This is a genomic window from Botrimarina colliarenosi (assembly GCF_007859955.1).
Taxonomy (GTDB): domain Bacteria; phylum Planctomycetota; class Planctomycetia; order Pirellulales; family Lacipirellulaceae; genus Botrimarina; species Botrimarina colliarenosi.
In genome coordinates this window covers 460,492-518,162 of sequence record NZ_SJPR01000004.1, presented here as the reverse complement: position 1 = coordinate 518,162, position 57,671 = coordinate 460,492, and the positions used below count along the sequence as shown (strand labels likewise).

Here is a 57,671-nt window from a genome sequence, read left to right as displayed (position 1 = left end):
ACGCTCACCCGAATCGCGGCCCGCTCCCGCCACACGGCGCCGCCGCACCAGCACTCGCCCGACGCTTGCACCGCGGCGAGCGTCGCCCGCGTCGCTTCGTCGTCTTCGCAGGCGACGAGCACCTGGTTGAAGACCACGTCGTTGAGCACCCGGAATCCCGCCGCCGCCAGCTCTTCGGCGAACTGCACCGCGCGGTCGTGGAGCCCGCTCACCAGCTCGTCCATGCCGCTGCGGCCCAGGTAACGCATCGTCGCCCACAGCTCGACGACGCGCGAGCGGCGGCTCATCTCGGGCGTGTAGGCCATGCCGTTGCGGTGCGTATCGTTCGGCAGGTACGAGCCCGAGAACTTCATCGCCTCGGCCAACGCCGCGCGGTCGCGGCACAGCACGACGCCATTGTCGTACGGCGTGTTGAGCGTCTTGTGGGCGTCGGCCGTGAGCGAATCGGCGTCTTCGATGCCCCGCGTCAGCGACGCCAGCCCCGGCGACACGGCCGCCCAGAGCCCAAAGGCGCCATCCACATGGACCCACGCCGAGGCCTCTCTCGCGCGAGCTACCGCCTCGGCGATCGGGTCAAACGACCCGGTGCAGACGTTCCCCGCTTGCAGGATCAGGAGGGTCCGGTCGTCGAGCGGCGGCAGCCGGTCGAGCCGCAGGCGGCCTTGGTCGTCGGTCGCGACAGGATCGACACACGCCTGGCCGAAGCCGAGCAGGTTGATCGCCTTGGCGACTGAGGCGTGGGCCTGGTCCCCCGTGACGATTCGCAGGGCGGGGGACTCTCGCAAGCCGCGTTCGTTGACGTCCCAACCAAGCCTCGCCAAGAGCCGATAGCGAGCCGCCGCGAGGCCGCAGAGCGTCGCGATCGACGAGCCGCTGACGAAGCCCGCAACGGTTCCTTCCGGCATTCCAAACAGTTCGCGCAACCACCCCTCGACAACGGTTTCGAGCCGCGAGCAGAGGGGCGACGACGCGTACGTCGCGGCGTTCTGGTCCCAGACGCTGGCGAGCTGCTTCGCGGCGAGGCCGACCGGCACGACGCTGCCGTTGACGAACCCGAAGTACCGCCCGCCAATCTGGTTGACCGTCGCGGGGCCGCCAACGCGATGCAATTGCTCGAGAATCTCATGAGCGTCGCCGGGCCCTTGAGGCAGCGGCTCGTCAAAGGCGTCGAGCGCCGCGATTGCGTCGGGCGTCGGGAAAATGTTGCGCTCGCCGCTCGCGGCGAGATACTCCAGCGCATAGCGCTGCGCATCGGCAACGACACGCGGGTCCGCAAACTCACGGGCCATCGCATCACGGAGAGGGGACGGGTCGCTGGGCACGCCGATTCACCACGGACAAAAGGAGGACTCGCTCAAAAAAAGGCGAGCCCACGACGTTAGTCGTGGCAGCGGAGCGGGTCAAAGGCGCCACCCGAGGTGAGCGGTTCGCTCACCACCGTCGGGGCCACCCGCGTCAAGATGTCAGAATAGCAATTAACGACATCGACAAGAAAACCAATATGCAACACGCAGCAATGATCAAGGCTGTTCGGCGTCGCTGTCGTCGACAGTTTTGGCATAGCAACATGTATTCCATGTTTGCACTACCGGCAAAATTGTTACTGCCGCGACTGGGCGATCTAGTGATGCGATAGTCAATCTGCCCGTCGCAGGAATCATCTAGTCCGAACCTTCGGCCACATCGGCTACAAATGCCATTGAAGAGACCATCGGTAATTATGGAAAAATTGCGGCCGCGCGACATGCATGTACACCAAGACGTATAGCCGTGTCCTTGGTTGGACTTTGACAGTCACCTCACCCACTTGAGTAAGTTACTGCGTTCGTAGGGCGACTTTCTCTTTGTTGCAATATTGAGTAGCGAGCGGCGAGCTCAATCGCTCAGAGCAGACTACCATGCCCCAGGTCAGCATGAGAGTGCGGCGTGGCGGCGCGATTGAGGGAGAGCCCACGACGCGAGTCGTGGGCTCTAGAAGTTGCGTTGGCAGCGGTGTTACGTCCACTCGGCCGTACCGGCAGGTCTGAGCCGGGGGCGTTAGCCTCCGGAGGGGGCTGGGTACCCGCTTCGCTCCGTGGGCTTGCGCCCACGGCTCAGGCGTGTGCGAGTGGTGAGAGTTCTTCGCTTCACACCCACGATTAACATCGTGGGCTCGCCGTTGTTGTTAAGCGTTGATGTTGAGGTCTTGCAGTTTTGGCGCCAGCCACGCCTCCCCCAGCGGCGCCGTCACTTCAACCGACTCGTCACGCATCGGGTGGCGGAACGACAGGCTGCGGGCGTGCAGCGCGATTTGGCGGGCGCGTTCGTCCTCGTGCTGGATCCCGAACGGCGTCGTCGCGCCGTACTGCGAGTCGCCGAGCACGGCGTGGCCGCGGCTGGCGGCTTGGACGCGGATCTGGTGCGTGCGGCCGGTCTCGAGGGTGATCTCGAGCCACGTCTTGCCCTCCGCCCGTCCACGCACGCGGTAGTGCAGGATGGCGTGCTTGCCGCGCGGGTCGTCTTCGGGGACGACGATCGCCTGGGCCATGCCGTGCCGCTTGTGGAGGTGGTCGCGCCACGTCCCCTCGTCTTCCACGACGGCGCCTTCCACGACGGCCCAGTAGGTCTTGCCGACGGTCCGTTCTTGGAACTGCTTGGCGAGCCGCTGCGTCGCCCGCAGGTTGCGGCCCCAGACAATCGAGCCGGTGACCGGCCGGTCGAGCCGGTGGATGATGCCGAGGTAGAAGTTCCCCTCGAGCCGCTCGCGCTGGCGGTAGAAGTCGCGGACCCAGAGCTCGAGCGAGTCGATGCCATTCGGCGCCTGCGTCAACAATCCTGGCGGCTTGTTGACCACCAGCACCGGACCGTCGTCGTAGAGAATCGAAAGCATCGGCAGAGACGAGAGGCTGAAGGCAAGGTTGCGTTGGCAAGACGATTGCGTTGGCAAGACGATTGAGCGACGACGCTGACGAGTGCCTTGTTAACGCTAGGAAATGGGGGTTGGCGCCATCAGCCGTTTTGGCGCTAGCCACGGTTCTTCGTGATTCAACCGGGGCTAGCGCCCAATCGGCTCATCCTAGAATTCAGCTCTGGCAAGGCACTAGAGGCTGGCGCCATCCTAACGCCTGGCTCACCCGTGCCGGCTCAAGAGCCAGTCGAAGAGCCACGGGGCGTAGCGGGCGCCGCGGACGATCGCCCAGTCTTCCCAGGCGATGGCGACCTCGTTCTTGCGGCGTTCGACGCCCCAGACGACCCGCGCGGCGACCTTCTCAGGCGTGACGCCGCGGCGCTCGCCCCACGGGACGTGCTCGCGGCGCTCGATCAGGTGCTCTCGGAATTCGCTCGCGATCGTCGACGGGGAGGCGTGCAGCACGTGGATCCCCAGCCGCGCCATCTCGGGCCGCACTGCCTCGCAGAGGCCGCGGAGGGCGAACTTGCTCGCGCAGTAGTCGGCCGTGTGCGGCACGCCACGCCAGGCGAGGACCGAGCCGACATTCGCGACGCACGCCCGCGGGCTCTCGCGGAGCAGCGGGACCGCCTCGCGCATCAGCTCGGCGGGGGCGAAGAAGTTGACGTCGAAGACTTGTCGCAGGCGAGCGGGGTCGGCCTCGTGGAAGCGGCCGTGGGCGCCGACGCCGGCGTTGTTGATCACGAGGTCGAGCCCGCCGAGTTCGTCGGCCGCCGCATCGAACGCGCGGGCCCGATCGGCGGCGATCGTGACGTCGCCTACAACGGGGACAACGCGTCCGCCCGCCGCCTTGGCGAGTCGGGCGGTCTCGGCGAGGGCGTCATCGCGGCGCGCGAGCAGCACGCTGCTAACGCCCGCCACCGCGAGCCGCACGGCCAGCGCACGGCCGACGCCTCCCGAGGCGCCGGTGACGATCGCCCGTTGTCCCGCCAGTCGGCTCACGCGACGTCGCCCATCGGGGCGTTGTCGCTCGGCGAGACGCCGCCGAGGTCTACCACGGTGGGCGCCTTCGGCTGGCCATTGTCGGCCGGCTTGTCGTCCCGCGGGCGGATGTCGGCTTCTTTGGGCGAGACGCGGCCCAGGTACTTGCGCGGCACACGGCAATGGACCGTGACGCGTTCCTCGTTGAAGGTGCGGCTGAGGATCTCGCCGTGCTTCGCTAAGTAGGCGAGCAGCTTCCCGTTGCCGACCGACAATTCGATGTCGGCCTCGACGAATTCGCGGCTCAGGGCGTCGCTGACCGCCATCTTGAGATGGTCGATGCCCTCGCCGGTCTTGGCGCTCAGGCGGACCGAGCCGGGGTAGTGGCTCTCCAGGACGTTGAGCGACGCCTCGTCGGCGGCGTCGGCCTTGTTGAGCACCAGCAGCGTGTCTTTCTCCTCGATGCCGATCTCTTTGAGGACCGTGTAGACCGCCCGGATCTGGTCCTCGGCCGAGGGGCTGCTGGCGTCGGCGACGTGCAGCAAGAGGTCGGCTTGGCGGGACTCTTCGAGGGTCGCCTTGAAGCTCGCGATCAGCCGGTGAGGCAGGTCGCGGATGAAACCGACCGTGTCGCTCAGCAGCACAGGTCCCCAGCCCGGCAGCCGCCACTGGCGGGTGCGGGTGTCGAGCGTCGCGAACAGCTGGTCCTGGGCGTAGACCGACGCGTCGGTCAGGCGGTTGAGCAGCGTGCTCTTGCCGGCGTTGGTGTAGCCGACGAGTGAGACGGTCATGCGGTCGCTGCGGGCGGCGACTTCGCGCTCCTTGCGATGGAGCACCTTATCGAGGTCGTGCTTGAGGTCGCTGATGCGCTTCTCGACGAGGCGGCGGTCGGTCTCGAGCTGCTTCTCACCAGGACCACGCATGCCGACGCCCATCTTGAGGCGCGACAAGTGGGTCCACATCCGCTTGAGGCGCGGCAGAGAGTACTCGAGCTGCGCGAGCTCGACCGCGAGGCGGGCCTCGTGTGTCTGCGCGCGGGTGCTGAAGATGTCGAGGATCAGCTCGGTGCGGTCGAGCACCTTGGCGCCGGTCGCCTCTTCGAGGTTACGGACCTGCGCGGGCGAGAGGTCGTTGTCGAAGACCACGACGTCAGCCTCGCTCGCCTCGACGAGTTGCTTGAGTTGTTCGAGCTTTCCCTTGCCGAGATAGCTGGCGGGCTCGGGAGTCGATCGACGCTGATACAGTCGCCCTGCAATCTGGGCGCCGGCGGACTCGACCAGTCCGGCGAGCTCGTCGAGCGGTTCTTCGGCGCGGGGGGGCGTGTCGGCGAGTTGAACGCCGACCAAGATTGCCGACTCACTGTCGACGCTCTGATTGCGATCGATTTCCATTAAGTGATGGTTTGCTCCGTTTGGTGGCTTAGTGACTTATGCAGCTTGGCGGCGAGCGGGCGGCGAGCCGGTGGGCGCTGGCGCCTCTCTCAGTATAAACCGACTCGCTGTTCTGCCTACGCGGACTTTGGATTCTCAGGTCGGCCAAAAAAAGCGAAAAACGCCGCACCCGGGGCGAATCCCCGGGGCGGCGTAGCGATTGACACGTTGAAAACGATTGGGGTTCACCCTCACCAGACGTACTCGACGCCCGCCGTAAAACCGTGGAAGAACGCCTCGCCGTTGCTGTTGGCCCCGGCCGCCGGACCGACGCCCGCCGGCAGAGCGGTCTGCTGGAATTGGCTGATGTTGTTGATGTCGCCGTAGGGCTGGGCCAGGGCCGTGCTGTCGCCGACCGTCGCCAGGTCGCTGATGAATAGGAACTCGTAGCCCGCCTTGAGCGACCAACTCGGCGTCAGGTCGGCCACCGCCATCAGCTTGGCCTCAGCCATGAAGGCGGTCTGGTCGCCCGAGAACAACTCGCTGTTGAAGGAGGGCCCGGTCGCCGAAGCGACGACCGACTTCGCCTTGTAGCTGTTGTTGTAGAGGCCGACCTTCGACTCACCGCCGACGCGGAGCCCCTGCAGCAGGGTGATCCACATGTCGCCGCCGACCTGCACGCCCGCCAAGTCGTTGTCCGCCTCGGAGCCGATGCTAATCGAGCCGGGCGTGGCGAACGAGCTGAACGTCAGCGACTCGTTCAAGTTGGTGTAGCGGAAGCCAATCAGCAGCGTGCCGCTCACCCGCGGGTTGAAGCCGACCCAGTAGCGGCGGTAAGACGCTTCGGCCGTGTGCAGTTCGCTCTCGTACTCCAGCATGTGCCGGTCGGCGTTGGCGGTCTCAGCAAAGTCGGCGCCCGACGGGGGGCCGGCCGTGCCGTCCTGGTCAAAGTCGCCGTTGGTGGCGCTGCCGTAGAGGCTGTAAACCGAGAACAGCTGCGTCGAACCTTGCTGCAGGGCGACCGCCGAGTCGTCCCAGTACATGCCGCTGTAGGTAAACTCGACGACGCTCAGAGCGCCGACATCGAACCGGCCCGTCAGGCGGTAGCCGTCGCCGTCTTCGCTGTTCACGTCGCCCCCCCGCAGAGCCACGCGGGCCTCGTCAAACGGGCTGGTGACAACCGTATTGTCGTCGTTCACAAACCCGTTGGTCGAGTAGACCGTCGAGTTCGTGAGGGGCGACTTGTCGCGGCTGTAGTGCAGGTACTCGGCGGAGAAATCGAAGTAGTGCGGGCCGCACTGCTCGGTGTTCATGTAGGCGCCGCCGAACGGATCGCCCCCCGCCCCGCCGGGCATGCCGCCGCCCCCGTAGCCGCCGGGCGGGCAGCCGTATTGGGCCGGGCTGCCGTACTGGGCCTGGGTGACGTACTGAGATGGCGAGGCGTACTGAGCCGGCATCACCAGCGGGTCGCCGTAGGCGTCCACAAAGGCGTCAGCGCCCGCGATCGGTCCCCCCATCGCGGCGTGGGCCGAGCCCGCCAGCGCGCCGGGACCTCCGGCGACAAAGCCGGGCTGAGCGAGAAGCCCTTGGGCCGCCGCCGGGGCCACGCCCCCGCACCAACCCAATAGACCAAAGCAGGCCGCCGTAGCGGTCGCACGAAGAGTCCTCATCGCTTCCCCCCCAAACGGTGTCGCGGCGCCGTACGCCGCGGATGTGCTGCGGATACCCGCTATCCCCCGCCCTATTGCCGATCCTTCAGGCCGCAGAAGCGGTTCGTTCGTGAGTACCTATCGGAGCGGCGTCACCGGACGAACCAGTCGATTCGGCACAGGCGGTAAACTTTCCCCAACCCGCCCGGTTGGTCCGTTCGGCCCCCCCGCGGGGGACTCTAAGGTCTTTCTGCGCCAGGAGTTTGACGGTGCGGGAGGCCGTGGTTAGCCTGAAGGCTGTTGTCAAAACAGGCGGTTTGCGCTGACTTTGTGAATCGCCGCGTGACAGCAGAAGACCCAAGCGGCCTCAGTTAAGAAGACGCACCGCGCCTTTTCGCCACAAATGGCGGCGCGTGGCGCGTCTCGTTAGTAGCTCCCTATCCGGAATAATCGTCACAGCGGTCGGCGAAGCGTAAGAACAACTCTCGTTGTGCGCCCGCCCCGCGGCCCGATTCGCCTTGAGCGACACGTCGCGGCCAACGACCCCACTTTGAATCTGCAGGAACGCCCGAAGTGCGCAAGAACCGACCCTCCCGCCGGTCCAGCAGCAATCCGTTTTCCCGCGTGTTCGCCGCCCGCACGGGCGCCGTCCGCAAGGCGCCGCGTCGTCGCGAGATCGAGCGGCTCGAAGGCCGCGAGATGATGACGGCCTCGCCCGGCACAAACCCGTTCTTCGCGAACCAGTGGTACTTGGTCGCCAATGGTCAGCAGACCGAGTTCGACCCGACGTCGCCCACGATCAATCAGACAATCGCCGTCGCTGGCGAGGACATCAACATCCTCCAGGCGTGGGCCCAAGGGGTCACGGGCGCCGGTGTTCAGATTGCAATTATTGACGGAGGCTTTGACTTATCGCATGAAGATCTCATAGGGGCCTTCGTCACATCGGGCCTCTTCACCAATCTCGACTTGCTCAATGGAGATGCCGACCCGACCTACAACGACCCCGCCGATTTTCGCGGGACGGCGCTTGCCGGCATCATCGGCGCCCAAGACAACAGTCGTGGCATCGTCGGGATTGCATATGGTGCGGATATTTACCCGCTTTTCGTCGCCGACTCCTCCGGTACCGCCACAATCGATGCCCTCAACACGGCGTACCGGTTTCAGTCTGGCTTCATTCAAGACGGGAACGGCGATGGCATCCCCGACGCGATTTTGGGTGGCTCGCTGATCCCGCTCGACCTCGATGGCGACGGAGTTTTTGACGCGATTGGGCAGGATCCGTCAAGCGTTACCGACATATTCCTCCACACCTCGGACTACCTGAATCCGACGGGATCACGAGCCGGAGTCGCACTTCCCACAGATCCGGTGACGGGCACCTCTCTGCTTGACGCGATCCAAGACACTGCGATCGGTGGACGGGCCGCTTGGATCGATATCAACGGCGACGGGCTGATCACCTCGAATGAGATCGTCGCCCTCGGCAGCATCCATATTGTCCCCGCCGGTAATGACGCCGGGCGAGGAACAACGACCGCGCCCTTCTTGCCGACCGGCAACTACGCGAGCAGCCAGTATGATCAACTGGCCAACAGCATTTACACGATTGCGGTTGGCGCGGTCGATTACGACGGGCGCTACGAGAACCCGGCGACCGGACTGGTCAGCGGCTATTCCGAAGGGGGCGCTAACATTCTCATCGTCGCGCCCTCGGGGAACTTCTCACAGAACATCTCGACCACGATTGGGCTGAACTCTGGTTTGGTCTCGACAGACCTTTCCGGAGACGATGGGGCCAACGCCGCGCCTCTCTTTAACTTTGAATTCGACGGCGACTACTTCGCCGACACCGATTACACATCGGCATTGAGTGGGACCGAGTACGCCGCCGCACAGGTGGCTGCAGTCGTCGGACTGATGCTCGAAGCCAATCCGAAGTTAAGCTACCGAGACGTCCAGCAGATCCTGCTGTCGTCGGCACGACAGAACGATCAGTTCAGCGAAAGCTGGATCGTCAACCAGCTCCAGGAATACATCGACCCTGAAGAGCCGGTCTATGTGAGTTACGCGCTTGACACCGACGGCGACGGCGAGGCCGACATTGATTCGGCGATCCTACCGAACTCGCAGTACAGCTCCGAATTGCAAGATTTCCTCGTCGAGCGAGGTTTCTTTATCAATGAGAACGCATCGATCGACCTCGGGGTCGAGTTCGTCTTTACTCCGGAGGTAGGTGTCGACGGCCAGGGGGATCCCTTGTTTTTCGTCGATGGCGCAGGTAACCCGCAACTCGACACGTTTGGCTACACCATTCCACAGTTCCAGGATGTCGAGGGGAACCCGCTCGGCAAGGCGACGATCGATCCCGACACCGGAGAGGCGGTCCTTGATGATCCGCTCAACCCGGACGCCTACCCGATTATTGAGGTTGGAACCCGTCTCGTTAACCTGGCGCCCGCCGATGCAGAGGAAGACGACTTCCAGCCGGAAGAATACATCTCGCTGCTTTACAATCCGAACGGGAACCTGATCCGTCCCAATGTCCGAGCTCTCGATGATGAAGGCCGACCTGCTTACGCTGATGAAGGGATGACAATCCCTCTCTATCAGCCGGCGCCGGTCAGCACACGGGTTGGGTCATTGCTCGCTGCCCCTGGTAACGTGAGCCTTGTTGGGAGTGGCGCCGGCTCCAGCAGCCCAGATAGCCCCATCATCATCTTCGCTGAAGACTCCGTACCCGATAGCGCCGGCTTCAGGGGACTAGTCAATCCAATTGTAGCCCCGGCAGACGTCCGTCAGTTGGAGTTCGAGAATGGTGCCGGATACACCGTGAGCCAGGGCTACGGTAGTTATCTCGAGTCAATCGGCTACGGTCACGGCACCCTCGACGCGGCGCTAGCGGTTAAGTTGGCCACCGCCTGGGAGACGTATGACCTGTACCTCGACCAGTCGATCACGCTTTCATCGGGCATCCTCGGCGGCATTAACAGCATCCGTGTGCAGCCTGCTCTTAACGTCACCGTACCCGGGTCGGGTGGCGTGATTCAGACGGTTCCGGGCGGGGTCACGTTCAGTAGCGATGCCAACCTGAACGAGGCGTACTACCGAGAGTTCTTCAGCGACCTCGGCACGACGGAGGTCACGAATAGCGATGGCGACACGGTCGGCGTGGTGATCACCGACGCGCCGTTCTTTAATCTCGACGACCCCATTCCGAGCCGTCGGGGCGTTTCCGAGATTCCGTTCGTTTTCGATCCGACGACGACCACCGATTTTATGTCGCTTGAGTGGCTCGAACTGACGACGAACATTGTGGGGGATGTCGACAACCTGCGGATCGCAATCCGCTCGCCGGACGGCACTGTTTCGGAATTGAGCGCGGTGCGTTCGCCGGCGGGACCGGTGGTCGCCCCCCAAGACCCTCAAGGCCAGCAAGGCCAGAGCAATCCGTACGAGGAGTCGATCAGCTCGATTGTGGGCGGCGTCTACCTCAATGAAGGCGGCGATCTCATCAACGACTCGATCACCAACCAGATCGTTAGTGTCGTAACCAATGAAGACGCCCTCGCTGATGGGCAAGGCTGGACATGGACGACCAACCGTCACTGGGGGGAGTTGTTCAGCTCCAATGCTCAGCGTGAGGACATCGACGACCTCCCCCCCAACGGCGGTTTTGCTCCCAATGATGAGTGGACACTGATCATCGAGAACTTCGGCTTTTCCGAGGTGCTCATTGGCGGGCAGTTTGAAGTTACGGCCCACGGGACCGAAGCCACTGGAAGCCGCATCCAAGGAAAAATCGGAGTCGACGATAACAAGCAGGGCATTATTGGCACCGATAATGACGAGAACTTCAACTTTGACCGCTATATCGAATTCGGCGTCCTCAACGTCACCCTCGAAGACGCCGACGGCAACCTCTTCACCGAGACGAAGACCGTCATTCTTGACGACCCGAACGACACGGTCACGTACAGCAACGACAACATTCCCACAGACGACCGCTTCAGCCTGGACGGCATCTATAAGACCGTTGCCCCGGACACGGGCGAAGAGCTGTACTATCCAGTAATCAACAAGGTCAATTACCTGCAGATTCGGACGGCAGAAGACCCTCAGCAGAACGTTCTGGAACTGATCGCGCCACTCGAGAAATTCTTCCAAGCGACGGGGCATGACGCCAGCCTGACAGTCGTCAACGTTACGGTGACAAGCGCTGTCGATCGATTCATCACGTCGACGGACTTATTTACGATTGATGAAGCGGTTCGGGCCGGCTTCTTCGGAGAACTTCCGACCGACGCTACCGCCGACCCGTACGTGTTCCGTAACTTCGATTACAGCCAGGAGAGCTTCGGTTCGGCCGTTACGGTATCGTCGACGCAGTACGTTACGCAGTACGATATCGACGGTAACGTCGTCTCGCGTTCGGCGACGGGCGACATCGACTACTTCACAACAGGCGCTGACGGCAATTACTACTTTGATGTCGAAGCGACTCCCGCGCCGCCGTCAGAAGCCGACTTCCTCTCAAACGGACAGTATTGGGCTGCGTATTACGAGTGGTTTGCGACCTACGGCGGCTTGACGTATGACTACGAAATTGGGGTCGTCAGCGACGACGCCGATCGAATTATCACCCGAGACGGGGAAGGCTATTTTGACGTTCCCGGCGCGAACTCATTTGGCAGCCAAGTCGCGTTCGACGGTTCCTCGATCTACACCGTCCAGATTTACGCATCGCCAAACATCGCATTTGGCGAGACCTCGAAGGTGACAAACGTCAACTTCCTGCTAGAGATCGATCCCGCCCTGACCAACGTGCCGGTTTCCGGGACGGTCTACCGAGACCGCAATAACGACGGAATTCAACAAGACGGCATTGATGAAGCAGCGGCGGGCGTCACGGTCTTCTACGACGCGAATGGCAACTCGACGCTCGATGCAGGGGAGTTGTCGGCCGTCACCGACGCCAGCGGCAACTACTCAATGACGATTTCTGGTCTGTTGTCGGCCGCTTCCGTCAGGATTGGCATCGTCGATTCGACGGTTCCTGCCGGGCTCGTCACCCAGAATCCGGCGAGCGGTTTCAAGAGTGTCGCTGTGACGCCCGGCCAGGCTGCCGACGTTGACTTCACGCTGCGGCTTGGCGTCGGCGAGCCGGCGATTGTCGTCGGTTCGGTGTTTGAAGATGTCAACCAGAACGGTGTACGCAATTTCAACGAGGGGCCCTTCTCCGATTCTGTCCAGATAGATGGTCAGGACCTGTTCATTTCGGCCTATGTCGATGTGGATGGGAACGGCGTCTACGACAATGGTGAGCCCTCGGCTACGGTCCGTCCGGACGGGACCTTCTTGATCGAGACGAGCGTCTCGGGCACGTACAACGTTCGCCTGAACTTGCCGTCCATCCAGTTGACGCAGACGACGCCAGCAGCGGGGGCGGGCATCGCGGTCACGCTCGTTGCAGGACAACAGTCGAACCTTCCCCAAGAGTTCGGCGTCTTTGACGGACGGATCTTTGACTTTGGTGACCTATTCGTTGACGCCAACAGCAATTACCCGACCCTGCTGGCCGACAACGGCGCCCGCCACGTCGTGACCCCGGGCATCCGCCTCGGCTCGAGCGTCGATATCGATAGCGACGGCTTCCAAAGCCCGGTTCGCAACCCGGCAATCGACGGCCTCGGTGACGACTTTAACGGAGTCGATGACGAGGATGGCGTGCGGTTGATCACCACTGCGATCACGCCGAATAGCACGGTTGAGTTCGACCTGACGGCGTTTGGCGCGGGCGCCGTGCTCAACGCCTGGATCGACTTCAACAACGACGGCGACTGGGACGACCCCGGTGAGAAGATCTTCGACAATGTCGAGGACCTGCAGGTCGCCAACCCGGCGAGCCCCGTCGCCCGCCGCATCTCGGCCGCCACGCCGGCGGATGTTGACACGTCGGCGACGTTCTACGCCGCTCGGTTCCGCTGGGGACCCGCCGGCATTGAATACGATGGCGTCGCCAACGCCGGCGAGGTCGAGGATTACCTGTTCGCCTCGACCGCTCCGATTGTCATCTCGGGCCGCGTCCGCAACGACGTTGACGGCGACGGTGTCTTCGAGACAACCGATGTGGCTCAGGCCGGCGCCCGGGTCTTCTTCGACCGCAACCTCAATGGCATCCTCGACGCCGACGAGCCGCGGGCGTTGACGGACGCAAACGGCGCTTACCGCCTTGAGATCAATAGTTCGACTGCGGTAAACGTCACCCTGAGACTCGACCAATCGACGATCCAGGAAGGCCTCGAACCCCTCGTGCCGATCGACGGGATCTTCAATCAGACGGTCTCTCCCAGTGCGGCCATAACGAGCAACTTCTTGGTCTCCGCTCCACAAGGGTTAGCGGGCACGGTCTTCAGCGACGCCGACAACGATGGCGTCCGCGACGCCAACGAGACGGGATTCGCGGGAATAACAGTCGAGGTGTATCGCGACGCGGATGGCAACGGCTCGTTCGAGACGCTGGTCGACACCACCGTTACAAATGCACAAGGCGCCTACAGCGTCCCGCTGACTTCCGTCGGTCTCTACCAGGTCCGCGTGAATCTAGGTGGCCAGCAGTTTGTCTCGCAGACGTTGCCATCGGGCGGGTTCGGCCGCACGGTCTCGGTGACACCGGGCGCCTTCGCCTCGGTGGGAGTCTTCGGTGTGTTTGACGCCGTTCCGACCTTCACACTCGACTACGGCGATCTAATTGTCGGTGGCGGTCTGAACTTCCCGACGACCCTCGCTGACAATGGCGCCCGCCACACCCGCGTCGCGGGCACGTTCCTCGGCACGGTCGCTCCGGACGCCGACCCGGGCACGCTGCAGTCGAGCAACGCCCAGGCGGATGACACTCTATTCTCGCCGGATGACGAAGACGGCGTTCGGATGGCGAGCAGTATCGTCGCGGGTTCGGACGTCCTCATCGACGTCACAGCGACAGGTACGTCGAGCGACCGCCTCTTCGCGTGGATCGACTTCAACAACGATGGTGACTGGGACGACGCCGGCGAGATGATCACGATTGCTGGCGGCACGCCGCTCGAATCGGGCAAGACGACGCGACTGGTGATCGACACCTCCGGCATCGCCATTGATGGCACGGCCGCGAGCTATGCGGCCCGATTCCGTTGGGGCCAGGGCATTACCGGCTACACCGGGTTGGCGTCGACCGGTGAGGTCGAGGACTACCGCCTGACGCGAGTGCTGAATGCCGTCCCGGTCGGAATTATCGACGGCGACTACAACGGCGACGGACAGGTGACCATGGCCGACGACGCCGTCTGGCGTGCGACCTACGGATCGAAGTCTAATATGGCGGCCGACGGCAACCACGACGGCAAGATCAACGCGGCCGACTACTCGATTTGGCGTGACGCGTTCAGCGCCGCTCAAGGGGCCCCGGCCCTGATCGTCTCGATCGCCGAGCCGGACGAGGTCGTTTACCTCAGCCCGCTTGGCGGTGACCCGGTGGGCGTGCCGTCCCTCGTGACGATGCCAATCGTCGAGGACGTTCTTGAGCCCGTCGCCCCTGAGAGCGTCGTGCCGGAAAACGTCGTGCTCGACGCCGACGCCTTCGCCCCGATGTTCTACACGAGCCCGGTGGTGACGTCGGTCCTCGACGAGTCGTTCGCCGTCTCGGAAGAAGCGATCGACGAAGGCGACGCCATCGACGCCGCTCTGTTGCAGTGGGCCTTGGGGTCATCGGCGGACGATGCCGACGACTCGGTCGAAGGGTCGTACGACGCGGCGGCTGAGGAAGAGACCGACGACCAGGTTGAGGAAGCTTTCGCCTCGGCGTTCGCTTTCTGAGACCAACCTCCCGGTGATCCGATCGAACAACGGCCCCGCTGCGGCGACGCAGCGGGGCCGTTTTGCTTTCTGGCGGGGCCTTACAAGCGACACAACCGGCAAACCCAATGGGTTCGGCCGCTCGATCGCCTTTTGTTCCGCCGGCAGCCGATGAAGACTCCCAGCGGCGACGCCGCAGTAAGAGTCTCGCGTGATTCCCCTCCGGGGGGAGCCGAAGTAGGAGAGTCAGCGATGGAGCTCAATCGCAATCAGTTCTTGTTTATCGCGATCTTCCTCGCGCTGCTCGGGATGCAGCTGCGGATGGTCAGTTCTTACGTCCTGACCAGCGAGGCGACACGTTTCCTGGCGGAGCGGGCTCTGGCGAGCGCCGACCCCGTGGGGGCGCTTGCGGGGACGACGCCGGCGCTGCCGGCGACGCTGCCCGCCAAGGTGGTTTCGCCCCCGGATTGGCTCGGTTGGTGCCTGCTGTCGATCGGGGCGGTTCTGTTCTTCCACAGCCTAACGATGGGTAAGCCAAGCGGCTGACGCCCGATCCCCCGCGCGGCGAACGCGGAGGGGACGCCCCCGGCAGGTTGACACTCGGCGGCGGGGCGGTAGCATCGGCCAGACGGGGTTGGTTCAGCCGCCCCGGCTCCCCCCGCCATTGCAGACAGAGCAAGATGAGCACGCCCCAACGGATCACCCTCACCAACTCGGGCGACGTCACGGTTGTGACGTTCAACGATTCGAAGATCATCGACGACCAGTCGATCCAAGAGCTCGGACAAGAGCTGGCGGCCCTGGTTGAAGGCGACGATCGCGACAAGATCGTCCTGAACTTCGCAGCGGTTGAGTTCCTTTCGAGCGCGGCGCTCGGAAAGCTCATCAGCTTCGAGAAGAAGTCCCGGTCGAAGAAGGTGAAACTGATCCTCACCAACATCCGACCCGAGATCTACGAGGTCTTCGCCATCACCAAGTTGACGAAGCTCTTCACGATCAAGGACGACGAGGCGGACGCCCTGGCGATCCTCTGAGTCACCGCCGACCTCGAGCAAGCCCTGGCCGGGGATTTTCGAGTCGCTTTACCGTACCCGAACGTTCCCCTCGTCCCCCTCTCTCACCAGCGCGAGGCGGCTCCGTGAGCGCAGAGTGGGACTGGACCGCCGAAACGGAGATCCCGAGTAAGCTGGGCGCCCACCTCCCCTTTCTGGAGGAGGTGCTCTCGCGGATGGAATCGCTTGGCTGGGGGGGGCGTGATCTCTTCGGCGTGCAGATGACGCTCGAAGAGACCCTCACCAACGCCATCCGTCACGGCAACCACAGCGACGCGTCCAAGCTGGTCCGCGCCGCCTGCAAGGTGAATGGCGAGCGATTCTGGCTCAGCGTCGAGGACGAGGGCGAGGGCTTCTGCCGCGACGACGTCGCCGACTGCACGGCGGACGAGAACGTCGGCGCCTTCGGCGGCCGTGGGATGGCCCTCATCGACGCCTACATGGCCGACGTGTCTTTCAACGACCGCGGCAACCGCATCACGGTGACGACGCACCGCGGTTACCGTCCCCCCGTCGATGACGCCGACTGATTGATTCGCAGAACGACGCGCCGGCGTGATGACCGACGGATCGCCGCCGGGCCGATCGTCCTGGTGGCGACCGACCCAGCGACGCGCGGGGGTCGCCGATTCTCTTGCCCCGCTTTCCAACGGCTGCGACGGCGCCTACTCCGTGACGTGCTCTAGCACGGCGTAGCATCCCGGGTTCCAGCCGTAGCACAGCACGAAGAGCTTGCCGTCGACCACGACGCCGGCGGCGTTGTGGATGTGCTGGAAGAGCTCGATGCCGAGGTCGATCTTCGGCTTGAGCGTCGAGACGACCTTGCCGTCGCGGAGGATTTGGACGAAGCCAGGCTCGGCGCCGCCGCCGCTCTTGAGGCAGCCCGCGACCAGGAGCCGTTCGCCCTTCCAGTCGACGAAGTCGACGTCGCAGACGTCGCCGCCGCCCGTGTCGAACCCTTCGACGAATTCTCCCGCCAGCGTGACCCGCTGGATCCACTGCCGCTCTCGGTCGGCGATGAGGAGCGTGTCGTCCGTCGGATCGAAGGTGACGCCGTGGTTGGTCGAGAACTCGCCTTCGGTCCGGCCAGCGCCCTGGACCTTGCCGCCAAAGTTGCGATCAAAGAACTTCTCGTCATCGAGGTCGGCCGTGAGGACGTACCGGCCGGCGTAGCCGTCGCAGACGTACACGACGCCGTCGCTCGCCATGTCGGCGTCGGTCGGTCGGTAGGCGTTATCGAGATTCTTGTAGTAGTCATTCACCTCGGGCCGGCCGAGCGTCGCGACGACCTCGCCGTCGAGCCGCGTCGCGTAGACACGCCCGCGCGCCGGGTCGGGCAGGATCAGCATCCCGCCCTTCCGATCCAGGTAGGTCGTGTTGTGCAGCGCGCCGCCGGCCATGGCGTCGTTGGTCGAGACCAGCGTCTTCGTCGTCAAGTCGGCCGACAAACGGATCAGGCCGGTCCCTTCCAGACCGAAATAGATCTCGCCGCTCGGCGTCTTAGCGAATCCGCCGTGGGCCTTCTTGATCCCCTTGGCGATTTCTTCCGGCAGCTCGCTGAGGTCGGCCCGGTAACGGAACTGCAAGTCGCCCGACCCGGTGACGGCGTCCGCGGTCGACACCGGCGCCGGGGCGTCGGCGGTGACCAGGAACCGGTCTTGGTGGTCGTGCCCCGGATGGGCGAAAGCGACGGGCGCCGCGACCAGGAGCGTCGTCAGGCAGAGCGAAAGTGGACGGAGACGGTTCATGGCAATTTTTTCTTAGGAGTTGGGAAAAGCCTGTTTCAGCCCGAAACGCCGCGGCGAGGGCGGTGGTTGTGAGGAGGGCCAGCCAGCACTATAACTACGGGCTCAGCAAGGGTTTTATAGCCTTTCGCCGGTTACAGCCGAGGCCGTTTGGACGGTCGTCAGGCGGGCTGACCGGACCCACTAGAAGACGCATTGCCAGGAGAGACAAGACCGTGGCCATTAAAGTCGCCATCAACGGTTTCGGACGTATTGGTCGTTTGACCTTCCGGGGCCTCGTCGAGCGGCCCGACGATTTCGAAGTCGTCGCCATCAATGACCTTACCGACAACGGGATGTTGGCCACGCTGCTGAAGTACGACAGCACGCACCGCCGCTTCCCGGGAACCGTCTCGCACGACGACGAGCATCTGATCGTCAACGGCAAGAAGATCAAGGCCTTGGCGATCCGCAACCCGGCCGAATGCCCCTGGGGCGAGCTGGGCGTTGACGTCGTGGTCGAGTCGACCGGTGTCTTCGCCGCCCGGGCCGCGAACGGCAAGCCGGGCTACGACAGCCACCTCGAAGCGGGCGCCAAGCGCGTGGTCCTCTCCGCTCCGGCAAAGGACGGCGCCGACCTGACCTGCGTCTTGGGCGTCAACGACGACAAGCTGACGGCGGACCTCAAGTGCATCTCCAACGCGAGCTGCACGACCAACTGCCTGGCGCCGGTCGCCAAGGTGCTGCATGAGACCTTCGGCATCGAGAACGGCTTGATGACGACGATCCACGCCTACACCAACGACCAAAACGTGCAGGACCTGCCGCACGCCGACCCCTATCGGGCCCGGGCCGCGGCGATCAACATCATCCCGACGACCACCGGCGCCGCGAAGGCGGTTGGTTTGGTCATCCCCGAGCTGCAGGGCAAGCTCACGGGTTACGCGATGCGGGTTCCCGTGGTCACTGGCTCGGTAGTCGACCTGACGGTCAACCTCGCGAAGAAGACAAGTCCCGCCGAGGTGAACGCCGCCATGAAGGCCGCCGCCGAGGGGCCGCTCAAGGGCATCCTGTCCTACACCGAGGACCCGATCGTCTCGACCGACATCATCGGCGACCCGCACAGCTCGATCTTCGTCGGTCCTTGGACCACGTCGATTGGCGACAGCATGGTCAAGGTGGTCAGCTGGTACGACAACGAGTGGGGCTACAGCTGCCGCACGGTCGATCTGATCTCGCGGATCGCCCAGCTGTAGGCGACCGCGACGAGCGTGAATCCAACCCGAAGGGGCGTAACGGCTAGCCGTTACGCCCCTTTTTTCTTTTTTTGCGGTGCGATCGGTTGTCGCCGAGGGTAAAACGAACCGTACTGCAGTTACTCCAATTACGGTTCCTGCTGGACGGGGCGAGGCTCTCGAGGGGGCTTCCTAAGCCATAGGTCGTCTTCACGGGCGAACGCTTCACGCCGTTCGTGGCGGCCTTCTCTAGCAGCCTCTTCTCAGCGAGAGCGGACGATGCGAATAGTTGCCGGCGGGGTTCTCGGCTTGGTTCTCGGCGCCTTAGTCGTCGCGACACTCGGCATTGTCTTCGACAGCAGGGCGTACCTCGCTGTGCTCGTCGCGGGCGTCGTTGCCGGCGTCTTGATGCGAATCATGGCCCCAGACGGATCGGCCTACGCCAAAGGGGCCCTCGCGGCGCTAGTGACCGCCCTAGCGGCTATCGCCGGGCCCCTAGTTGCGACCCAGTGGTTTCGATCGCAGGGTGACGTCAAGCCGCTTAATGCGGACAAGGTAGTCGTCGTTACGGAAGCGGAGGACGAAGAGGGGGACTTCGACGTTGAGACCGATGAGATTGCGACCACGCCGGTCTTCAATGCGTCACAGGGCGTGGCGCCGCTGCGAGCGCCGGCGAACAACCCGTTCGCGGTGGCCGATGTCGCCTGCTTGGTTTTTGGATGCCTGATCGCTTACCAGATCGCCAAGGGGCCCGAAGTCGTTGTCATCGACGGCGACGAGCCGCGGGCCGAGACCAATCCGGCTGCAGAGGCCCCACCGGTTGAATGACGCCGGGCGGTTCGGTGAGGTGACGCACCGTGGCGAGAACGCAGCGGCGGTTGGTGAAGTGGCTCACCGTGGCGTCGGGAGATCGCGACTAGCTTGGTGGTGAGTTTTCTCCCTCACCAAGCCGGTCTCCGATGACGACGCTCACAGCAGGTTTCGTTGCCGCCGACGCCGATCCAGGCTTAGGCGACCCCGAGGACTGGGTCAATCATTACGGTGATTCGCTGCTCCGCTATGCGCTGCTGCGTGTGGGCGACATCGAAGCCGCTGAGGACTTGGTGCAAGAGACCTTGCTAGCGGCTTGGCGCGGACGCGATGCGTATCGCGGCGCCTGCGATCCACGGACCTGGCTGATTTCGATCCTCAAACGTCGCGTTGCCGATCACTATCGCCGCCAGGGGCGGAACGCACCGCGTGAAGCGGGTGTTGATCCCGAAAAAATTGTAGATGTCGCAGCGAACGACGATTCAGAGAAGAGAGATTTTTGGCGTGTCTTTTTCGCCTGCTCAGGTGATCTACCGGCTCATCTCGCTCGCGCGTTTCAGCTCCGTACTTTCGCGGACGCCGAGCCCGCCGCCATCTGCGCAACCGAGGGGATTTCACGGAAGAATCTCTCGGTCCGGCTTCACCGCGCGCGGCGCCTGCTTCGGCAGTGCCTCGAATCGCGTTGGTTCACGGACGACGCGATGATCACGCCGGGGGCCGATCCCAAGTGAGCCGACGGCGATGGAGCGGCTGGCGGCTCGTCCTCTTCGCGCGTTGTGAGGAGGCGTCACGCATCGATTCCGACGAGTGGGATGGCCCCGTCTCTCGCGCCCGCTGGTGGGCGGCCCGATTGCACCGGGTTGGCTGCGGCCCGTGCCAGCACGAGGCAAGACAGATGCGTTGGCTCCGCCGGATGCTCGCCTCGGCGCCCGCCGAGGTCCGCGCGAAGGGGAGGGTCCTCGACCCAGAGCCGCGGTTGTCTGACCGGGCGGCAGAACGCATCCGAGCGGCGCTCGCCGAGGCGCGGCGCACGGAATCCGAGTAGCGGCGGCGCCGGACGTCTTTCCGGAATTCTCCGTGAATCCGCGTAGCCGTCGCGGTTCTTGAGCGACCAACTTGCGTCGTCCCTTTGTGATCGAGATGGGGCGACGCCGACGGGCGACTCGGTTCCCTACAGGTCGAGTGTTGCGACCGGCAGAGATCGCCCCGCACCGAGGAGTAGGCGCTATGAAGTTTCTTTGGATTGGCTCCCCCCTGGCTGTCGCGCTGGTCTGGCAAGGCCTAGCGCCCTCGGCTCAGGCCGCCAACGTGCAGCTGCGCATTACGGTCGAAAACCTTTCGCCTGCCAACAGCGTGTCGCTGGCGCCCTTCCGCTTCGGGTTTGGCGACGGGACCTTCGATGCCTTCAACGCGGGGTCGGCGGCCTTCCTGCTAGGGCAGCCCGACATCGCCTCGGCGCCGATTGTTAGCATCGCCGAGGGGGGCTCCGGCGCCACCTGGCTGCCAGGTTTCCAAGCCGCCGAACCGGCCGCCAACGTTGACAGCCTCACCGGCCCAGCGGGCCCGTTCCTCCCCGGACAGTCGAACTCGGCGGTCTTCACGGTCGATACCAGCAACCGCTTCTTTACGTTCGGGACCATGGTGGTGCCGAGCAACGACCACTTCCTGGGCAACGACGACCCGATGGAGTACGAGGTCTTCGACGCCAACGGCGCCCTCCGTCTGACAACGATTGAGCAAGGGGTCGATGAGATTTGGGACGCGGGCTCCGAGACAGAGAATCCCGCTAACGCCGCCTTCCTGCCGGGGATCGGCGTGAACGCCCAGCGGGAGAATGAGAACTCGGTCGTGCAGTTCAACTTCACCGACCTCAGCGCCTTCAACGGGCTCGCGACCGCCGGTGGGTACAACTTCGACTCGAGCCTGCTGACAGCGACATCACCGCTCCTGCGGGTGTCGTTCGAGGTGGTCCCGGAGCCGGCAACGGCCCTGCTGGCGGCCTTCGCCACTGTCGGGGTCTTGGTCAGGCGACGCTGAGTCGGTTCCAAGGGAGCCGGAGAAGAGAGGGCCAGTGCAAAGGGGGGGGTCGCGACCATCGGGTCACGACCCCCCTTCTTGTCTCATGGCTGATCGTAGGACGCCGGGGCGACGGCGTTGTCGTAGCGACGCTCGTGGGCGTTCGTGTTCGCGGATCGCCACCCGTTGGGGTCGGACTGCGCCACCACCTTGGTCTCGCCTGACAACGCCTCGGTAGCGGGCAGGCGGCGGGGGCTTGTCTGCGCCGTCAGCGCGTCGCTATCCGCCAGTTCTGGCGGCGCGCCGACGAAGGCGACCTCGGTTGCCTGCAACCGCCGTTTGCCGTCGCGGTCGATGAGCCGCACCCAGAGGCGGAGCGGTTGGCGCCGCGGGGTCGCTTCGGGCAACGCGATGGTTAGTGCAAGGTGGCCGGCGTCGATGTCGTGGGCTTCGCGCACTTCGAGCGGCGAAAAGTCCCAGCGTGCGACCCGACGCTGACGGCCATCGGCGGTCGGGTCGGTCAGCATGACCGATACTTCGCCGACAAAGTCTTTCAGGACACCGAGTTCGATCTCGCTGACCAGGGCGACGACGGACGCGGTCGTCTCTCCCCGCTCGGCGGTGACGCGTATCGCCGGGTCGCCAACCAACTCGGGCGTCGGCTCGGCGTCGGCTGTCGACAACGCTTGGCGGCCTGCGTCGGCTGTCGGGTAAGGGTTCGGTGGCGTATTGTTGATCGGACGCGGCGCGGCCAACGCCGAGACTTGTCGCAACGGCGCCGGTTCGCGTGGCGCGTCGGCCGACCGGGCCGGCAAGGGCTCTAGAATGCCTGCGCCCTCGAAAGGGGGGGCCACATCAAGTGACTCGGCTCCGGCTTCCGCTCCACCGGGGTCTTTCGCTCCGGCGGGATTGAACGGCGGAGCGACTTCGTCGCCCGCGGGGAGCGTCTCGCTCGGCAGCGGGCGGAGGTCGCTCGGTTCGGGCGTCTTGAGCAGCGACGGGCCGGTGTCAATCGTGTCGCGAGACGAACGCGAAGGCGCCGGCAGGGTGGCGGGGGCCGGTTCGGCCGATCGGGCGGCGGCGAGTTCGCGTTTCAGGTCGGCGACCTCGCAGCGATAGCCGCTGACGATCCCCTGGTACTCCTCGATATAGTCCTCGAGGCGGTAGATCTCGTCCTCTTGCAGCCGCAACTCGCGCTGGTAGAGGTCAGACTGCATCTGCCGGCCACTGTTGCGGCAGCCGGAGAGCAGCAGGCAGCCGACAACCGCCAACAGGCAGCCGGTGTGGCTGCTAGCAACGGTCCGCGCGGAGTTCGCCCACCAGAGTTCCATGGGGCGGTAACTAGAAGATGCGGCCGAGTGCGTCAACGCCGCCACGGCGATCGTCAGAAAGACATCCGCCTACAGAACTAGAAAAAATAGCCTGAGCCGGGGGCGCTAGCCCTCGGAGTGGAGCTGGAACGTGCTACAACTCCGAGGGCTAGCGCCCCCGGCTCAGGGTGCAGCTAGCTTGGCCGAATCCGGCGGGGCCGGTCTCAGCGGGGCCCGTCTCAGCCGTGCATGCTCTCGATGATCTTATCGACCAAGTGGTAGTCGAGGGCCTCGTCGGCGGACATGAAGTTGTCGCGGTCGGTGTCCTGCTGGAGCTGCTCGAGCGTCTTGCCGCTGTGCTTGGCGAGGATCGCGTTGAGCTTGTCCTTGGTCTTCTTGTACTCGGTCGCGTGGATGAGGATGTCCTCGGCGGTCCCTTCCATGCCGGCGAGCGGCTGGTGGATCATCACGCGGCTGTTCGGCAGGGCGTGCCGCTTGCCGGCCGTGCCCGCTGCTAGCAGCACGGCGCCCATGCTGGCGCACTGGCCGAGGCAGTAGGTCGCCACGTCGCAGGTGACGAACTGCATCGTGTCATAGATCGCCATGCCGGCGGTGACGCTGCCGCCGGGCGAGTTGATGTAGAGGTGGATGTCGCTCTTGGGATCGTCCGACTGCAGAAACAGCAGCTGCGCGACGATGTTGTTCGCGACCTCGTCGTTGATGCCCGATCCGAGGATGACGATCCGGTCGACCAGCAGCCGACTGTAGATGTCCATCGCCCGCTCTTCGCGGCCGTTCTTGTCGATGACGTAGGGAATGAGGGGCATGAGTTGGTTCCGTCCGTGTTCGGCGGGCTAGCCGCTACTTGTGCTATTGATGAACGATGAATGGTGAGCGATGAAGCGTTTCTGAACCACCGATCGCGAAGCCGGCTATTCGTTACTCATCGTTCGTCACTCCGCACTTCAGTCGTTGTCGTCGTCTTCCGACCCGGGGGGGCGGGTCAGGATGTCATCGACCAAGCCGTAGGCCTTCGCCTCTTCGGCGGTCATGTAATGGTCGCGGTCACAGGCCTTTTGGATCTCTTCGGGGGTCTTGCCGCAGTGGCCGCCGAGAATCTCGTTGAGGGTCTGCCGCGTCTTGATGATTTCGTTGGCCTGGATTTCGATGTCCGAGACCTGACCGCCGACGCCGCCGTGCGGCTGGTGGATCATCACCTTGGAGTGCTTGAGGGCGTATCGCTTGCCCTTCTCGCCGCCGGCGAGCAGCACACTGCCGCCGGACGCCGCGAGGCCCACGCAGTAGGTGGCCACCGGGCAGGTGATCATCTGCATGGTGTCGTAGATGGCGAGCGTCGAGGTGACGCTTCCGCCCGGCGAGTTGATGTAGAAGTGGATGTCCTTGCGGCGGTTCTCGCTCTGCAAGTACAGCAGCTTCATCACCAGCTCGTTGGCGTTGCCGTCGTAGATCTCCCCCTGGAGGAAGATCACGCGGTTCTCCAGCAGCAGGTCGCCGAGCGTCATCTGACGCTGGCGCTGGTAGTCGCGTGCGGCGCGCGGGTCGACGGGCCTCGAGTCGTGCGGCCGGGAAGCCGCGGCGAATGGTCCGTCCGTGGGAGCGAAGAATTCGCTCATGGGTTGCTCCTTCAAGCTGAGTGGGCAGTGGGCAGTAGGCAGTGGGCGGTCATGGCGCCGCCGACAGCCGAGACTGCCCGCTGCTGACTGCCCACCACCCACTCTTCTCTCAGTCGTCTTTGTCTTCGGCCTCGATCGCACCGACCGCCTCGGGGATGTCCCCCTCGGCGCCACCGACGGCGAACGGGACGCCCTCGACGGTCGATTTCGGCGGGGTGAAATCCTCGTCCTGGAACTTGGCTTCGGCCTGGACGAGCTCCATCACCTTCCGCTCGATAATCTGGTTGCGGAGCACGTCCATCAAGCCCCGCTTCTCGAGCTGGGCCCGCACGCGACGGGGCGACTCGCCCGACTGCATCGAGATCAGGAAGATCTCGCGGTCGTAATCGCCGTCCTCGACGTCGAGGTTCTCTTCTTCGGCGATCCGCTCGAGGATGAAGTGCTCTTTCAGAGCGGCGGCCGTCGAGACAGAGCTGTTCTGACGCAGCTCGTTCTCGCGGGCGCGGATCTCGCCCTCGCTGAAGCCGCTGCGACGCATTTCCATGACGGCCCGCTCCAGCTCGCGGACGCTCTGCCGCTTCAGCAGGCTCGGCGGCAGGTCCCAGTCGGCCGACTCGGTCAGCATCTCGCTGATCTGGTTGCGGGCGACCTTCTGCTGCTCGTACTCGAGTTGCCGCTCGAGGTCCTTTTGGACGGCGTCGCGGAAATCGCCTTCGGTCTTGAAGCCGCCGATCTCGCCGAGGAACTCCTCGTCGAGCTCCGGCAGGCGGAGCTTCTTGACCTCAAGGACCTCGATCTCGAGGGTGACGTCCTTGCCACGGAGCTCCTCATTCGGGGCGCTGGCGGAGAGCTTCACCTCGGCGGTGAGCTTGTCGCCAGCCTTGGCGCCCTTGGCGAGCTTGAGGAAGTCCTGGATGCGACCATCAACGAAGCTCAGCGTCGGGCGGAGCCGCACGACGCGGTCCTCGTCACGCGATATTTCCTTTCCGTCGGCCATGCCGCGGAGCGTCAGCACGAGGTAATCGCCCTCTTCGGCGGCGCCGTCGTGCGGCGCCAGCTGGCCGTACTTGGCGAGCATCTGCTCGATCTGGCGGTCGATATCTTCGGGGGCGAACTTCTGCATCGGCCGCTTGAGCTTCAGACCCTTCCATTTGGGGAGGTCGAACTCGGGGCGGACTTCGATGCTGAATTCAAACGTCAGCGGGCCCTCGTCGGGGATCTCCACCGCTTCGAGGTCGAGGTCCGGCTCGCTGATCGCGGCGAACTCTTCCTCGTCGGCCACCTGGGCCAAGCTATCCATCAAGAGCGAGCCTTTCACCTGGTCGGCGACGTCACCCTTGAACTTCTGCACGACGAGCTTTCGCGGCGCGCGGCCGACCCGGAAACCCGGGACGCTAGCCGACGGCATCAGGTCGCTGAAGGCCTTGTCGAGGTACCGGTCGATATCCTCGCGCGAGACCGTGACGGTGATCCGCCGCTCGCAGGCGCTCGGCTTCGCGACTTTGACGTCGAGCGAGAGCTTCTCAGCCTCCTCGTCGCCATCCGCGTCGTCGGCGACCGCGGTGTCGGTCGTGGCCACTTCGTCTTCCAGTTCGTCTGCCGCCATGGCTCTCGCGTCGTCTCGTTGAATTGTTTCTAGGGAGTCGGGGCCGTGTCGCCACCGAAACCATCAAAGCGTCGGCCCCGCCGAGCGTGACCGAAGCCCGGTAAGATAACGCGGGCGCCACCATTAGGAGAAGGGGCGTTGTCGCAGGACCGCCACCTTCAAGCCGATTGGCCGGAGATCGCGAGCGTGAGCGGCCGGCGTTGAAGCGGATCTGCGGGGCCCTCCGGTCGCTGACGCTCCCGGCTCGCCGTCACTTGGTGGGGGCGATTTTCAGCGTGGGGCAGCCGCTTGCCGACAAAAAAGCGAGGAAAAACCCGCCCAGCGAAGTCTTGGTCTCAGCCAAGCAGAGCAGGCAAAAAACCCGCCCAGCGATGTCTTGGCCTTAGCCAAGCAGAGCAGGCAAAAAAAGAGCGGCTGATCGGACTCGAACCGACGACATTCACGTTGGCAACGTGATGCTCTACCAACTGAGCTACAGCCGCAGTAGCAGGTGAGGGACCCCGCGGGCCGCCTCTGAATCTCGGAGTATAGCGTCGAATCCGAGGCGATCAAGCGGGGTTTGGTGCCGGCCCTACAACCCCACCCAGCGGCCCGGGCGCCCGCCAGAACCCGGGGGTTCCGCACGGGCGGCGACCTGGCCGCAGGTTTAAGATGGGATTGGTTCTCTCCGTCCCGTAGCGGCTGCCGCGTCATGCCTTCCACCCGACCCCTTCAGCGCGTGCTCGTCACTGGCGGGGCGGGCTTTATCGGCAGCACCCTCTTGCGTCGGCTGCTCGCTCGGACGGGGACGCGCGTGCTGAACTACGACGCCCTGACCTACGCGGGTCTGATCGAGTCGGTCGTCGATTTGGCGGCCGACCCCCGCTACGCCTTCACGCAGGGGGACGTCGTCGATGCGGCCAGGCTCGCCGAGGAGGTCGCCCGTTTCCGTCCCGATACATTAATTCACTTGGCGGCTGAGTCGCACGTCGACCGTTCGATTGCCGAGCCGGCGGCCTTCGTCAGGACGAATGTCGAAGGGACCGCCACCGTTCTCAGGGTCTGGCGGGACTATCGCGACCGCGTTTCGCACGAGGACGCCGCGACGGCGGATAGCCTTCGGCTGGTCCACGTCTCAACCGACGAGGTGTACGGCTCCCTGCCAGTCGGCGAATTTGCCGTCGAAGGGGCGACGTACAACCCAAGCTCGCCGTACTCGGCCACCAAAGCGGCGGCCGATCATCTGGTCCGGTCTTATGGGCGGACCTACGGCATGCCGGCGGTCATTGTCTGCCCGACGAATAACTACGGCCCGCGACAATTCCCCGAGAAGTTGATCCCGCTGGCGACGCTACGGGCCCTACGTGGCGAGCCGATCCCGCTCTACGGCGATGGCCAGCAGGTGCGCGACTGGCTGCACGTCGAGGACTGCGCCGCGGGGATCGTGGCCGCCGCCGAACGGGGCAGGGCGGGGGAGACTTATCATCTTAGCGCGACATCGCCGGGCGAAACGCCGCTCGACGAGTGGTCCAACCAGCGGGTGGTGCAAGCTCTCGCCGACGCCACCGACGCCTTACAGAGTGGCGCGTCCGAACGCCGGGCGTTGATCGAACGCGTCGCCGATCGACCGGGGCATGACCGCCGGTACGCGCTCGATTCATCGAAGGCGCGGAGAGAGCTTGCTTGGCGTCCTACTCGGCCGCTGGCGGAAGGTCTCGCCGAGACGGCACGCTGGTATGCGGAGAATCAGGCGTGGGTCGCCGCAGCGGAACGGCGGGGCTAAGCCGGCCGCGTGCACGGCTTTAGCCGCGGACCCTGTCTAGTCGCGGACCCTGTCGGCGTCGATCGTGTCGAACTCGAGCGGACGATCGCTGTGGGGGTCGCCGATCCGGATCGATTTCTTGCCGGTGAGCAGGTCGTCGATCAGGTTGCCAATCAGCTCGGCGCGCCAGCCGTCGGCGAGCGCCGGCGGCTCGTCCGACTCGGTGCCGAAACCGAGGCGGAAGCTAATGAGCTCGCGGATGTCGGTCGCCGTGCAGGCCAGGGCCGAGGCGATCTCGGCCCGGTTGCAGAGGCTGCTGATCGCCGGAGCGAGGAACTGTCCGAGCAGGTTCAGCTGCGGCGGGGGTGGCTTGCGACGCGAGCCGACGAGGTCGTCGGTCGGCGCTTCGAGGCCGCGATGGATGGCGGCGGCGATGTCGGGGATCGCCTTCTTGAGCTGACCGTGAAGCATGCCGCGGACGGCGCGGATCTTGTCCTCTTTGTCGGTCTTCTTCTTCGCCAGCTCGACGATCAGGTCGTCACGCAAAATACGTTTGGGGGGCAGGTCACGGCGTTCGGCCTCGGCTTGGCGCCAGAGCCACAGCTCGCGAACGATCGCCAAGCTCCGCACCGGGAGGCCCCCCGAGCCCGATACCTTGCGCCACCGCTGACGGGTGCGGGCCTCGAGGACTTCCTTGACGAAGCCCTCGGTCTCGGTCTCGAGCCACTCACGCCGGCCGAGTCGGTCGATCTTGTTGAGGATTTTGTCGTGCAGCGCGAACAGGTAGCGGACGTCTTCCAGGGCGTAGTCGATCTGGGCGTCGGTCAGCGGCCGGCGGCGCCAGTCGGTGCGCTGCTCGCCCTTGTTGGGCCGTTTGTTGAGGATCCGCTGGACCACCGAGCTGTAGGCCGCGGGGTACTCGGGGCTGCAAAACGCGGCCGACAGCTGCGTGTCGAACAGGTTCGCCGGGGGGCGGTCGATCGCGTGGACGCAGAAGTTGATCTCCTCGCGAGCCGCGTGCGCGATAGTCACGTGCGGGCCATCGGCGAGCAGCTGCCAGAACGGCGTCAGGTCGCCAATCGGCTGCGGGTCGATGACCGCCAGGATCGGACCGGCGGGGCTCCCCTCGGCGACGACCTGAATCAGGCACAGTTCTGGCCGGAACGTGTCTTCGGAGACAAATTCCGTGTCGAAGCCAATCCGTGTCGACCCCTTCAGCCGTTCGCAGAGGTCGGCCAGGGCGGCGGTGCTAAGGATCGTCTCGTGGGACACAGCAGACAAAATGCAGCGGTTAGGCGAGTCGGAGAAGGCGCCAGCGTACACGCCCGCCCGTTTGACCGACAGGCCGCTTTCGGGACGCCCCCCAACCCGCCGGGTTTGCCATTACCCGAATCGGTACCAGGCGACGAACGCGAGGATCGGCAGCAGCAAGGTGCAGCTGTAGACCATGTAACCGAAGAAACTCGGCATTTTCACGCCCGATGACTCGGCGATCGCCCGGACCATAAAGTTCGGTCCGTTGCCGATGTACGTCATTGCGCCGAGGAAAACAGCCCCGATGCTGATCGCGATCAGGCGGCCTTCGCCCACGCCGGCGATGGTGGCGTTCCCCTCGAGTGGCGTGAGCGTGCGGGCGGTCTCGAAGAACACGACATAGGTCGGCGCGTTATCGAGCACGCTAGAGAGACCTCCCGTGACCCAGAAGAACGCCATCGGCGACGAGATCCCCAGCGAAGGGCCTTGCTCGTTGAGAATCTGCAAGGCGGGCTGCATGCAGATAAAGATGCCACAGAAGAGCGCCGCGACTTCGACGATCGCGTGGTAGTTAAAGCCGTTCCGCTCGCGGACCGAGTGGCTGCCGAGCCCGACCGACAACGCCACCAGGGCGATTTGGACAATCTCGCGGAGGTACATCCACGGATGCCAATCGGTGCCGGGGATCGTCTTGGAAGGGTCGAGCAGCGCTACCGCCGCGACCACGCCCAAGAGCAGCACGCCGTTGATCGCCAGCCCCTCGTACTTCAGCGAGCGGATGTTGCGGATGTCGCGGGTGATGTCAGCCTCGGTCTCGCGCGGGTAGTAGGCGATCTCGTCGAGCAGCAAGTAGGCGACCAGCAGCAGGCCGTTGGTCATCAGCCACGGCTGCCAGAGGTTGAGCGTCCAGAAGAAATCGACGCCACGCAAGTAGCCCAAGAAGAGCGGGGGGTCGCCGATCGGCAGCAGGCAGCCGCCACAGTTGCAGACGATGAAGATGAAGAAAACAACGGTGTGGACGACGTGCTTGCGTTCCTGGTTAGTCTCGAGCAGCGGCCGGATCAGCAGCATCGCCGCCCCGGTCGTGCCGATGAAGCTCGCCAAGATGGCGCCGGCCGCCATGAAAATGGCGTTGGTCATCGGGTTTGCTTGGAGGTCGCCCGTGATCCGGATGCCGCCGCTGATCGTGTAGAGGCTGAACAGCAGCACGATGAACGGGATGAACTCACCGAGGATCGCGTTCTGGAACACCGTGCGGACGAACCCGAGATCGAAACCGCCGTCCGACGGCGCCACCACCCCGTGGGCGGGCCAGTGGCTGTCGATCGCGCTGTTGTGGGCGAACCCGTAGTACAGCAGCGTTAGCAGCCCAAGGCCCGCAGCCACCTTAAAGCGGCTGGCATTCGACTCCCACCAATGCGAGGTCGCTGGGATCAGGGGCAGGACGGCGATGGCTAGCAGCAGGAAAACAAACGGCACAACCGTCCAGACCGGCGGCGCCGCTCCGGCGACGTGATGCCCCGACTCGGCGTGCTCGTCGGAAGCGTGCTCGTCTTCGCCGGCGACGTGCTCCTCGGTGGCATTATCTCCGGCGGCGGGGTCTTCGGAGCCGTCATGGTCGTGATCATGACCCTCCGCTATCGGATCACTGAGGGGCGGCGTGTGCGCGGCGGCGATCAATTCGGTTCCGCGCTGCGGCAGGCCGACGGCCAGTCCACCGGCGTAAGCCAGCAAGATGGCGAGGATGGCCCCGATAACAGGGCCAGACTTGGGGGCGCCGTGGGAGTGATCGCTCATTTCGGCCCGGGAGGGGGGATTGCCGTCGGTTGGGTTGGCTCGGAAGACGCAAGCAGACAGGGGTGCGTGCCGAGCCCGGGTAGGAAGCGTAGAAAGGTAGCCCGCTCCTGATTCAGCGTCTATCGGAGGGTGTGGCAGTCCGTTGAAACCTCTACCGTGCGTAATCGGCCTGACCGGAACCACCGCGCTAGCTATGTCGATGCTTGATCTGCCGAACGATCGACCAGGACTCTTGATAAGCGTTCGCAACGCTCAGGAGGCGCTAGCTGCGCTCGAAGGGAACGCCGACGTCATCGACATCAAAGAGCCCTCCCGCGGCGCCCTCGGCGCCGCCGACTTGGCGACGATCGACGCCGTCGTAACGGCGGTCGCCGGCCGAGCGCCCGTGACGGTCGCCCTGGGTGAGCTTATCGACGCCGGCGAGCCGCCCAAGCTGCCTGCCGGCGTCGCGGTAGCGAAGTTCGGCCTCGCCGGAGCTGCGGGCCGCGATTGGCGGGCCGCGACGGCGGCGATTCGCCGGCGGCTGCCGGGGTCCGTTGAATTGGCGCTCGTCGCGTATGCGGACGACCCGTCAGCGCCGTCCCCCGCCGAAGTCTTGGCCGCGTCCCGGTCACTTGGTGTCGAGTGGCTGGTGATCGACACCCGGCATAAAGAGGGGACGGCTTCGCTTGATCTGCTTGGACTGGCCGTTCTCAAAGGCTTTGCCGCCGCCGCCAACGCGGCCGGCGTCTCCCTTGTGTTGGCGGGCTCCATGTCGCCCGATCGGTTCCCGGACGCCGTCGCGATCCGCTCGGCGCTGGTGGGAATCCGCGGGGCCGCTTGTGACGGCGGACGGACCGGCACGGTGGCGGTCGCTCGTGTGCGGTCGCTGGCGGAAGCCCTCGCGGCTTGCCGGAAGGTGGTCTGAGCGTCAGGATGCCATGACGCTGACCGCCTCACTCAATCCCCCCTCCACGCGAGCCCGCCCGCCATGCCGAAGTTCGACGTCAGTGTCCCCAACCTGCTCGGACGCGAGGCCGCTCTTGAGAAGTTGCAGGGATTCTCCGCGAAGATCCAAGAGCAGCACGCGGACAAAATCAAAGACATCGAGCAGCGGTGGGAAGGGGACGACCTCCACTTCGGCTTTAAGACGTTGGGGCTGCGGATCTCTGGGAAGCTGATGGTCGAAGAGTCGGTTGTGCGGGTTGAAGGGGACCTGCCGTTTGCGGCCGCCATGTTCAAAGGGCAGATCACCGGCGCCATCCAAGGGCAACTCGAACGGCTGCTCAGGTAAGCGGTAATCCGCTGCCTGAAAATGGCCCCGCTCGTTTTGACAGGTCGCAGGAGCAACCTAGGTTTCCGCGTGCAGCCGAAGTCCACCAACGGGGTGTCGGCGAGCGACGCCGAGACGGCTCACCTGCCGTGTCGACGATTCCTGAGGAGCCAACACGATGAGCGCCCGCGTACTAGTTGCCGACGATTCCAGCACGATGCGGAAGATTATTCTCCGCTCGCTTAGCGCGGTTGGCGTGCCGTCGGCCGTCGAGGCCGCCGACGGTGAGGAGGCGATCAACCTCTTCCAGCCCGGTCAATTCGACCTGGTGTTGACCGACTGGAACATGCCGCGGAAGAACGGCCTGGAAGTGATCCAGGAGATCCGCAAGCTGGACACCGACGTCACGATCATTATGGTCACGACCGAGGCCGAAAAATCGCGGGTCCTAGAGGCGATCCAAGCGGGCGTCTCGGACTACCTAGTGAAGCCCTTCACCGCCGACATGCTCCGCGAAAAGCTCGAGAAGCACGGCTGCTGAGACGAGCCTTCAGCAGAGGCCCGTCCGCCGAGTCCCCCCAGGGACGCGGGAGGATCGCACTTATCGAACAATCTGCCCAACACCGGCTGTGGACCCACGGCCGGTGTTGGTTTTTTAGCCGCCAGACTGGCCGATTCCACTCGCTCGACATCGGGTCGGCCTTAAGCCAGTATGGGAGGCGGTTCGCCGCTGTGGCGACGTTCCTGCGCATACCTTTTCTTTAGCTTTTATGAAGTCGGGCCGCCTCGCTATTTCGATCGTGCTCTTGGCGGCCCTTGCCATTGCGTTGATCGCGGCCTATGGCCCGATCCTCGTGGAGTTCTTCCACAACGTTTGGCGGAGGCCGCACTACCAGCACTTCCCGTTCGTGCTGGCCGCGTCGGCGTTGCTCTTCATGCGTGATTTATCCACCCGGCCGGGTCGTGCACCGGGCCCGCTCTGGGCCGCTGGCGGCGCCGTCGCGGCCTGGGCGTTGCTCGCGCTGGCCTACCAGATCCCGTCGCCCCTCTTCGCGGCGGCGTCGCTCCTCTTGCTCGCCGGCGCGGCCGGGTGCGTCATCGCGAGGAGCATCGGCGCCCGTTTCCCATGGGGAGCCTGGGCCTTGAGTTGGCTTGTCTTGCCGCCGCCGGTCGGGCTCGACTATCGGCTGATCGAGGTGCTGCAGCGCTCGAGCAGTTGGCTCGCAAGCCAAGCGCTCGACGTCCTCCAGATCAACCACTTGATGGAAGGAAACGCCCTGGTTTTGGCCGACAAGACGCTCTTCGTCGACGAGGCTTGCAGCGGGATTGTCTCGGCCGTCTCCATCATCTCGTGCGCCGCCATGTACGCCGTTTGGCGACGTCGAGGAGTGGCCCATACGTTGCTGCTAATGGCGATGTCGGCCGGCTGGGCGATGCTGCTGAACGTGGTGCGGATCGTCAGTATCGCCTTGGCGCATCGTCAGTTTAATCTGGATTTAGCGGAGGGCGTTCCCCACACCCTGGTCGGGCTCGGCGCGTTTGCTCTGAGTCTCGTCACGCTCGTCGCGAGCGACTGGTTGCTGAAGGCCCTTTTGGCGGAGGTGGGGCCGCGTTGGAGCCAGATGACGGGCGAATCGATTCGCTGGGGAGGCGGCCTCGTTGACGCCTGGGACCGTCTCGTTGCGACGCCCGACGCGGCGCCGGCGACCCCCACCCTTTCAGCCCCAAGAGAGCGAGTTGTTTTCCGCTGGGACCGGGTCCTCACCAGTTCGCTCGGCGTCGGCGCCGCTTTGACCGCGTCACTCGCTTTTGCGGGCTTGGGCGCCACGCAGCTCGTTAGGCCCGCCGGCGTCCAGACGGCCGAGTTGGATTTTCCGAACGAGGACCAATTCGCCGAGACGCTGGAAGCCGAGGGCTTGCCGGCTGAACTCTTCGGCTTGCAGCTGATTGAGAAGTCGCATCGCCAGCGGGACGACGATTCGGCGTTTGGGCAGCACTCGGTCATTTACAGCTACCAGGACAAGAAAGGCCAGGTCTTTCTTGTCTCCTGCGATTTTCCGTTTGTCGGGGGCTGGCATGACCTGTCGGTCTGCTACCGAGGCATCGGCTGGGAGATGAACGAGCGTCTCATCGACCAGGCCGGTTCGGCGGAGGGAACGCCTTTCGACTACGCGCAGATGGCGATGACGAAGCCCGACGGACGCTCGGCCCTGGTCACGTTCTGTGCATGCCAACGCGACGGGACCGCCATCGACGCCCCCGCGATGACGTTCAAGGAGGGCCTCTTGCGGGCGTTCTCGCGCCGCCAAGCGTTCGCCGACAGCCGGCAGTGCTTCCAGGTGCAGGTGCTAACCGAGCGGGCCGAAGCCCTGTCGGAAGCCGACCGGTCGCTCTCGCTGGAGATGCTCGAAGAAGCCCGACGAAGATTCACGGCAGTGGCGTTGGAGCTCTAAGCCAATCGATGAACCCCCTCTTAGCGAGCCATTTAGCGGGGCCACCTCGCCGCGATCGGTCCATGAAAAAAGCCCCCCGCGTCAGCGACGCGGGGGGCTTTGCTTGCTTTTTGAAGCCGACAAGGCCGGGATCAGACGCGGTCCTGGGGGCGACGGGCGACTGTCAGGCCAAGCACCCCAGCGAGCAAGCTGCCACAGAGGGCGGCGGTGGGCTCGGGGATTGGGGCGATGGTGTACGTGCCAAAGGGCACCGCTGCCCTGGTTTGAGCTGCTGTTAGTCCGTCAAGGATATTATTTCCGGGGATGCTCCAGTTCGCAGGTACGAAGCCGCCATCGGGACCTGTCTCACTGACGCGATACATGTAGCTATCAAGGTAGAGGTTCGTGCTGCTGCCTTCCCCAACAGCGTCGACGACCGTTGAAGTTGAGTCAACAAAACGAAATCCGTCGTTGCCGTTCCCAGTTATTGCACCAGAAACGATGACGTTGCTCCCGCTGATTCCGAAGACCGAATTAAATGCAGATGCGTTGGCAACGAAGTAAACGAAAGTGTCGGTGAAGGTTCCAGTCAGGCTGAAATTTTCGTCATAAGCGGCACTGTTCGCAGCTCTCTGCAGAGTGACCCCGGATAAATCGACCGTTCCATTGATGTAGACTTCAATCGCACGGGCATTGAAATCGACATCAGGATCGACGATCCCAGTGACGACTAAGTCTGCCTTAGTAGTTAACGCTGTTGAACCTACGAAAAATGCGGCTGCCAGAACGGCGATGTACTGCTTCGATAGTTTTCGTGCCATCGTTACTGATTCCCTGGTGCTGCGATCAATTGTCTGTTGAGTGACGCATCGGTCCGACACGCTCTGAAGCGATTCGCCCACAACTTCCCACCTCGGCGGTGGTCGTGCAATCTTTTGCGGCGTCGAATGGCACGCATTCGCAGAGATTTAACAATTGACGATGTATTGCCCCCTCTGCAGAGGAGTCGGGCGCCCTTTCTCTTGGCAGAGTCGGTGATCGGTCCGCCAATAGTTTGAGCACATCACGCTTCCCGGGTTGTTCTTGGGAGTCCCGTCCCGGTCCCGGTCGGGCGGCCTGCCCTCCCGATTTGCGACGTTTTGTAGGACGGTGAATCGCCAGTGGCTACGCTGATAACCCTTACGTGAACGCCAAAAGCAGGCCCCTCCGAGCCGTCGCCAAGTGAACCCGCCCCCCCTCCCGCCGCTGCCCAACCCCACCGAGAGGCGGCGGTCGCTTGCTGTGGTCGGGGCGGTTGTGGCGGTCGTCGCTGTCTCGACGGTCGCCTACGGAGGCGTCTCGGCCTGGCTCCAGCCGCTGCTGGCGCTGGCGGCCACGTTGCTCGGCGTCGCCGCGGCCTGGAGGTGGCGCGGCGGTGGAATGCGGGTCGAAGCCGCCGCCCTCGCTTTGCTGACGCTGTTCGTCGCGTTCCAGCTGCTCCCGCTGCCGATCGCAGGCGTGGGGATTCTCTCCCCGGTTCGGGCCGAATCGCTGCGCGACTTGAGCGAGGAGGCTCCGGCGTGGGCCACGGTGAGCTACTACACGCCCGCCACCCGCGAGGGGCTCGCCCACTTGCTCCTCGGCGCCGCGGTCTTCGCATCGGTGGCGATCGGAGTCCGGTCGGGAGAGTCGGTCCGGTGGTTGTTGGCGGGCCTGTTCACCGTCGGCGTCGCCGAGTCGGTGTTGGCGATCGGGCAGATTGCGGTCAAAGCGCCAGGCATCTACGGCGACCCCGGTTTGGGCGTCGGGCCCTGGGTCGGGAGCTTCCTCAACCACAGCAACTTCTGTCAGCTGATCAACGTTTCGATTGGGGCCGGCGTCGGGTTGCTGCTGATCCGGGCAAGTGACCAGCGGCGCCGGGCGGGACGCTCGCGGCGGCGGGTCAGCCTGAACGGCTACCTGCAAGAGCAAGGCGTCTTGGTCTGTGGACTGGCGGTCCAAGTCGTCGCCATCGCCCTGTCGTTCAGCCGCGGCGGGGCGTTGGGGATGGCGTTAGGCCTCTCGGCGCTGGCGGTCGTCGGAGGCTTGGGGCAGAAGAAGGGGGCGTGGGGCTGGTGGGTGATCAGCTCGGCGTTTCTGGCCGCCGCTACCCTTCTGATGGTCGGCGGCGAGGCTTTTTATGAGCGGATCAGCAGCGCCGAAGTAGGCGCCGCGTACGACGACCGGCTCGAGCTCTCCGCCGCGGTTGCCGGCGTCGGTTGGCGTCACGGGGTCGTTGGAACGGGGCTCGGGACCCACCGATTCGTTTTCCCGGCGTTCGACACGACCCAATCGAGCGCGTTGGCGGAGCAGGCCGACAATGACCACGCCCAGCTGTTTGAAGAGACGGGAGCGGTCGGCGTACTGCTGGTCGGCCTCTTCCTGGCGGCGCTTGTCTCCAGGGGCGCCCGAACGGTCCGGCGGAGCAAGTCCTCGACCCGATACGCCTTATACGGTGTGCTTTACGCCCTGGCCGCGTGCGGGGTGCAGAGCCTCGGCGACTTCGGCCTGCGTTTGCCGGCCGTCTTCTGTGCGATGGCGGCGATGTGCGGCTTGACGCCCGCTTTGGCGGCGCGATCGGCCGAGCGGCTGTCAGTCGGCGCTCGCCCCTTCAGCCGTCCGAGTTGGGCGTCTCTGGCTGTCGCGATTGCGGTGCTCGTTGTCGGAGCCATGTTCACCCGACTCGCGTGGCGAGACTATCAGGCCGGCCAGTGGGCGTCGGTTGCGTATGGCTTGGAACAAGACCTCCTCCGCAGCGACTGGGATGGCGATTCGGCCGACTATGTCGACCTTCTGGCGGCGGCTCAGACTGCTTCCGAGGTTTGTCCGGCCGATGTGGAACTTGCCTACTGGTTGAACGCCTATCGTTGGCAGGCGTTCGTCGGGGGCGCCGATCCAAGCGAACTCGTCGCGGAGCCCGCCGGCCGCGAGGTCGCCGAGCAACTCGTCGCAGAACTCGTTAAAACGCGGGCGCTCTGCCCCACCTACGGACCGACGCACACGCTTGAGGGGAAGGTGCGGCTTGCGCTGGGAGACCTGGCTGGGTTCGACAGGATCGAGACAGGATACGCGTTAACCCCCAACGATCCCGAGGCCTGCTACGCCGCGGCGTGCGTCGCGTGTCTGCGCGTGCCTCCCGACCCGGAGCGGGCCAAAGCACTGCTACGCCGCTGTGTCGGTTTGAGCGAATTCCACTACCGGGAAGCGGCGGGGCTGCTGATCGACTTCTTCTCGGACTACGCAACGCCAACCGAGTGGGCGGTTGGCGACGATGAACGCCTGCGCGCCCTCGCCGACCTAGCGGATCAGCGTGGTCGAGACGACCTGGCGGAGGACTTCCGGAAGGATTCGATGGATTTGACCGCCGCCCAAGTCGCCGAGGGGGGGGCTACTGCGGAGCAAATCGTCACCGTCGCGAGTCGTATACGGCAGGAGGGGGACCTGGAGCGAGCCATCGATCTCTATCGCCAGGCGCTCGCCCTGCAGCATGGGAATGTCGTCTGGCGGCTCAAACTCGCCGACATGCTCGCGGAACTCGGACGCTTCGAGGAGGCCTACCGCGAGGCGCGACTCAGTTTTCGGTTGAAGCCCGGATGGGAGCCGGCCCGCAAGCGGATGGAAGAGTTGATCCTAAAAGTCGAGCAGAACGAGACCTTCCCCGTGCCGGATTGGGACGATGCCGGGCGGCGTTCGGCGGACGATCCCGCCGAAGCCTCACCCGATCCGTCGCCAGCGGAGGGTCAGGGAGGGCCCAGCGAGTGATCGCCGGACTGACCGTCAATACCGGCACAATCGTTCCCCGTCGCCCTGCTTGACGCCGGAACGGGATCGAGTTGGTGCTGGCGCCTGCGAGAGTTTGGCCTCACAGGAAAAAGCTCGTTATGATGGGGGCTCGTCTGACCTGACCGGGACGACGCCCCGCCGGGCCGCTTTCGGCGTTCCCACGCTCTCTCCTTACCGATTCGACGCCCGATGGCTCTGCCTCCGTCCGCCCCCGCTAGTACGTACGCGATGACGCCGTCGTCGGCGTCCCTGCCGGCGCCCGGAATGATCATCGACCAGGACGAGGACGCCGGCGGCGTCAACGTCGCTGCGATCGCCTGGCAGAGCCGATGGCTCATCCTGCTGTTCACCTTGTTGGGCGGCCTCGCGTCGTGGCTGTACTTACAGCGTGTGGTGCCTCGCTACACGAGCCTGGCGCGCGTCTTTGTCGAACAAAACCTGCCCCGCGCATTGAACGGCGACGCGTTGGGCACGTTCTCAAACAAGTACCTGTTCACCCAGGCGGAATTGATCCGGTCCTCGTCGGTCCTCTCCGCAGCGGTCGAAGCGCCCGAGAACGCGGCCCTCGAGACCTTCCGGAAAACCGACAACCCGGTCGGGCTGTTGCGTGAGTCGCTGGAGGTCGCCGTCGGCGAGCGAGACGACATCATCAATATCGCCATCGAGCTCGAGAACCCCACCGATGCGGCGGTGATCGTCAACTCGGTGGTCGACGCTTACATCACCCAGTACGCCGAAGAACGTCGCACGAACGTTGTCGACGTCGTCAACATCCTGCGGAGTGAAAAACAACGCCGTGACGACGAGCTCGAGTCGCGGCGGAAGGCGTTGGAGAGCTTCCGCCAAGAGCACGTCTCCCTCGCGATTCAATCGAAAGAAGGGAACGTGGTCAACGAGCTTTTCAGCGCGTTGTCGCAAGAGCTGAACGCCACCCAGATCCAGCTTCTCGAGTCGAAGACTCGCTACGCCCGTGCGAAGAAGATGCTGGAGAATCCGGACCAGGCGCCGTTCCTCATGGAGCTTGCCCGCTCGGCTCATTCGAACTCACGCGGCAGCGACCTCGAGGGCCAGATCCAGTCGGTCGAACAGAGTCTCGTCTCGCAACAGACGAAATGGGGTCCGGGATACCCCTCGGTGCGGCTCCTGCAAGACTCGCTCGACAAGCTGCGCAGCAAGCAAGCCGAGCAGCAGCAAGCGATCCTCAACGCCTATGTCGACGGCCTGCGGCAAGACTACGAGCTGCTGACGCAACGCCGTGACGAGCTCCAACGCGCCTACGACAAGCAGTTTGCTCTCGCAACGGCGGTGAGCCAGCAGGCGGCGAAACTCGATGCGTTGCAGGAGGCGCACGACCGGACGGCCCGCATGTGTGACATCCTCGACGAGCGGATCAAGGAAGTGAATCTCAGCGAGGAGGTCGGCGCCATGAACGTGTCGATCCTCGAGGTCGCCGGGCCGGGGATGCAGACCTTCCCCGACCGGCCCAAGACGTTGTCCCTCGGGCTGGCGTTTGGGGCGATGCTTGGTTTTGGCCTCGCTTGGCTACGCAACCTGCTTGACCATCGATTGAAGTCGATCGAAGAGATCGCCTCGGTCATGCAGCTGCCGATCGTCGGCGCGGTTCCCCTGGTCACGGGGGCGCGGAGCCGAGAGGGCGAACGCAACATTGGCGGACGCATCGTGGCGCTGCAGCCCCGTTCGGTCGCCGCCGAAGCGATCCGCGCGCTGCGGACCTCGCTCCACTTCGGCCTGGCGGGGGACGCCCGCACCTATGTCGTCACGTCGCCGGCGCCGGGTGACGGCAAGTCGACCGTCGCGAGCAACTTGGCGATCGCCATGGCCCAGGCGAATCAACGCGTCTTGCTCATCGACGCCGACATGCGGAAGCCGACCCAGCATGAAATCTTCGGTGTGGAGGTCGAGTCGGGCTTCGCCGCGGTCCTTTCCGGAGTGACCCCAGCGATCGAGGCGGTCGTCGCCACCTCGGTGCCTTCGCTTGACCTACTCGCCTGCGGCCGCATCCCGGCCAGCCCCGTCGAGCTGCTGAATAACGGCAACTTTAGCGAGGCCTTGGAGCAACTCTCGCGACACTACGATCAGATCATCATCGATTCTCCGCCGGTCATGCCGGTGGCCGACGCCCGACTCATCTCGGCGATGGTCGATTGCTCGCTGTTGGTTCTGCGTGCCGAGCGATCGACGCGCCGCATCAGCGTGAGCGCCCGGGACGAGCTGCTGAAGGTTCGCACCCAGCGGCTGGGCGTGATCGTGAACGCGGCCCCCCTCCATCGGGCGAGTTACGGCGGTTACTACGCCTACGGCTACGGGTCCAACGGACAGGTCGCTTACGGGGGGGAAGTGGCGCCAGAGCCCGCCCCCTCCCGTCGCCGTCTTTTGAAGCAAGACCTCGAACCCGAACTCGGGGCAGTCGACAGCTGAGCAGGCCGCCCGACCTTTATGGCGCCCCATGGCCCGGCGTGCTTATTACCGGTCGCGGTGATTTTGCCGGATTTATAGCGGTTTATCGTTGACCCTGTCTGACCCCACGAATAGCCTCGTGACGGTGCCGCGTTCTGGAACGGCTGAGGCCGGTCCCGTACGTCGGCGCCAAGCTTCCCACCAAGACGGGTCGGCTCCCACCAAGACGGGCCGGCCACAAAGACGGCCGGCCACCAAGACGGGTCGACAGTACCCACGCAACACGCCTTCGAACCGTCGGATTGCTTCCGAGCAAGACGAACAACGGGGCGTTCGGCTTAATCAACTTTGACAGGAGCGAGCTAGTGAACGCCACAATTCAATCGACTTTTTCAGCCTGGCGCTGTGCGCAGGCGATGCTCGCCGTCTTGGTGACCGCCGGGGTGAGTCCCGCGGCGACGTTCACCATCGTGGATGGCGAAGGATTTGAGTCCCCGAGCTATTCGACCACCTTTATTGGGACCGGTCAGCTCGAAGGGCAGTTCGCATCGACCACCGGTGGCTTTGGCACGCAGCAATGGTTGCAGTCGCCGCTTGCCGGCGCCGGGACCGCTGTGGTTCAGTCGAGTGTTGTGGCGTCTGGCAGTCAGGCCGTCGAGGTAAACCGGGCCGCTAACTCGGACGACCGCTGGGCGGTCCCCGTCTCGGGTTACCCTTCCATGCAGTACATCTGCATCGAGTGGGACATGCGGGTCGACCAAACGTTCTCGAGCACTGGGTTTGGTCCGTTCTTCGGCGTTGAGGCCAACGATGACGACGGCAACCCCGTTTTGCGCGCCGGCATGCTTGGCGTCGATGCGGCCACCGGTGAGGTGCTTTACGGCGACTCGGTTAGCGGCCTGATTCCGACGCCCGGCGGCGAGACCGTCGCTTTCGACGCTTGGAACAGCTACCGAATGATCTTCGATTACAGCGTGAACATGTACCACGGGTTTCTTAACGGCGTCCCGCTGTTCACGACCGACTTTGAGTTCGCCGGGGTCGACCAGTTCACCGACGCCGACATCGCCGCGTTAGCGGCGTCGCTCGATGCGGAATCGCAGTCGTTGACGGGGACCGCGTACTTCGACAACTTCATGGTTTTCGAGACAAGTGAGTTCGATAAGCAGATCCCTGAACCATCAGCAGCCGTCGCCGCTGTTATGGGTCTGGTGGCCATGATGGTTCGGCGTCGGGTCTAACCCCCCGGCACAACCACAGGGAGCGTGGCTGACGATTGCCTCCGGGAATGGTTTGTGTCGCGGCGACTTGAGAGTTACAATCGCCACAACCAGATCGAATCCACAGCGTCGACCCTAAGCGTCGGATCGATTTGCCCAGGGCGGGACCAGTACACCGGATTTGCCGACTTACGCCCATCAGAGGAGAACGCCGCAGATGCGAAGCACCTTAATCCCCTTGTTCGCCGCCTTGCTGGCGACGACCGTCGTGGCGACCGACGCTACGGCGGCGGGGCGTGCGAGCCGATCGGCGACTTGGACGCGGATCAGCAATCCGTTCTTGGCCCCGCTCAGCACCCGGCTGGCAAACGACCGCCTCGGCTTTCCCGTGCTCGCCACGGATACTGCCGTGACGCCGCCGTTGGCAGCTCCGTCTTCGTTGGCAGCCCCGACGCAGACAGCGACGGCGCCGGCCGCCCCGCTGGAACCCATCACGTCGGTCAGCGAGTCGGTTACGGCTGAGTTCACGCCGTTGTCGGTGACGACGCGACCTACCTACCGGCCCCGTGTGCGGAGCCCCTTCCGGCCGCCCCCGCGCCCGCCGTTTTGACGCCGCTTTTGGCGCCGCTTTTGACACAGTCGAGTTGATGGCGTCGTTAGCGAGACAAGAATCATGAGAGAAGGCCTCGGTGGCTCCCCACCGCGGCCTTTTTTCGTTAGGTACGCTTCCGCAGAATCGTGTGAGCAGACGCAGTTGTGGCAGGTCTTCGTCGGGGACCGTCGCGTCGTGAACGCTCGCTACGGCAGGACGAGGGACGCCGATCCTTGGCCGTCGTTCCGGTTCAGCACCCGGAAGAAGAAGTCCATCCGGAAGACGCTGTTGAAGAAGTAGCGGCTGAGAGCTTCGTCCCGGTTCTCCTGCAGCAACAGGATGTCATCTGTCTGGACGAGGATATTCATCCGTGAGTCGCGCAAAGCCTCGTTGAGATTCACCGTGATGTTGACACGCTGCCCGTTAGGCAGGCTGCGTAGCACGGTGAGTTGACTGGGAGAGGGGTTCCCTAGACCGCCGCCGACAATATTGCCGTTGAGGTTGCTGCTGTTGACGCCGCCGTTAACCAGCGGGCCGTTCGTGCGTAGCACCGCTTCGATGACGGTGAGGTCGTAGTCGTACGGCAAGACTTGCTCTCCCGCCGGGAGCAGCCCGCCCGTGTAAAAGCGTTCGGGCTCGAGCGCGCGGAGCGTGACGATGTCGCCGTCCTGCAGCACGATGTTCTCCCGTGGGATCGAGACCCGTTCGTCGCACCGCTTCCGTAGGGGCACCCGGATCACCTCTTTGCCACTCTGCAGGTCGTCGCAAGGGCACGTCGCCCCCCCGACGGCGACGGTGTTCGGCAAATCCTCACCGGGGGCGTAGCCCCGGTAAATAACAGCCTCGGGCGTGATCCCGCTGTTGGGCACCCCGCCCGTCTGCGTCAACGCATTGAGCAGGTCATTTTCGTAGATGGGAAGTTCCAACGTGTCCCCCGTCGGCGATGTTTCGCCGCCCACGGTGGTGGACGCCGACCCGATGCCGCGCAGGCCGGGATTGCGAATGGTCAACGAGGGATTGCGGCCATCCTCTCGGACGACCAGGACCCGCACCGTCCGCGCCCGGAGCAGCGTGACAATGATCCGGAAGTCTTCTTCGCGGATGATCTCCTTGTCGAGGTAAGCGCGGATGACGGCGTCTTCCGCTTCCTCGATCGTCATCCCGGCGACATGGACCGATCCGGCCAGCGGCAGCGAGATAGCGCCGTCGTCGCGGATCGGGAAAGGGTACCCAATCGCCGGCGGCAGGTCCGAAGACGACGGGAGGTTCACCGGGGGCGGCGTACTCGCGTCGCCGATGATCCCTTCGATGTAGATGCCGAGCGTATCGCCCGCGTCGAGCAAGAACTTCTTCGGCGGCTCCGTCCGGAGCATCGCCAGGTTGATCGGCTCGTAACCCTCGCGCGACTCGGCCAGCAAGTCATCTGGCACCATCCGAACCGGGATGCCGTTCGCAACCGGGTTGGTGAACGCCGCGCAACCGGCGAGGCTGGCGACCGCGAGCGCCACCATCGCGAGGCGGCACGCATCGACGGAATGTCGCGCGGATCGCGCCGAGTGATGCGGTGGACTTGTGCAGAGGTTCATGGCCGGCCGCCTCACCTTACGATCTCGAAGAGGGCGGTTTGTTCAACTCTCGTGACCCGAGCCGCTGGTTGGCCGGCGCCTCCGAGCTCGACCCGCGGCCGCGGCGTTAGCGCCGCTTCTGGCGCCGTCGTTCGGTTCGGCGTCGGTTCGAGGGACGGGATTCGCAATTCGGAGGAGTCCTCCGGTTGCGACGGCGGATCCGACTGTGTATCCGTCGGCCGAGTCTGCAGGGGGATGATGATTTCGCTCGGCGGCGGCATCTGAGCAGGCGACTCAAACGTCGGCCCGGACATCGGTTCCGAAGGGACCATCTCTTGCGGAGGGTTCGCCGGATCGGTGGGGCATCCGCAGGCGTCGCAGTCCTTGAGCGATCCCGACAGACGCACAGTCGTGGCGGCACGGTATCCGCCTTCACGGGCGACACTCGCGCCATGGCGGTAGCCGGCGAACCAGCTATTGACGGCCGCGGCGCCTTCCGCCGTCCGCTGATCGACTTGCCAGTAGGGACGGGGCGGCATCGCCGGCGGCTCGCCGGTTCCTCCCGCGTAGACGTACTGGGCGAATCCTTCGCGGAACCCCCAGGCGTAGTCGATTTCTAAGCACGATGCGGGGCAGCAAGCGCCGGTTTCCGCCCAAGCCTCGTCGGCCCACGATTGATAAGTCGCCAAGCTCGCGAGGTCGTCCTCACGCTCGCAGAAGAGTTTCGGCTCTTCGATACAAGACAGCCGGGCGTACCGCCAAACGCTGCACCCGGAGTTGCCGAGGCAGAGCAGTGCAAAGGCGACGGTGGGAATGCCTCGGAGCATGACTTGGGTCGAGCGGGCGAGAGCGTTGGCGTACCGATACGCGGCAAGCCTTACCAGCGGTATCGGCAATAGCAGTCGTGCCGATTAGGCAAACTGTAGGGATGGTCCTTTCGGCCGAGACGGGTGGGGACGCCGGTGGCCGCATCACATAAGTCGTTGGCATAAAATGGTTTAAGAAAAACTTGCGGGCGATGCTGGGTGGGGTTACCGTAGGGGCGCTGCCCGCAGCTCAGCCGCGGTAGTGGATTCGTGCGCGGATGCTAGCGCGAAAAGCAAGCCGTTTATCCTTCCCCGCCGTGGCTGCGTGCTCGGTGGCGTCAGAACCTCCCGCCGAAATGCCTTGCCACTCCAGGTTCGATGTTCGACACGGGCGACCTGCGGCCCTCCTCGCGGTCTTGATCGCCTGGGCGTGTCCCCTGGAGGCCGCCGTCTTGATCCACTCGGCGGGCTTTGAGTCCCCCGCGTATTCCACGACCTTCCTAGGAACGGGCCAGCTTGCCGGCCAGTCGGCTACGACGGTCGACCCGGGCAGCAACCCTGTGTGGCTACGGCAAGGAAGTGGCGGCGCCGCAACGGTCCAGTCCGCGGTCGTCGCATCGGGTTCGCAAGCGGTCCGTGTGACACGCGCCGCTAACTCTGACGACCGCTGGGCCGTGCCCGTCCCGGGGACCGGGTCCGAGCGATTCGTCTCGATCGAGTGGGAGCAGTACGTTCAGGATTCGAGCCCAGGCTCGGGCTTCGGGCCGTTCTTCGGTATTGAGGCTTATGACACAGCGACCCGTATCGGCATGCTCGGCGTTGACGCCGCGACACGGGAAGTGCTCTACGGTGACCGTGCCGACGGCCTAGTTCCCACGCCGGGTGGCGAGACCGTGACGCTCAACGAGTGGCACGCCTTCCGGATTGAGCTCGACTTCTCGTCCGACACCTTCATTGGGTTCGTCGACAACGTGCAGGTGGTCAGCACCCTGTTTGAATTCACCGGCGCTGACCAGTTCACCGACGCCGACATCACCGCGGTGGCGGCGGGAGGAGACGCAGGGTCACGCAATCAGACCGGCGTCGCTTATTTCGACAACTACATCGTGCGCAGCGGTCTCCGCGGCGACTACAACGGCGACGGCGTCGTGAACGCCGCGGACTACACCGTCTGGCGAGACCAGAATGGCGCGAGCGGCTTGCTGCTCTCCGCCGAGGCGGACGGCGACGGCGTGGTGGGGCCGGCTGACTACCAAGTCTGGCGCGACGCTTACGGCGGCGTCTCTGCCGCGGCGACGGCCGTTCCCGAGCCCACCGCTGTGGCGATGGTGGCGATGCTGGTTGGCTCAGCGGCCCGACGCCGGCAGCGCTGATTGCCCTTCGTCACTTCTTCGCGTACGGGCGGTAGAGCGGATCCCCGATCAGCGTCATCGCCCAGCTATTGAAGGGCTTCGTGCGGTAGTAGACCTCGACCAGCGAAAGTTCACCCTGAACAAGCAGGGCGAAGAACTCATTGGGCCGCGGAAACGCCACGAGATAGGGCTCCATGACGGGGCCGATCGTGGCGGCGACGCCGTCCTCGAGCAGCTTCTTGCACCACGCTTGGCTATCGATCTCTTTGAGGGTGACGGCTTCGGCGCTCGCCAGGTGATACGCGACCGCGCCCTGGTTCCAATCGAAGGCGTCGACGTACTTTGCCAGGCTGTACCAGCCGCAGTAGAGCGCGGCGTCCGGGCACTGGCCGGGGGCGAACAACTCGGGCTGCTCGTTCAGCACCACCTCGAATCGTGGTTCACCGTCTTCGGATTTGAGCGCTTCGATCCCCCGTGCCGTGGCGAGTAGCGTCCGATCGAAGTCGGGGTAGCTGCCCGGATCGTGCGGCGGGCCGTCGAGCTCCGTCAGGCCCCGGGCGTCGATGTAGGCCTTCCCCTTGAGGCCGCCCGCCTTTTCAACCGCGATGGCGTCGTCGATCAGCCGCTTGGCCGTTCGCAAGTCGGGCCCGTCGAGCCGAGCGACCATGAGCGTTGGGAAGGCCGTCCTGATCTGGCTGCCATCGAACGCGCCACGCAGGTAGTTCGGTTGCCAACGGAGCAACTCGTACCCGTCGGGCCAATGCACGAGGCTCAGCTCGCTGTCGAAAGCGGCCCCGCGTTCGTTCCGACGCGCGACCGCCTCTTGTTTCGCGAGCCACTCGACGGACGCCAAGAGCCCGCCCGTCTGTTCGTTGAGGCGGAGCGTCAATTCGTCCCGATCGAAGCTCGGCGGCCGGCCGTCGAGCAAGAGTTGCAACTCGGCGAACGCCGACAAGCGTCCCCGCAACAGCTCGTACTGACGCAGCAATGGAGCCGGGACTTCGTCGCCGGCGGCCTCGCGGGCCTTTACCTGTTGACCGAGGCCTTGCAGCATCACGGCCGCTCCGCCTGCTGCGGTGGCGAGCTGCTGCAACTGGGCCTCGGCCTGCCGCCGGGGCTCGCCCGTGAGCTGCGCAATCCTTTCTTGCGAAGATCGGAGGGCGGCTTCGAGCTGGGCCTTTAGCTTCGCGAAGTCGTCCTCCTCGGACTCGGCGGCGTCGTTCTCACGGATTGATTCGAGCACGTCCGACAGCGGAGCGCCCCCGCCAAGCCGATCGAGCGCCGACGCGATCTGGCTCAGCCGCTCGGTGCGCGCCGTACGCTCGGCGGCGAGATACGCCCGATACGCCTTGTCCGCTTTTTCCGGGTCTCCCGCCGTGATCTTGAGGGGGATGCCCCAAGTTGTCACGAGACAGCGGATCTTGCTGTTGGGGTCGTTCTCGGCGAGCCACTTCTGGATCTCGGGACGGACGGCCCAGCGCCATTTCTCGCGGTCAAGCGACTCGCCCGCGGGGACGTCGACCTTGATGATCTGTTCCTCGGGAACGCCCCGCTGCCGACAGTAGTACGTGGCGAGGCCGATCGATTCTCGGTTGCCCCGCGCCGCGATAATGGCGATCTCTTCCGGCGCGAGCGCCGCCGGGGCGAGACTCGGTCCGAGCAGCAAGACCGTAAGCAGACTGCCGATCAGGAGACGCAAAGCGGGCACGAGATTTCCGTGGTTAGAGTCGTCAAGTCGACAAGGGGAGTCGAAAGATCGGGCGGTCGCGAGGGGGGTTACTTTTCCGCGTGGCGCCGATGAATCTCGGCAAGTTGGGGATGCGACGTCGCCTCATAGGCCGACGCTAGTGAGCGATGCACCTCGGGCGATTCAGGCATGCCATTAAGCGCGAACTCGAGGTCGTCGATCGCTTCTTCCCAACGGCTCAACGCGATGAACGTCTGGCCGCGCGTTTCGCGAAAGCGAAAATCGCCCGGCTTAAGTTCGATCGCCCGGGTGACGGCGGCTAGTGCGGCGACCGGATCGGGGTCGGGCTCTTGCAGCAGCGTCCAGGCGTAGTTGTTCCAGACCACGCCCTCGGTGGTCTCGGCCTCGACAAGCTTGTGGAATCCCTCTCGGGCGGCGGCGATGTCGCCCTGGGCGGCGGCGGCGGTGGCCAAGGTGAACACCAACCCGTTGGGGAGGTCCTCCCGCGCCATCAATTCGTTCCAAACCCGCTCGCCGTGGCGTGAAACCCGACGCAATTCGGCGAGCCGATTCGTCACGGCGTCGATCCACTCGGCCGGCGCCCCGAGCCGGACGGCGTCGATGAGCACATCCACCGTCCTCTCGGGCGAAGTCGTCGCCGAGCCCAGCAGCCGCAGCGTTTGTTGGCGACGGTAGTTCGCCAGCAATTCACGGGGCCGCTTATCGTCCGAGTCGGCGTTCGACCACTCCTTGAGCGCCGCTTCGATCTGCGATGAGTTGTTGAGCAATTCGGCGGCGAGCGCCCAGGCCTCGTATCCCTCGGATGTCGCCGAATCCTTCCAGCGGGGCTCGGAAACAATCTCGAGCACGACTTTCGCTTGGTCGCGGGCCCGTTCGATGTCGCGGAGCTGCGCCAGCAAACGCAGTCGCATCGGGGCGACGTTGGGCTCGCGCGAGAATGGTTGAAGGACGTCAACCGCTTCGCGTTGGCGACCGGTGAGGGCGAAGACATATCCCTTCATCTGAGCCAAGCCGACGTTCTTGACGCCCAACTCGTCGAGTTGTTTGAGGTGACGGTCGGCAATCGCCAGCGCCGCCTCGCGGCCCTCCGCCAATCGGGGGTCGTGCTCCTCGTTCAGTGCGCCCGTGATCAGTCGCTGGACCACCCAGAAGTGCGCCGGTGGATAGCCGAGGTGGTCCTCCGGGGCGAGTCGCTGCATCCGCTGGTAGGCCGCCACCAGGTCGCCGTCTTCGGCGAGCGCTACGGCCGTGCGGTAGTCGCTGCGCCGCGTGTCGACGCCCAGTTGAGCGAGCTTGCGCTCCAGCAGGCTGACGGTTTGGTAGTCTCCTGCTTCGGCCGCTTCGCGGACGCCAATCTTGTAGCGTTCCGCGATCTGCCCCTTGCCAAGCATCGCCCCTTGGACCGCAACGTAGCCAAACGGCAGAGCGAACAGCAACGCCGGCGCGGCGAGCAACAGCTCGCGGGTGAGGCGTGTTGCGAGCCACGCGTTGATGAAACCCAGCAACGACCCGATCGGCCACCAGATCGGCGTTAAGAGTTTGCCGATGAACAGCAGCAGGCCGTCGAGGTTGAGTCGTTCCGCTAAGTGGAACGCCCCCCCGGCAAAGCGTCCGACGGCCGCGCCAAGCGATTGGAACGGGCCACCCCCCTTCGGGAGAAACCGACCAATCAGTCGGAAGGGGGCGAGCAAGGGCCAGAAGAGGACCCTCACCAGACGCACCACGAACGACTCGAGCCCCTCGAAGCTGTCGAAGGCGGTGAAGACTCCCTCGCCCAATCGGCCGAAAAGGCGCTCGAATGGTCCGACGAGACGGTCCCAGAAGTACCCGCAATCGCGCGCCCGCCTAGCAAACCAGTCGGCGAGACGGTAGCGGAAGGGGGGGCGAGACATCGACCAACGGAGGAGTGCGTATCGAGGAGCAGAAGCCTCTACTTTACGTTGGCCCCCGGGGGGACCGCAAATGTCCGGCCCGATTGGTCGTCAGCCTCATGCCGTTAGAAGGAACTCCTCTCAGCCGGGGGGGCGCGCAAACGCTGCGAGGACGGGGGCTCGCCCTCCGGGGCCGTACAACTGCTACAACCGGCCAGCAATTGTCACGTCGGACAGCGGCGCCAGAAGCCGTCAGGGGGCTAGTGGTCCTCTTGGATTGGACCTTAGTGGTAAAGACCCAATTGCGGATCGTCTCCGAAGGCCCCTAAGAGCGGTCGGGGTGGGATTCGAACCCACGGAGCCCGGAGGCTCGCCGGTTTTCAAGACCGGTGCATTCGACCACTCTGCCACCCGACCAGGGTTGAGAGAGCGGGCAGCACTCAGCAAGCGGATTTCAGCCTTTCCAGGCTGGACCGGTGATGGCTGATCGCTGTCCGCCGCGGACGGTGTCCGCGATCTGTCCGCTCAGCGCTCTTCCAGGCCCCAGCGCTCGATCAAGACCTCGCTGCCAACGGTCATCAACCGCAGCTTGCGGGCCATCTCGATCTTGTCGCTGGGCGTCGCCTTCTCGAGCTTCGCCTTCATTGCGGTGATGGTTTCCTTACGCTTCCGGCGACGCCGGAGCTCGCGCTGACGCTCGCTGCCTGCCATGAGTGATTCAACAGATTGGGGGCGGGGATCGGGGGGACTGTAGCCTGGAGAGGATAATCTGCCAGCCGGGGCGTCGGCAAGCCGTGCTTTCGAACCGCCCCCCTCCCGCAGCTGGCTCTGGGGGGGCTCTCGTCGTGCGGAATGGTGAGCCAAACGAGGGGCGGGAGCCCTCAGCGCCAGCGCCGGGAGTGGCGCCAAATCCCACGCCACCAAGGCGTTTCCTCCCTCACTCGATCGCGAACGCAAAGTCGTCCCCGGCGTAGTCGATCGTTACGGTTGCTCCCTCGGCGTGCTCGCCCTTCAAGAGGGCTGCCGCCAACGGGTTCTGAAGCTGCTGCTGAATGACCCGCTTCAGCGGCCGGGCGCCGTAGGCCGGGTCGTAGCCCCGGTTGGCGACTTCCTGGCGGGCGGCGTCGGTGACCACCAGTCCCAGCCCGTTCCGCTTCAGCAGCTTCTCGAGGGCCGTCACCTGCAGGTCAACGATGCGGCGGATCTCGTCACGCCGCAACGGGTGGAAGATGATCGTCTCGTCGATGCGGTTGAGGAACTCGGGGAGGAAGTGGCCGGCGAGGGCCTGCTCGACCCCTTCACGCATCTCGTCGGGCGTCCCGCCTTCTTGGGCGATCTGCTGGATCAGCTGGCTGCCGACGTTCGACGTCATCACGATGATCGTGTTGGTGAAGTCGACCGTGTGGCCGTGGTTGTCGGTCAGTCGGCCGTCGTCGAGCACCTGCAGCAAGATATTGAAGACGTCGCGGTGCGCCTTCTCGATCTCGTCGAGCAGAATGACCGAGTAAGGCCGGCGGCGGACCGCCTCGGTGAGCTTGCCCCCTTCGTCGTAGCCGACGTAGCCGGGGGGCGCCCCGATCAGTCGGCTGACCGTGTGCTTCTCCATGAACTCGCTCATGTCGAGACGCACCATCGCCTGCTCGCTGTCGAACAAGGTCACGGCCAGCGCCTTGCAGAGTTCGGTCTTACCGACGCCGGTCGGCCCGCAGAACAAGAAGCTGCCGATCGGGCGGTTGGGGTCCTGCAGTCCGCTACGGCTGCGGCGCACCGCGTTGGCGACCGCCTCGACCGCCTCGTCTTGGCCGACGACACGCTGGTGGAGTCGTTCTTCGAGGACAAGCAGTTTCGCCCGTTCGGTCTCGAGCATCCGCGTCACCGGCACGCCGGTCCACGCGCTGACGACCTCGGCGATCTCGTCGGGGCCGACCTCTTGGCGCAGCAGCTTGCGGCGTTCGTCCGGTTTCGCCTCCACTTGCGCGGCGGCGTCGGCGGCGGCGACCTGTTCCTCCAGCTTTTTGCGATCGGTGTCGAGCTCGAAGAGCTTTTGATAGGCCGACTCGGCGATTGGCTGGCCGGCGGCTTGCGACTCTTTGATCGCGGTCGTCTGGCGTTCGAGCTCGTGCTTGACCTCCTCGAGCCGCTGCCGCACGTCGGCCGTGGAGCCGACGCCGAGCTTCTCGGCCTCCCACTGTTCGTTGAGACTGGCCAGCTCGTGGCGCACGGTCTCCATCTCGACATTGATCTGATCGAGCCGCTGCTTGGCGTGCTCTTCGGTCTCGTCGGCGAGTTGGCGGGCGGCTAGCTCCAACTGCACGAGGCGGCGTTGCCGCTCGTCGATCTCGGCCGGCACGCTTTCGAGCTCCATCGCCAACCGGCTCATCGCCTCATCGACCAGGTCGATCGCCTTGTCGGGGAGCTGGCGGTCGGCGATGTAACGGCTCGACAACTCGGCCGCGGCCACGAGGGCGGAGTCTTTGACTTTGACGCCCTTGTGGTGCGCCTCGTAACGCGGCTTTAGGCCACGGAGGATCGCCAGCGTGTCCTCGATCGACGGCTCGCCGATAAAGACCGGCTGGAAGCGGCGTTCGAGGGCGGCGTCCTTCTCGATGTGCTTGCGGTACTCGTCGAGCGTCGTCGCGCCGATGCAGCGCAGGTCGCCGCGCGCGAGGGCCGGCTTGAGCAGGTTGGCCGCGTCGGCGCCCCCCTCGGCCGCGCCGGCGCCGATAACGGTGTGCAGCTCGTCGATAAAGAGGATCACCTGCCCGGCCGCGTCCTCGATCTCTTTGAGCACCGCCTTGAGGCGTTCCTCGAACTCGCCGCGGAACTTGGTCCCCGCGATCAACGCGCCCATGTCGAGCGCGATGACGCGCTTGTTCTTGAGGCTCACCGGCACGTCGCCGTGGACGATACGCAGCGCCAGCCCCTCGGCGATCGCCGTCTTGCCGACGCCCGGCTCGCCGATCAGCACCGGGTTGTTTTTGCGGCGGCGCGACAGCACTTGGATGACGCGGCGGATCTCCGAGTCGCGGCCGATCACCGGGTCGAGCTTGCCCGCCTCGGCGCGCTCGACGAGGTCGATGCCGTATTTTTCGAGCGCTTGAAATTTGCCTTCGGGCGTCTGGTCGGTGACGCGCGAGCTGCCGCGCACCTGCTGCAACGCCTTGAGCAGATCGCCTTCGTCGATGGCGTTGAGCTTGAGCGTGTCCTTTGCTTTGCCCGGCGCCTTGGCGAGGGCCAGCAGCAGGTGCTCGGTCGAGGTGTAATCGTCCTTCATCGCGCCCGACTCGGCTTGCGCCTTTTCGAGCACCGCCATCAACTCGCGCGACGCCTGCGGGTTGGCGCCGCCGCTCGTCTTGGGGAGGTGCGCCAGCTCGGCGTTCACAATCCCTTCGAGTTGCCCCAGGTTGGCGCCCATCTTCTCAAGCACCGGGCGCACCACCCCCTCGGACTCGGCCAGCAGGGCGGCGAGCAGATGCAGCGGTTCGACCTGCGGGGCGCCCGCTTCGGTGGCGAGCTCCTGCGCGTGCTGGACCGCCGCTTGGGCTTTGATCGTCAGCTTGTCGAAGCGGAAAGGCATAACAGCAAAGTACGGTGTGGAAGGGGGCGGCCAGACGGGTTCCGAGGGCCTTTTGAAGTACGCAAAAGCCAGCCTAAGGGTCGCTCCTAAATGCCATGGCGTCGCCGATTCATCGAACGCTTTTCCGTCGGCGGGCGCCGGACCCGCTGGCTCGCTTCACAGTCTCTCTTTTCATGCTCCGAGAAGCAATTAACGAGCCCTCGAGCAAGTCGCCTGCAGGGGCGGAGCGACCGACTACAGGGCGTCTTTCCGCTGGAATGCCGTGCCGTAGAGCCCTACCGTAAGGTTGGGAGGGCGAGAGACTTCCTCGACTAGAAAGTCTCTCGCCCCACGCCTTTTCTTTTTTCGCTACCTTCTCCGCACAGGTCGCTGGCGCATGCTCGGCCGGGCCCGACACGCTGAACGTCCGCCCGGCATGACGCTGGTCGAGTTGCTGGTGGTGATCGCAATCATCGGCATCCTCGTCGCGTTGTTGCTGCCGGCCGTGCAGGCGGCGCGCGAAGCGGCGCGGCTTACGCAGTGTAAGAACAACTTGCGGCAGGTCGGCATCGCGGCGCTCAACTTCGAATCGACCCACCGCGCGCTGCCGGCCGGCGGGTGGAACGCGGCGTGGATCGGCGACCCCAACGTCGGCGCCGGCCCACGCCAGCCGGGCGGGTGGATCTTCCAGTCGGCGCCCTTCCTCGAACTGGCCCCGCAGTCGCTCCCCGGTGGCGGCGTGACCGAGTTCTTCGCGCTCCGCGACGCCCTGACACAAATGGCCGCCGTGCCGATCCCGACGATGAACTGCCCCAGCCGGCGGCAGGCCGTGGCGTACCCCGCCTACGACGAAGAGGGGTTCAACTTCTCGCCACCCCGGCAGGCCGCCAAGACCGACTACGCCGCCAACGGCGGGACGCGGCTGGTTGTCGGTGGAAAGAACAGCGGGCCGTGGATCCACATCCCGTTTGTCGGCTCGCAGTGCGCGGGCGAGTTCCCCAATTGCCGTTGGGTGAGCGACGACAACTGGCTCCGGCAGAACTGGGACGGCGTGGTCGGCGACCACGTCGGCGCCCGCTTGGCGCAGATCACCGACGGCGCGAGCAACACCCTGTTGGCGGCTGAGAAGTGGGTCTACTCGCTGTACTACGACCGCGTGTCGGTCGACTCCGATGTCGACAACCAAACCAACGGCGTCCCCCACGACAACCCGGGCGACAACGGGTCGATGTACGTTGGCCACGACTACGACAACGTCCGCAGCGGGGGCGTCGCGCCGCGGAGGGACTCGGAGTACGACCGCAGCAACCCGCAGACCGACAAGAAGGGGAAGCACTATCTGCGGAGCTTTGGCGGCGCCCATCCCGCCGGCCTCGCCAGCGTGCGGTGTGACGGGTCGGTGCATCTGGTGGACTACGACGTCGAGTCAGCCGTGTGGGCCAACCTCAGCGCCCGCAACGACGGCCGCCAGTAGCCGGACTATCGCTGGCGGCGTGAAGTCGAAACGATCGCACGCCCCTGAGGGTGATGTCGAATCGATTTCTTTCTGCCACCCCGATTGGGGGTGTTCTGGCGGCTCCGTGGGACTTACACGCCTTGTTTTAGAGGGCTCTGCGGGCGGTTGGCGTCTTGCTGGCACGGCTGTCGCTATAGGGAGAGAGGTAAACCACCCGCCACGGAGTCGGCGCTCTCCCCCTTCCAGCTCAGCGAGTCCCACTATGTCCCGTTCCCGCCTGAGGTTCCGTTCTCCCGTCGCCGTGGCTCCCGTCGCGCTGGCCCTTGCGACGCTGCTCGCTCTCACCACGTCGGCCGACGCCGGCAAGCCGTTCGGCATCAACCTTGGCGGCGTCAAGATCGGCGGTGGCGGCAAGCCGGGCGTTCAGATCGGTGGCGGCGGCGTGAAGATCAACCTGCCGGGCCACGGCCGTATCGGGGTCAAGCCGCCCGTCATCAAGCCGCCCGTCATCAAGCCGCCCGTCATCAAGCCGCGGCCGCCCATCGTCCACCCGCATCCGCCAATCGTCATCCGTCCTCCCAAGCCGCCGATCGTCTGCCCCAAGCCCCCGATTGTTCGTCCGAAGCCGCCGATCGTCATTCACCCGCCGCATCCCCCCATCACGTGCCCGACACCCCCGCCGGTCGTCTACCCGAAGCCCCCCGTCGTCTGCCCGCCGCCGGTGGTCGTGACGCCCCCGCCCACCTGCCATTGCCAGGGCGTCTGCCACTGCCAGCCGGCCCCCAACCCGTGGTACTTCGGGATGGCTTGCGAGCGGGTCCAGTCCCCCTTCGGCGTCGGCCTGCGGGTCGCGATCGTCACGCCGGGCGGGCCGGCCCAGGCGTACGGCCTCAAGGTCGGCGACATTCTCTTGGTGGCCGGCACGGTCAACCTGTCGCAGGCCGAGTCGAACGGGCATGGCGCCGAGTTGGTCCAGTCGGCCGTCACACCGGAGGGGCAGGTGCAGTTGACGCTCCTCGACGCGTCGACCGGCCAGCTCGCCAACCTAGCGATGGCCCCGGCGCCACGTTCGGCCCCCGCCCCAACCGGCGCCCCGATCGCCCTCAACCCGGCCCAGCCGACCTCGACGCTGTGATCTCTTGACGCTGCGAGTTAGTTGAGTTCGTTCTAACGACACCGGCGGCCGACCCTTGGGTCGGCCGCCGGTTGTTGTTGTTGGGTTGCCCGGCGAACCGGCGGCTAGCGCCCTGCGGCTGATCGTCTGGGGGGTCAGCGTCCAATGGTTGGGAGAAGCAATCGTAGGGTGGGTCGTGACCCACCATGCATCGTCGATCGCCCTGGCTGCCGGTGGGTCTCGACCCACCCTACGCACTGTCCAACACGTGCTGCCCCCAGTCATTGTACTGATAGCCAGCGGCCTCAACATCGCCAGTAAGAAGCGTTATCTCGTTTAGCTCTGAATCCTTCCATCTCTTCCAGATCAAGCGAGATGCATCGACGGTTGTGGTAACAACAATGATTGCGTACTTGTCAATGATCGCTGATCCACCAATCTCTTCAAGGTGAAAGCAGTCGCGTAACGATCGAATGTCTTCACCGCATGTGGCTAAGTCGGCTTCAAAATAACGGCTGTGTAGCAAATTAAAAACTGATTCGGCATCAAGGTGGGCTACATCAGGTCGTTTTCTTGCATCTTCATGGCTGCAAAATTCAGCCATGTACTTGATACTAGTGTCAAGACGAATTCGATCGTCCCAGTCCCCGGCCGGCTGACCACCGAGCCAAAACCGGAACTGGCAGTACACCCACCCGTCTGCAAGAACATCGGATTCGCCGATCTCGATTGCGAATTTGTCTTTCTCACCAAATAACACGGCTACTTCCCATCCAGTCGGTCACGGGCGTATTGCGTGATGTTCCGAATTCCATCGCCAATGCCATCGATTCCACTAAAGTGCGCTGTCCCATCGTTGCTGTCGGAGAATCGGTAAATCTGTCCGTCAGCATTTTTGCCGTACCAGTGCCTAGGGTTCACGGGACTGTCAGATCGTAGGGTGGGTCGAGACCCACCATGAATTGTCAATCGCCTTGGCTACCGGTGGGTCTCGACCCACCCTACGCACTAACGGACGAAATCAAGAATTATTCAAAACCGTTGATACTCTTCTGCCAAGTCTTGTGCAGATAGCCGGGGGCGTCACCGCCCCCGGCTATCGTGATATTCAACCTATTCGCCGCTACCGCAGCAATCTTGCCGCGGCTCAGCCCTCTTTCACCTCGAACTCCGCATCGATCGCGTCCTCTTCCGCGGCGTCGGGCGTCGCTTCGGCTGACGCCGTTGCTCCGGCGGCACCGGCGTCGGCGGCCGACTTGTACATCGCTTCGCTCATGGCGTGCGACGCTTGCTGCAAGGCGTCGGTCGCGCTCTTGATCGCCGACAGGTCGTCGGTCTTCGCCGCTTCGCGGACCTTGGTGATCGCCGCCTCGATCGGCTGGCGGTCGGAGTCCTTGACCTTGTCGCCCTGCTCTTTGAGCGTCTTCTCGACCGAGTAAGCGAGCGCCTCGCCGCTGTTGCGGGCTTCGACGAGCTCGCGCTTCTTCTTGTCCTCGGCCGCGTTCGCTTCGCCGTCCTTCTTCATCCGCTCGATCTCTTCGTCGGAGAGGCCGCTGGACTGCTCGATCGTGACGGTCTGCTCCTTGCCGCTGCCGAGGTCCTTGGCCGCCACCGACAGGATGCCGT

Annotated in this window: 43 protein-coding genes and 2 tRNA genes (2 of these 45 only partly in view); 20 read left to right on the top strand and 25 right to left on the bottom strand. The window is 64.6% G+C overall.

What is annotated here, in order from left to right; all coding sequences use genetic code 11:
* The 6 genes from Pla108_RS16105 to Pla108_RS16080 all read right to left on the bottom strand — a co-directional run.
* Positions 1 to 1,289 carry the 5' portion of a pyridoxal phosphate-dependent decarboxylase family protein gene (locus Pla108_RS16105; RefSeq protein ID WP_146445978.1) on the bottom strand. The gene continues 82 nt to the left of window position 1, outside the view, so 1,289 of the gene's 1,371 nt are visible here — the first part of the coding sequence; its start codon is at positions 1,287 to 1,289; its stop codon lies beyond the left edge, outside the window.
* 89 nt (positions 1,290 to 1,378) lie between these two features.
* A complete protein-coding gene (locus Pla108_RS16100; protein ID WP_146445977.1) occupies positions 1,379 to 1,561 on the bottom strand; it encodes a hypothetical protein in 183 nt (60 codons plus the stop codon).
* A 603-nt stretch (positions 1,562 to 2,164) separates the two neighbouring features.
* Positions 2,165 to 2,869 carry an RluA family pseudouridine synthase gene (locus tag Pla108_RS16095; RefSeq protein WP_146445976.1) on the bottom strand — a complete coding sequence of 235 codons (705 nt, stop codon included), beginning with the start codon at positions 2,867 to 2,869 and terminating at the stop codon, positions 2,165 to 2,167.
* 240 nt (positions 2,870 to 3,109) lie between these two features.
* Positions 3,110 to 3,889, bottom strand: coding sequence for an SDR family NAD(P)-dependent oxidoreductase (locus Pla108_RS16090; protein WP_146445975.1), 780 nt, complete (start codon positions 3,887 to 3,889; stop codon positions 3,110 to 3,112).
* Entirely contained in the window at positions 3,886 to 5,259 is a 1,374-nt protein-coding gene (gene hflX / locus Pla108_RS16085; RefSeq protein ID WP_146445974.1) for a GTPase HflX, read from the bottom strand. The genes Pla108_RS16090 and hflX overlap by 4 nt, the downstream gene beginning before the upstream one ends.
* 230 nt (positions 5,260 to 5,489) lie before the next feature.
* On the bottom strand, positions 5,490 to 6,908 hold the full coding sequence (locus tag Pla108_RS16080) for a hypothetical protein (protein WP_146445973.1): 1,419 nt from the start codon (positions 6,906 to 6,908) through the stop codon (positions 5,490 to 5,492).
* A 552-nt stretch (positions 6,909 to 7,460) separates the two neighbouring features.
* Between Pla108_RS16080 and Pla108_RS16075 the strand changes: the two genes are divergently transcribed.
* The 4 genes from Pla108_RS16075 to Pla108_RS16060 all read left to right on the top strand — a co-directional run bounded on the left by Pla108_RS16075 (position 7,461) and on the right by Pla108_RS16060 (position 16,305).
* The gene (locus Pla108_RS16075) at positions 7,461 to 14,744 is read left to right on the top strand and encodes a GEVED domain-containing protein (protein WP_197526619.1); all 7,284 of its coding nucleotides are present in this window, start codon (positions 7,461 to 7,463) and stop codon (positions 14,742 to 14,744) included.
* 231 nt (positions 14,745 to 14,975) lie between these two features.
* Complete coding sequence (locus Pla108_RS16070; protein WP_146445971.1) at positions 14,976 to 15,269, top strand: hypothetical protein; 294 nt, start codon at positions 14,976 to 14,978, stop codon at positions 15,267 to 15,269.
* 134 nt (positions 15,270 to 15,403) lie between these two features.
* Positions 15,404 to 15,757 carry an STAS domain-containing protein gene (locus Pla108_RS16065; RefSeq protein WP_146445970.1) on the top strand — a complete coding sequence of 118 codons (354 nt, stop codon included), beginning with the start codon at positions 15,404 to 15,406 and terminating at the stop codon, positions 15,755 to 15,757.
* 104 nt (positions 15,758 to 15,861) lie between these two features.
* On the top strand, positions 15,862 to 16,305 hold the full coding sequence (locus tag Pla108_RS16060; RefSeq protein ID WP_197526618.1) for an ATP-binding protein: 444 nt from the start codon (positions 15,862 to 15,864) through the stop codon (positions 16,303 to 16,305).
* Between the two features lie 135 nt (positions 16,306 to 16,440).
* Here the strand turns inward: Pla108_RS16060 and Pla108_RS16055 are convergent, their stop codons facing one another.
* Positions 16,441 to 17,523 (bottom strand): hypothetical protein, encoded by a 1,083-nt coding sequence (locus Pla108_RS16055; RefSeq protein WP_146445968.1) that lies wholly within the window; start codon positions 17,521 to 17,523, stop codon positions 16,441 to 16,443.
* A 212-nt stretch (positions 17,524 to 17,735) separates the two neighbouring features.
* Between Pla108_RS16055 and gap the strand changes: the two genes are divergently transcribed.
* The 5 genes from gap (at position 17,736) to Pla108_RS16030 (ending at position 21,581) form a co-directional block, all read left to right on the top strand.
* The gene (gap, locus tag Pla108_RS16050) at positions 17,736 to 18,755 is read left to right on the top strand and encodes a type I glyceraldehyde-3-phosphate dehydrogenase (RefSeq protein ID WP_146445967.1); all 1,020 of its coding nucleotides are present in this window, start codon (positions 17,736 to 17,738) and stop codon (positions 18,753 to 18,755) included.
* Between the two features lie 258 nt (positions 18,756 to 19,013).
* Positions 19,014 to 19,562 (top strand): hypothetical protein, encoded by a 549-nt coding sequence (locus Pla108_RS16045; RefSeq protein ID WP_146445966.1) that lies wholly within the window; start codon positions 19,014 to 19,016, stop codon positions 19,560 to 19,562.
* A gap of 131 nt (positions 19,563 to 19,693) precedes the next feature.
* Positions 19,694 to 20,275, top strand: a complete 582-nt coding sequence (locus Pla108_RS16040; protein ID WP_146445965.1) for a sigma-70 family RNA polymerase sigma factor — start codon at positions 19,694 to 19,696, stop codon at positions 20,273 to 20,275.
* Positions 20,272 to 20,589 carry a hypothetical protein gene (locus tag Pla108_RS16035; protein WP_146445964.1) on the top strand — a complete coding sequence of 106 codons (318 nt, stop codon included), beginning with the start codon at positions 20,272 to 20,274 and terminating at the stop codon, positions 20,587 to 20,589. Before Pla108_RS16040 ends, Pla108_RS16035 begins: the two co-directional genes overlap by 4 nt.
* A gap of 182 nt (positions 20,590 to 20,771) precedes the next feature.
* Positions 20,772 to 21,581, top strand: coding sequence for a spondin domain-containing protein (locus Pla108_RS16030; protein WP_146445963.1), 810 nt, complete (start codon positions 20,772 to 20,774; stop codon positions 21,579 to 21,581).
* An 83-nt stretch (positions 21,582 to 21,664) separates the two neighbouring features.
* Here the strand turns inward: Pla108_RS16030 and Pla108_RS16025 are convergent, their stop codons facing one another.
* The 5 genes from Pla108_RS16025 to Pla108_RS16005 form a co-directional block, all read right to left on the bottom strand.
* Entirely contained in the window at positions 21,665 to 22,891 is a 1,227-nt protein-coding gene (locus Pla108_RS16025; RefSeq protein ID WP_146445962.1) for a hypothetical protein, read from the bottom strand.
* 218 nt (positions 22,892 to 23,109) lie between these two features.
* Positions 23,110 to 23,697, bottom strand: a complete 588-nt coding sequence (locus Pla108_RS16020; protein WP_146445961.1) for an ATP-dependent Clp protease proteolytic subunit — start codon at positions 23,695 to 23,697, stop codon at positions 23,110 to 23,112.
* Between the two features lie 138 nt (positions 23,698 to 23,835).
* Positions 23,836 to 24,504 carry a ClpP family protease gene (locus Pla108_RS16015; RefSeq protein WP_146445960.1) on the bottom strand — a complete coding sequence of 223 codons (669 nt, stop codon included), beginning with the start codon at positions 24,502 to 24,504 and terminating at the stop codon, positions 23,836 to 23,838.
* Between the two features lie 109 nt (positions 24,505 to 24,613).
* Positions 24,614 to 26,110 carry a trigger factor gene (gene tig, locus Pla108_RS16010; RefSeq protein ID WP_146445959.1) on the bottom strand — a complete coding sequence of 499 codons (1,497 nt, stop codon included), beginning with the start codon at positions 26,108 to 26,110 and terminating at the stop codon, positions 24,614 to 24,616.
* Between the two features lie 409 nt (positions 26,111 to 26,519).
* A tRNA-Gly gene (locus Pla108_RS16005) sits at positions 26,520 to 26,592 on the bottom strand.
* Between the two features lie 209 nt (positions 26,593 to 26,801).
* On the opposite strand from Pla108_RS16005, the gene rfbB reads away from it, so the two are divergent.
* The gene (gene rfbB / locus Pla108_RS16000; RefSeq protein ID WP_146445958.1) at positions 26,802 to 27,872 is read left to right on the top strand and encodes a dTDP-glucose 4,6-dehydratase; all 1,071 of its coding nucleotides are present in this window, start codon (positions 26,802 to 26,804) and stop codon (positions 27,870 to 27,872) included.
* Between the two features lie 36 nt (positions 27,873 to 27,908).
* On the opposite strand, the gene Pla108_RS15995 is transcribed toward rfbB, so the two are convergent.
* Positions 27,909 to 29,123: a ribonuclease D gene (locus tag Pla108_RS15995; protein ID WP_231934535.1), complete on the bottom strand. Its 1,215-nt coding sequence runs from the start codon at positions 29,121 to 29,123 to the stop codon at positions 27,909 to 27,911.
* 111 nt (positions 29,124 to 29,234) lie between these two features.
* Positions 29,235 to 30,902 carry a sodium:proton antiporter gene (locus Pla108_RS15990; protein WP_146445956.1) on the bottom strand — a complete coding sequence of 556 codons (1,668 nt, stop codon included), beginning with the start codon at positions 30,900 to 30,902 and terminating at the stop codon, positions 29,235 to 29,237.
* 193 nt (positions 30,903 to 31,095) lie between these two features.
* Here Pla108_RS15990 and Pla108_RS15985 point away from each other — a divergent pair, with 193 nt between their 5' ends.
* From Pla108_RS15985 to xrtU, 4 genes are all read left to right on the top strand, one after another.
* Positions 31,096 to 31,809 (top strand): (5-formylfuran-3-yl)methyl phosphate synthase, encoded by a 714-nt coding sequence (locus Pla108_RS15985; protein WP_146445955.1) that lies wholly within the window; start codon positions 31,096 to 31,098, stop codon positions 31,807 to 31,809.
* 63 nt (positions 31,810 to 31,872) lie between these two features.
* A complete protein-coding gene (locus Pla108_RS15980) occupies positions 31,873 to 32,175 on the top strand; it encodes a polyhydroxyalkanoic acid system family protein (protein WP_146445954.1) in 303 nt (100 codons plus the stop codon).
* A gap of 157 nt (positions 32,176 to 32,332) precedes the next feature.
* Positions 32,333 to 32,695 (top strand): response regulator, encoded by a 363-nt coding sequence (locus Pla108_RS15975; RefSeq protein ID WP_146445953.1) that lies wholly within the window; start codon positions 32,333 to 32,335, stop codon positions 32,693 to 32,695.
* 265 nt (positions 32,696 to 32,960) lie between these two features.
* On the top strand, positions 32,961 to 34,607 hold the full coding sequence (gene xrtU, locus Pla108_RS15970) for an exosortase U (RefSeq protein ID WP_197526617.1): 1,647 nt from the start codon (positions 32,961 to 32,963) through the stop codon (positions 34,605 to 34,607).
* Positions 34,608 to 34,738: 131 nt separating this feature from the next.
* Here xrtU and Pla108_RS15965 read toward each other — a convergent pair whose 3' ends face one another.
* Positions 34,739 to 35,407: a lamin tail domain-containing protein gene (locus tag Pla108_RS15965; RefSeq protein WP_146445951.1), complete on the bottom strand. Its 669-nt coding sequence runs from the start codon at positions 35,405 to 35,407 to the stop codon at positions 34,739 to 34,741.
* A gap of 400 nt (positions 35,408 to 35,807) precedes the next feature.
* Here Pla108_RS15965 and Pla108_RS15960 point away from each other — a divergent pair, with 400 nt between their 5' ends.
* From Pla108_RS15960 to Pla108_RS15950, 3 genes are all read left to right on the top strand, one after another.
* Positions 35,808 to 38,366, top strand: a complete 2,559-nt coding sequence (locus Pla108_RS15960) for a tetratricopeptide repeat protein (RefSeq protein WP_146445950.1) — start codon at positions 35,808 to 35,810, stop codon at positions 38,364 to 38,366.
* A gap of 210 nt (positions 38,367 to 38,576) precedes the next feature.
* The gene (locus Pla108_RS15955; protein ID WP_146445949.1) at positions 38,577 to 40,826 is read left to right on the top strand and encodes a GumC family protein; all 2,250 of its coding nucleotides are present in this window, start codon (positions 38,577 to 38,579) and stop codon (positions 40,824 to 40,826) included.
* A 344-nt stretch (positions 40,827 to 41,170) separates the two neighbouring features.
* On the top strand, positions 41,171 to 42,046 hold the full coding sequence (locus Pla108_RS15950; RefSeq protein WP_146445948.1) for a hypothetical protein: 876 nt from the start codon (positions 41,171 to 41,173) through the stop codon (positions 42,044 to 42,046).
* Between the two features lie 177 nt (positions 42,047 to 42,223).
* Here the strand turns inward: Pla108_RS15950 and Pla108_RS15945 are convergent, their stop codons facing one another.
* The 3 genes from Pla108_RS15945 to Pla108_RS15935 all read right to left on the bottom strand — a co-directional run bounded on the left by Pla108_RS15945 (position 42,224) and on the right by Pla108_RS15935 (position 45,009).
* The gene (locus Pla108_RS15945) at positions 42,224 to 42,553 is read right to left on the bottom strand and encodes a hypothetical protein (protein ID WP_146445947.1); all 330 of its coding nucleotides are present in this window, start codon (positions 42,551 to 42,553) and stop codon (positions 42,224 to 42,226) included.
* A 270-nt stretch (positions 42,554 to 42,823) separates the two neighbouring features.
* A complete protein-coding gene (locus tag Pla108_RS15940) occupies positions 42,824 to 44,203 on the bottom strand; it encodes a polysaccharide biosynthesis/export family protein (RefSeq protein ID WP_146445946.1) in 1,380 nt (459 codons plus the stop codon).
* 11 nt (positions 44,204 to 44,214) lie between these two features.
* On the bottom strand, positions 44,215 to 45,009 hold the full coding sequence (locus Pla108_RS15935) for a hypothetical protein (RefSeq protein ID WP_146445945.1): 795 nt from the start codon (positions 45,007 to 45,009) through the stop codon (positions 44,215 to 44,217).
* 431 nt (positions 45,010 to 45,440) lie between these two features.
* Here Pla108_RS15935 and Pla108_RS15930 point away from each other — a divergent pair, with 431 nt between their 5' ends.
* Positions 45,441 to 46,361, top strand: coding sequence for a hypothetical protein (locus Pla108_RS15930; RefSeq protein ID WP_197526616.1), 921 nt, complete (start codon positions 45,441 to 45,443; stop codon positions 46,359 to 46,361).
* Positions 46,362 to 46,371: 10 nt separating this feature from the next.
* On the opposite strand, the gene Pla108_RS15925 is transcribed toward Pla108_RS15930, so the two are convergent.
* The 5 genes from Pla108_RS15925 to clpB all read right to left on the bottom strand — a co-directional run bounded on the left by Pla108_RS15925 (position 46,372) and on the right by clpB (position 53,496).
* Positions 46,372 to 48,048, bottom strand: a complete 1,677-nt coding sequence (locus Pla108_RS15925) for a TIGR03790 family protein (protein WP_146445943.1) — start codon at positions 48,046 to 48,048, stop codon at positions 46,372 to 46,374.
* Positions 48,049 to 48,116: 68 nt separating this feature from the next.
* Positions 48,117 to 49,940, bottom strand: a complete 1,824-nt coding sequence (locus Pla108_RS15920) for a hypothetical protein (protein ID WP_146445942.1) — start codon at positions 49,938 to 49,940, stop codon at positions 48,117 to 48,119.
* 311 nt (positions 49,941 to 50,251) lie between these two features.
* Positions 50,252 to 50,336: transfer RNA gene (locus Pla108_RS15915), tRNA-Ser, on the bottom strand.
* Between the two features lie 108 nt (positions 50,337 to 50,444).
* On the bottom strand, positions 50,445 to 50,630 hold the full coding sequence (locus Pla108_RS15910) for a DUF6800 family protein (protein WP_146445941.1): 186 nt from the start codon (positions 50,628 to 50,630) through the stop codon (positions 50,445 to 50,447).
* A gap of 226 nt (positions 50,631 to 50,856) precedes the next feature.
* Positions 50,857 to 53,496: an ATP-dependent chaperone ClpB gene (gene clpB, locus Pla108_RS15905; protein ID WP_146445940.1), complete on the bottom strand. Its 2,640-nt coding sequence runs from the start codon at positions 53,494 to 53,496 to the stop codon at positions 50,857 to 50,859.
* Positions 53,497 to 53,911: 415 nt separating this feature from the next.
* Here clpB and Pla108_RS15900 point away from each other — a divergent pair, with 415 nt between their 5' ends.
* Positions 53,912 to 54,949, top strand: a complete 1,038-nt coding sequence (locus tag Pla108_RS15900; protein ID WP_146445939.1) for a DUF1559 family PulG-like putative transporter — start codon at positions 53,912 to 53,914, stop codon at positions 54,947 to 54,949.
* A 244-nt stretch (positions 54,950 to 55,193) separates the two neighbouring features.
* Positions 55,194 to 56,066 carry a hypothetical protein gene (locus tag Pla108_RS15895; RefSeq protein WP_146445938.1) on the top strand — a complete coding sequence of 291 codons (873 nt, stop codon included), beginning with the start codon at positions 55,194 to 55,196 and terminating at the stop codon, positions 56,064 to 56,066.
* A gap of 229 nt (positions 56,067 to 56,295) precedes the next feature.
* Here the strand turns inward: Pla108_RS15895 and Pla108_RS15890 are convergent, their stop codons facing one another.
* Positions 56,296 to 56,805, bottom strand: coding sequence for an Imm42 family immunity protein (locus Pla108_RS15890; protein ID WP_146445937.1), 510 nt, complete (start codon positions 56,803 to 56,805; stop codon positions 56,296 to 56,298).
* Positions 56,806 to 57,192: 387 nt separating this feature from the next.
* A protein-coding gene (gene dnaK, locus Pla108_RS15885; protein WP_146445936.1) for a molecular chaperone DnaK crosses the window boundary here: on the bottom strand, positions 57,193 to 57,671 show its final stretch. Its footprint extends 1,429 nt past the window's final position; the window shows 479 of its 1,908 coding nt (coding positions 1,430–1,908); its start codon lies off the right edge, out of view; its stop codon occupies positions 57,193 to 57,195.

What these genes read in the sequence shown, in the direction of transcription:
- Pla108_RS15900 (WP_146445939.1), top strand. Translation starts at nt 53,912, where the DNA reads ATGACGCTGGTCGAGTTGCTGGTGGTGATCGCAATCATCGGCATCCTC.
- clpB (WP_146445940.1), bottom strand. Translation starts at nt 53,496, where the DNA reads ATGCCTTTCCGCTTCGACAAGCTGACGATCAAAGCCCAAGCGGCGGTC.
- Pla108_RS15975 (WP_146445953.1), top strand. Translation starts at nt 32,333, where the DNA reads ATGAGCGCCCGCGTACTAGTTGCCGACGATTCCAGCACGATGCGGAAG.
- Pla108_RS15965 (WP_146445951.1), bottom strand. Translation starts at nt 35,407, where the DNA reads ATGGCACGAAAACTATCGAAGCAGTACATCGCCGTTCTGGCAGCCGCA.
- Pla108_RS16065 (WP_146445970.1), top strand. Translation starts at nt 15,404, where the DNA reads ATGAGCACGCCCCAACGGATCACCCTCACCAACTCGGGCGACGTCACG.
- Pla108_RS15935 (WP_146445945.1), bottom strand. Translation starts at nt 45,009, where the DNA reads ATGCTCCGAGGCATTCCCACCGTCGCCTTTGCACTGCTCTGCCTCGGC.
- Pla108_RS16030 (WP_146445963.1), top strand. Translation starts at nt 20,772, where the DNA reads ATGAAGTTTCTTTGGATTGGCTCCCCCCTGGCTGTCGCGCTGGTCTGG.
- Pla108_RS16040 (WP_146445965.1), top strand. Translation starts at nt 19,694, where the DNA reads ATGACGACGCTCACAGCAGGTTTCGTTGCCGCCGACGCCGATCCAGGC.
- Pla108_RS16020 (WP_146445961.1), bottom strand. Translation starts at nt 23,697, where the DNA reads ATGCCCCTCATTCCCTACGTCATCGACAAGAACGGCCGCGAAGAGCGG.
- rfbB (WP_146445958.1), top strand. Translation starts at nt 26,802, where the DNA reads ATGCCTTCCACCCGACCCCTTCAGCGCGTGCTCGTCACTGGCGGGGCG.
- Pla108_RS16070 (WP_146445971.1), top strand. Translation starts at nt 14,976, where the DNA reads ATGGAGCTCAATCGCAATCAGTTCTTGTTTATCGCGATCTTCCTCGCG.
- Pla108_RS15990 (WP_146445956.1), bottom strand. Translation starts at nt 30,902, where the DNA reads ATGAGCGATCACTCCCACGGCGCCCCCAAGTCTGGCCCTGTTATCGGG.
- Pla108_RS15920 (WP_146445942.1), bottom strand. Translation starts at nt 49,940, where the DNA reads ATGTCTCGCCCCCCCTTCCGCTACCGTCTCGCCGACTGGTTTGCTAGG.
- Pla108_RS15895 (WP_146445938.1), top strand. Translation starts at nt 55,194, where the DNA reads ATGTCCCGTTCCCGCCTGAGGTTCCGTTCTCCCGTCGCCGTGGCTCCC.
- Pla108_RS15985 (WP_146445955.1), top strand. Translation starts at nt 31,096, where the DNA reads ATGTCGATGCTTGATCTGCCGAACGATCGACCAGGACTCTTGATAAGC.
- hflX (WP_146445974.1), bottom strand. Translation starts at nt 5,259, where the DNA reads ATGGAAATCGATCGCAATCAGAGCGTCGACAGTGAGTCGGCAATCTTG.
- Pla108_RS16055 (WP_146445968.1), bottom strand. Translation starts at nt 17,523, where the DNA reads ATGAACCGTCTCCGTCCACTTTCGCTCTGCCTGACGACGCTCCTGGTC.
- Pla108_RS16095 (WP_146445976.1), bottom strand. Translation starts at nt 2,869, where the DNA reads ATGCTTTCGATTCTCTACGACGACGGTCCGGTGCTGGTGGTCAACAAG.
- Pla108_RS15940 (WP_146445946.1), bottom strand. Translation starts at nt 44,203, where the DNA reads ATGAACCTCTGCACAAGTCCACCGCATCACTCGGCGCGATCCGCGCGA.
- Pla108_RS15910 (WP_146445941.1), bottom strand. Translation starts at nt 50,630, where the DNA reads ATGGCAGGCAGCGAGCGTCAGCGCGAGCTCCGGCGTCGCCGGAAGCGT.
- Pla108_RS16025 (WP_146445962.1), bottom strand. Translation starts at nt 22,891, where the DNA reads ATGGAACTCTGGTGGGCGAACTCCGCGCGGACCGTTGCTAGCAGCCAC.
- Pla108_RS16045 (WP_146445966.1), top strand. Translation starts at nt 19,014, where the DNA reads ATGCGAATAGTTGCCGGCGGGGTTCTCGGCTTGGTTCTCGGCGCCTTA.
- Pla108_RS15955 (WP_146445949.1), top strand. Translation starts at nt 38,577, where the DNA reads ATGGCTCTGCCTCCGTCCGCCCCCGCTAGTACGTACGCGATGACGCCG.
- Pla108_RS16015 (WP_146445960.1), bottom strand. Translation starts at nt 24,504, where the DNA reads ATGAGCGAATTCTTCGCTCCCACGGACGGACCATTCGCCGCGGCTTCC.
- tig (WP_146445959.1), bottom strand. Translation starts at nt 26,110, where the DNA reads ATGGCGGCAGACGAACTGGAAGACGAAGTGGCCACGACCGACACCGCG.
- Pla108_RS15980 (WP_146445954.1), top strand. Translation starts at nt 31,873, where the DNA reads ATGCCGAAGTTCGACGTCAGTGTCCCCAACCTGCTCGGACGCGAGGCC.
- Pla108_RS16080 (WP_146445973.1), bottom strand. Translation starts at nt 6,908, where the DNA reads ATGAGGACTCTTCGTGCGACCGCTACGGCGGCCTGCTTTGGTCTATTG.
- Pla108_RS16100 (WP_146445977.1), bottom strand. Translation starts at nt 1,561, where the DNA reads ATGCCAAAACTGTCGACGACAGCGACGCCGAACAGCCTTGATCATTGC.